This is a genomic window from Serpentinicella alkaliphila, assembly GCF_018141405.1.
Classification (GTDB): Bacteria; Bacillota; Clostridia; order Peptostreptococcales; family Natronincolaceae; genus Serpentinicella; species Serpentinicella alkaliphila.
In genome coordinates this window covers 15,001-72,671 of sequence record NZ_CP058648.1, presented here as the reverse complement: position 1 = coordinate 72,671, position 57,671 = coordinate 15,001, and the positions used below count along the sequence as shown (strand labels likewise).

Here is a 57,671-nt window from a genome sequence, read left to right as displayed (position 1 = left end):
GATGAAATAATTGGTGTAATAGAATTTGTAGACTATTTCTATAAAATATTTGGTTTTAAATACCATATTGAGCTTTCAACTAGGCCAGAAAACTCAATGGGAACTGATGAAGAGTGGAATGTAGCTACAGATGCATTAATCGAAGCCCTAAAAGAGAAAGATTTACAGTATAAATTAAATGAAGGGGACGGAGCTTTCTACGGACCTAAAATTGATTTTCATTTAGAGGATTGTATAGGAAGAACATGGCAATGTGGAACTATACAGCTTGACTTCCAAATGCCACAAAGATTTGATATTAATTATGTGGGTGCAGATGGAGAGAAGCATAAGCCTATTATGATTCATAGGGTTATATTTGGAAGTATAGAACGATTTATAGGAATTTTAATTGAGCATTTTGCTGGTAAATTCCCTACTTGGTTAGCACCAGTTCAAGCAAAGATTTTACCAATAACTGATAGACAGCTTGATTATTCACTACAACTACAAAAACAAATGGCACAAAAAGGTATTAGGGTTGAAGTTGATACAAGAAGTGAGAAGATAGGATATAAAATAAGAGAGGCTCAATTACTGAAAATTCCATATATGCTTGTAGTTGGTGATAAAGAAATGGAAACTGGAACTGTAGCTGTTCGTTCTAGGGATAAAGGGGAATTAGGGGCTATAAGTATAGAGAAGTTTATCGAAGATACATTAGTTGAAATTGATAATAAAGAAATCTAGGTGAAAAGGGTAATAAAAGTGAATTAGTTTTAAGGTAGGATACTTAGTAAAAAGCTATTATCCTGCCTTTTTTATATTTTTTGAAAAAAAGTAATAATTTGTAAGGATTTAAAAAGGAAACTACAAAATAGTATAGAATATCTAATAAGTTAGTTCTTTATTACTATATATTCTCGATATATTTCTATATTTTTTAGAAGATATGAAATGTCTAAATAAATAAGCATTATTTATGTTGCTAGCACTAAGGAGAGATAAAATATATGAAGCAAGAAATTAGGTCTAAAGCTACCATTTATAGCGGTAATATTTACTTGAAGTTTTTCAAAAACATTCTAAAGAATCCTTCTTTTATTGTCTATTTATTAATAATTACTTTAATTATTAGTAATTTGAAGGGCTTCCATATTCAAAGGTTTATAATGCAGCTTATCCCAGTCTCTCCACAATTATTGGATGTAGTTTTAGAAATAGTATTTGGTATTGCATTGCTATCAATCTCCCTATATTTAGCACGTAAATATTTAATAGTACACGAAAAAAAGGTTAAAACCGAAGAGCAATTTGAATCGGTTGTAAAGAGTATTAAGGAAGTAGTTTTTCAAAGGGATATAAATGGACTGTGGACTTTTTTGAATCCTGCCTGGACTGAAGTTACAGGTTTTGATGTTGAGGAGAGTTTAGGAAAAAATTTTATTGAGTTTGTCCATCCAGAGGATAGAGACAGAAACTTAAAACTTTTTAAACAATTGATTGAAAGAAAAAAAGACTATTGCAGACATGAGATTCGTTATATATCCAAAAATAGTGAATATTGTTGGGTTGAGGTTTTTGCTCAGTTAATAGTTAGTGAGGATGGGGATATTAGTGGCACCTCTGGTACTCTTATGGATATTACTCAACGAAAAGAGATGGAGCAGGCAATAAATGATAGAGAAAAAATATTGTTAGGGGTTGCGGATGCCACGGCGATTCTATTAAAAAATGTTGAGATTGATAAAGCACTACACAGTGTACTAGAAGTTTTAGGTAAGGCAACTGAAGCGGAGAGGTCATATATATTTCAAAATCATGTTGATGAACTTACACAAAAGTGTATGGTTAGTCAGAAATATGAGTGGTGTAATATTGGAATAATACCACAGATTAATAATGAAGATTTACAGAGGGTTTCCTATGAAGATATGGGTCTAATGCGATGGTACCATACTCTATCTGCAGGTAGGGAAATAAGCGGACTAGTAAAAAATTTTCCTGATGGAGAAAGAGCTATGCTAGAACCACAGTATATAAAAACCTTAGTTGTTGTGCCAATATTTGTGGATAATTTCTTTTGGGGGTTCATAGGCTTCGATTGCTGTACTAAGGAACGTATTTGGACAAATTCAGAAATAGCATTACTTTTTGCTGCCGCAGCCAGTATCGGGGGTGCTATAAAAAGAATTAGTGATGAACAACAAATTCAGTCTCTTTTAAAGAGTGACTTAAAACAGACTGTCCAAAACTTACAAAATTTAGTATTTAAATGTAAAAAGAATTCCGAAAATAAAATATATTTTACTTTGTTTGAAGGAAAGCTGGCAGAAAAGATTGGACTATCAACAGATATAGTCTATGGAGAGGATATTTGTAATATACTTGAACAAAAAAATCAAAGTGAGGTAATTGATAATTTTTTTAATGCCTTCGAAGGAACTGTTTGCAATTTCGAAATGCAATTAGATGAATGCATATATTATACTTCCTTATCTCCGTTGGTAAATAAAGGTGTGGTTAAGGAAATCGTTGGTTCAACTATAGAAATTACAGAACTAAAAATGGCTCAGGAGCAGATTCATTATATGGCCTATTACGACACCTTAACTGGACTACCAAATAGGGCATTTTTCAAGAAACAATTAGGGTATCTATTATCACAAGCAAATCGTAATAATACAATAATGGCCATAATGTATTTAGATTTAGATAGGTTTAAGTTAGTGAACGATACTTTAGGACATATTGCAGGGGATGAACTGTTAAAGGCCACGGCTATTAGATTAAAGAAAGTAGTCAAAGATAATGATATATTAATTAGAATGGGAGGGGATGAGTTTATCATTGTATTCCCTCAAGTAAGATTAAGAGGAGAAATATCTAAACTTGCTCAAAGTATTATTGATGCATTTAAGAGTCCATTTAATGTAAGTGGACACGAGATATACATATCCACTAGTATAGGCATAAGTTTGTATCCATATGACGGTACAGATATAGATTTACTTATAAAGAATGCAGATACCGCAATGTATCGTTCTAAGGAAAACGGAAGTAATAGTTACCAGTTTTACACTGAAGATATGCACAAAAGGGCCCTTGAAAGATTAGAGATAGAAAATTGCCTTAGAAAAGCACTAGAAAAATGTGAATTATCCATTGTATATCAGCCTAGGTTCAATATTAGAACAGGTTATATTGTTGGTGCAGAAGCTTTAGTTAGATGGAACCATCCTGTACTAGGTTCCATTTCTCCATCCGTATTTATACCTATTGCTGAAGAGACAGGAATAATACATGATATTGGGAAATGGGTTCTATATAATGCTTGTAAGCAAACTTATTATTGGTATAACAATGTGGACACTGATTTCCAAATCTCTGTTAATATATCTGCTATACAATTTCAACGGGATGATTTAGTAGATATAGTAAAAAAAGTTCTTTCTGATACGGGATTGAAGCCAACTATGCTTGAACTTGAAGTTACAGAAAATACTATTATGCAAAAGACCGAAAAGACCCTTAATAACATTAAAGAGTTAAAAGAAATTGGTGTTAAAATATCTATTGATGATTTTGGGACGGGCTTCTCTTCTTTAAGCTATATGAAGGAGTTTCATTTCGATAATTTGAAAATAGATAAGTCTTTTATTCAAGATATTGGGGTCAGTTATAGTAATGAGTCTATTATTAGTGCAATAATTAGTATGGCCCATAGTATGGGAATGACTGTAGTAGCAGAAGGGGTCGAAACAGAATACCAGCTAGATTTCTTAATTACTCGAAACTGTGATGAGGTACAAGGTTATTTATTTAGTACGCCTTTAACAGCAGAGGAGTTTATGTTTAATTATTTATGTAACGATAAAATATATAAAGAGGCTTAGCCTCATGTATTAGGTAGATGGTTAATATTATCTACATTTTTTAATAACTACTTGAAATAGGCGACTTGTCATATTGGGTGTACCCTTAACCTAACGGATAGAGTCATACTTCTTTCAAGTCCCAGGGTATTTACTGGGCAAGATTGTGAAAATTCCATTAATTAGAGATAATATAAATATAAAAAAATTATATTAATATTATCTCTTTAGTATTTAAACTGCTTTTAACTCTTCTGGGTTAGGTGGTTCACCAAGCAGTTCATTTAATTCTTCGCCATTTAATGTTTCTTTTTCTAATAAGGCATCTGATACTTTTTTAAGATCATCTTTATTTGCTTCTAAAAACAAATATGCTTGCTTATAGCAATTGTTTATTATGTTATTTAGTTCCTGAGATATTTGTACCCCTAAGGCTTTTATCATAACATTGTTATTATGCATATATCCTAAATCACTCATGCCATAATCACAAATCATTGACATAACCATGTCAGTTACTTTTTTTAAGTCATCTTTAGCACCTGTAGATGAATGATTAAAAACAAGCTCCTCAGCGGCCTTTCCACCAAGCATAACCATAATCTTATTACATAACTCATCCTTAGTCATAATGTATCTATCATCCTGTGGCATTTGTATTACATAGCCTAGAGCCTGACCACGTGGAATTATGGAAACTTTCTGTACCATATCTGTTCTAAGTAATCGACCAATTAAAGCATGACCAACTTCGTGATAAGCTATTATCTCTTTTTCTTTACTTAAAATACTTGGGTTCTTAACCTGTAATCCAGCTATAACACGTTCGATAGCACAGTCGAAGTGATGGGCAGAAATTTTTTCCTTATTTTCTCTTACTGCGATTATTGCTGCTTCGTTAGCTATACTAGATAGATGAGCACCACTCATACCATGGGTTTTCTTTGCTAAATCTTTAATTACTACATCAGGCTCTAAAGGTTTATTTTGTGTATGGACTTTTAGAATTTCTTCTCTAGCCTTTACATTTGGATTTCCAATAAACATATGTCTATCAAATCTTCCAGGTCGCAAAAGAGCCTCATCTAATAAATCCAATCTGTTGGTGGCACCAATAACTACAACAGATTGATCTGTATTAAAACCGTCTAATTCAACCAAAAGCTGATTCAATGTTTGATCCTTTTCGTTGTTACTATCAATACTTCGCTTAGCTCCAATCGCATCAATCTCATCAATAAATATTACGCTTGGAGACTCCTTTTTAGCTTTTTCAAAAAGTGTTCTTATTCTTTTCGCACCAACACCTACATATTTCTCAACAAATTCTGAACCACTTACAGAGAAAAATGAAGATTTAGTTTCACCTGCAACAGCCGATGCTAACAAGGTTTTTCCAGTACCTGGAGGGCCATGAAATAAAATCCCCTTAGGAATTTTAGCACCCATTTTTTTATATTTTTCCGGTGAGTTAATAAAATCAATTACTTCAATTAATTCTTCTTTAACCTCCCCTAGACCTGCTACGTCTTCAAAGGTAGTTTTAGGTTTAGTGAAAAATTCATTAGGAGATTGGTCTTTTTCTTTTTTGTCAAACTTTACATGTGCATGGGCATATTCAGGTGATTTATTTAACCTGATGTAGTATAATACTAATAGGGTTGAGCCTAAAACAAGAAATACCCTATTGCTTGATGAAAAATATTCAACAAATTCTGTATTGTACCACTTTAAGTAGCTTAAAAGAATTGTTATAAGTAGAGTTGTGCACATTAGTACAAAAACCACTTTCTTTTTCAAAATTGTCACCACCTTATTAGAAGTATAAGATTATCTTTCCCAAAAATCTAATAAACATTATTTTCAAACCAAAATAAAGGGCAAAATATGATTCTATTATTTGGTAGTATAAAAAACAAATTAATTTGTTAATATAAAATGTATTGACAAACTTTAATATTATTGATATTCTATTTTAGTAAAAACAAAGAAGAAGATCCGCTTCTCACCTTACGACAATGTTTAGTAGGGTTAATAGATAGATTTAAGTTAATTATTATGATTAACAATCTTGAAATCAGGCGGATAGTATATTACTATTGGCTTTATTTGTTTTTTCGGGACTTTTACAGAGGACTATATATCCTTTGTACACATATGTTTTTAAGAAAATTAGGAGGTGTTTCATTATTAAAGAAGTTAATGAACAACAAATTAACGAAGAGATTCGTGATAAAGAAGTAAGACTTGTAGACACAGAAGGTGAGCAATTAGGAATTATGTCTGCAAAGGAAGCTCAAAAACTAGCTAATGCAAAGAACTTAGATCTAGTTAAAATAGCTCCAAAGGCAAACCCGCCAGTATGCAAAATCATGGACTATGGAAAGTATAAGTATGAATTGGCAAAGAAGGAAAAAGAGGCAAAGAAAAATCAAAAAGTTACTGTTGTAAAAGAAGTACGCCTTAGTGCCAACATAGAAAAGCATGATTTAGAGGTTAAAGCTAATCAAGCAGTTAAGTTTCTTAAAAATGGAGATAAGGTTAAAGTAACCTTAAGATTCAGAGGTAGAGAACTTAGCAATATAAATTTAAACAAAGCAGTAATCGATGAATTTAAGGAGCTTCTAATTGAGTATTCTACTGTTGAAAAAGAAGCAAAGTTAGAAGGAAAACAAATGATTATGGTACTAGCTCCGAAAAATTCATAATTTGAAGGGAGGAAATAACATGCCAAAAATGAAAAGCCATAGAGGTGCAAGAAAAAGATTCAAAAAAACAGGTACAGGTAAAGTTAAAAGAATGCAAGCTTTTACAAGCCATATTTTAACTAAAAAAACAGCTAAAAGAAAAAGAAATCTTAGAAAAGCTACTCTTGTATTCAAAGGGGAAGCTCAAAAAATTGCACGTTTATTACAATTTTAGGAAGAAGGAGGTAAAGAAACATGGCTAGAGTTAAAAAAGGTGTTACGGCACGTAGAAGACATAAAAAAGTATTAAAGCTTGCAAAAGGATTTAGAGGTGCAAGAAGTAAATTATTTAGACCAGCAAACCAATTTGTTATGAAAGCATTAAGACATGCTTATGCTGGAAGAAAATTAAGAAAAAGAGATTTTAGAAAATTATGGATCACAAGAATCAATGCCGGAGCTAGAATGAGCGGCTTATCATATTCAAGATTTATGAATGGGTTAAAATTAGCTGGAATCCAAATGAACAGAAAAGTTCTTTCAGAGATGGCTATTTATGATAAAGAAGGTTTTGCTCAATTAGTTGAAGTTGCAAAACAAAAATTAAATGCGTAATTAATTTTACTTAATAATTTTAAGAGTCCAAATTGGGCTCTTTTAATTGTTTTAGAGTAAAAAAATTAAAATAGGATATAATTATTTAATGGTAAAATATACATAAATATAAGAAAAAGCCTTTAATCAATATATGTGAAGTGGTATAATGGTTCATAACAAAAAATATAGGCGGTGTAAAAGATGAAAGATAGAATGGACGGGTTTAATTTAGCACCAACCCAAGTGTTAGCAATAGGTTTTGCACTTGTTATACTAGTTGGGTCTATGCTATTAAATCTACCTATAGCATCCCAAGACGGCAGAAGTATCGGCTTTATAAATGCATTATTTACATCTGCTTCAGCAGTATGCGTAACAGGATTAGTAGTAGTTGATACAGGAACCCACTGGACAGTATTTGGTAAAACAGTGATATTAATATTGATTCAAGTTGGTGGACTAGGATTCATGACCTTAGCTACTATGCTTGCAGTTTTACTAGGAAAGAAAATTTCTTTAAAGGAAAGGCTTTTAATTCAGGAGTCTTTAAGTCAATATACATTATCTGGAGTAGTGAGATTTACACAATATATACTGTTAGTGACTCTGTTAATTGAGGGCTTGGGTGCATTACTATTATCATTTACTTTCGTTCCAGAACACGGTTTAGCTAAAGGTATTGCCTATTCCATTTTTCATTCAATCTCAGCATTCTGCAATGCAGGCTTTGATATAATTGGTCATGGAAGAGGATTAACTCCATATGTAAATGACCCAATAGTCAACTTTACAATTTGGAGCTTAGTTATTCTCGGTGGTATTGGTTTTTCAGTTATAGTAGATATTAATAACAAAAGAAGTATTAGGAAATTATCTTTACATACTAAAATAGTTTTAGTGGTAACATTTATATTATTAACAAGTGGATTTCTAGCTTTCCTTTTACTAGAATGGAATAACCCAGAAACCTTAGGAAATCTACCATTAACAGGCAAACTGATGGCAGGCTTCTTTCAGTCAATGACTACAAGAACTGCTGGATTTAATACAATTGCATTAGATCAAATGAATGATGCATCAAAGCTTATAACTATAATACTGATGTTTATAGGTGGTTCTCCTGCATCGACAGCAGGGGGGATTAAAACTGCTACACTAGGGGTTATAATCTTTACTGTCATATCAGTAATCAAAGGTAAAGAAGAAACAGAGCTATTTAAAAAACGTATTCCTAGGGACATCGTTAATCGTGCAATAACTGTAAGTTTTATATCTTTAACATTAGTTATTGTTGTTACAGGAATACTTACAATGACTGAAACAGGGTTTTCGTTTCTAGAAATACTATTTGAGTCAACATCCGCCTTTGGTACGGTTGGCCTTTCCTTAGGAATTACTTCTGAGCTTAGCAGCTTAGGAAGATTAGTAATAACTTTCTTAATGTTTGCAGGTAGGGTGGGACCAATAACTATAGTATTTGCCCTAGCTAGAAGACAAAGAAAGTACAAAGGAATAATAAAATATCCAGAAGGTAAAATACTTGTAGGCTAAGAAGGGGTGTAATAAAGTTGAAACAGTTTATAGTTGTAGGTTGCGGGCGTTTTGGAAGTAGTGTTGCAAGAACTTTATATCAAATGGGACATGATGTACTAGCAATTGATGCTGACGAAGATATTGTACAACATATTTCAGAGCATGTAACACATGCTGTTCAAGCGGATGCAACAGACGAAAATTCATTAAGGGCACTAGGAATTAGAAATTTTGATGTGGCAGTTATAACTATTGGGGCTGATATTCAATCCTCAGTAATGGCTACTCTTATAGTTAAAGAATTAGGTATTAAGTATGTTGTTTCTAAGGCACAAAATGAAATGCACGCCAAAGTGTTATATAAAATTGGGGCAGATAGAGTTGTTTTTCCTGAGAGAGATATGGGAGTAAAAGTTGCTCATAACTTAGTCTCTAGTAACATTCTAGATTTTATAGAATTAGCTCCAGACTTTAGTATTATGGAGATATCTGCTTTAGAAGAATGGTATGGTAAGACTTTACAAGATTTAAATATAAGAGCTAAGTATGGAATAAATGTAATGGCCGTAAAGAAGAAAAATAATGAAATTAATGTATCACCTATAGCTAGGGATGTAATTGATGAAGGTGATATTATGGTAGTAATTGGACATAATAATGATCTAAAGAAACTACAAAGATAGTTAGGAGATATAAATGGAAGCTCAATATATATCAAGTGAAGATAATAAAATAATAAAACAAATCAACTCATTAAAGATGAGAAAGCAACGTAAAAAGCTAGGTAAATTTATTGTTGAAGGATATAGAGTCATTGTAGATTGTTTGTCTAGCAACTCTCAAATAATTGATTTTGTTGTTTTTTCTAGTAGTGCAATAGAAAGCTCTGAAGGAAAAAAATTATTTAAAACATTAATGTTAAACCATAAAGTTTTTGAAGTACCTGATAAATTATTTAAAAAAATTACAGAGACAGAAAATCCCCAAGGGATGTTGGCTGTTGTTAATATGATAGATTTTAAGTTAGATACTCTTTTAAATAAAGAGGATAATTCAATTTTCATTATTCTGGATAGAATTCAAGACCCAGGAAATATGGGGACTATAATTAGGACTGCTGTGGCTATTAATGCTAAAGCCGTTATTTTAACAAAGGGTAGTGTTGACCCATATAATAGTAAAACCGTTAGGTCAACAATGGGTGCAGTTTTTAATATTCCGATTATTGAAATAGAGGATAATTCATGGGTAACTGCCTTGAAGGAAAATAACATTAGATTAATAGGAAGTACACTTGATACTCAAAAAAGCTATTTACAAATAGACTACTCTGGTGGTTTAGGAATTATAATAGGAAACGAGGCTAATGGTATTGACCCTCAATTACTTGAAGAGGTCGATGAAAAGGTTTACATACCAATTATTGGTAATATAGAGTCGTTAAATGCCTCAGTTGCAGCAGGAGTGTTATTATATAAGGCAATTGAGCATGTACATAAATAAACTGATTTTTCAAAAAACTAAAAACCATTTTCTTCAAATTCATTGTTTATGCCCAAAACATATGCTATAATGGGGTTAATACAAAGGCTTGAGGAGGGAGTGGTCAAGTGAAGACCGCAAATACATTTTGGAAAATCTTTGAGATGACAGGTTCCGTAACAGCCTATATTATGTACAAGAAACTATATTAGTTTATATAAAAAATAGCTATGATGGAGAAAAGTATACAAAGAACTGTTTAAAAGAGAATAAGTGCCTAGGCTGAAAGCACTTACTAAGCAAGTATTGTAGAAGTTCACTCCTGAGCTGTAAAGCTGAAACTTAAGTAGGTTTTACCGGGTAAGCTCCGTTAACAGTTTTCGAGTGACATATCTACATATGTTATTAGGGTGGTACCGCGGATTATACCTTCGTCCCTTTTTTAGGACGAAGGTATTTTTATATTCAATTTTAGTTGTAGAGAGGAGAAATAGAAACATGGAAGCCAAGTTAAAGGAATTGCAAGAAAGAGCTATACTTGATATTAATTCAGCTCAGTTCACTGACGATTTGGAAAAGGCAAGAGTTAAATATCTAGGTAAAAAAGGGGAATTAACAGAGGTATTAAGAGGTATGGGTAGCTTATCTGCAGAGGAAAGACCTCTAGTCGGTAAAGTTGCAAATGAGGTAAGAGAAGAGATTGAAGCCCATTTAGAAAAGGCAAAAACTCTAATAAAAGCAAAGGAAATGAATAAGAAGCTTGAAACAGAGTCTATTGATGTAACCATGCCTGGAAAGGATATAGTACTAGGAAAAAGACATCCATTAACTCAAGGTATGGATGAATTAAAGGATATATTTATTAGCATGGGATTTAAAGTAGCAGAGGGTCCAGAGGTAGAAACAGTGTATTATAACTTTGATGCTTTAAATGCAGCTCCAAATCATCCATCAAGAGATATGACGGATACTTTCTATATAAATGATGATGTTATTTTAAGACCACAGACATCTCCAGTACAAGTAAGATATATGGAAAAAACTAAGCCGCCTATAAGAATTATTTCACCAGGAAGGTGCTTTAGAAATGATACTCCAGATGCAACCCATTCCCCAATGTTCCATCAATTAGAGGGATTAGTAGTGGATAAGGGAATTACTTTAGCAGATTTAAAGGGTACCTTAGAAGTATTCGTTAAGAAGTTCTTAGGTGAGCATACACAAATTAAGTTTAGACCACATTTCTTCCCATTTACAGAACCAAGTGCAGAAGTTGATGCAACTTGTTTTAAATGTGGAGGTTCAGGCTGTGGTTTCTGTAAAAAGAGTGGATGGATTGAATTATTAGGCGCGGGTATGGTGCATCCAAATGTACTTAGAAACTGTGGAATAGATCCAGAAGTATATAGTGGCTTTGCATTTGGAATGGGAGTCGACCGCTTAGTTATGTTAAAATACGGTATCGACGATATAAGGCTATTATATGAGAACGATATGAGATTCTTAAATCAATTCTAGATTAGTTAGATAGGAGGAGAATATTAAATGTTAGTACCTGTTAAATGGCTTAAAGACTATATAAATATTAATATAGATGCAAATACCTTAGCTGATAAATTGACTATGTCAGGCTCGAAGGTAGAAGAAGTAAAGAATATTGGTGAAGATATTAAAGGAGTAGTTGTTGGAAGATTAGAATCTATAAAACCTCATCCGGATGCAGATAAACTTGTTATTGTTATTGCTAATGTTGGAACTGAAAAACTTCAAATAGTAACTGGAGCAAAAAACGTCAAAGAAGGAGACTACGTTCCAGTTGCAATCCATGGTGCGGAGCTTGCTGGTGGATTAAAGATAAAAAAAGGTAAGCTCAGGGGAGAGGTTTCTGAAGGTATGCTTTGCTCCCAAGAAGAGGTTGGAATAGCTAAAAGTATGATTCCAGAGGAATTAAAAGATGGTATTTGGATTCTAGATAAGGAATATTCCTTAGGTGCTGATTTAAAAGAAGTTGTACCTTTTACTGATGACGTAATTGAATTTGAAATTACTTCAAATCGTCCTGATTGTTTAAGTATGATTGGTATTGCTAGGGAGACATCTGCAACACTAGGTCTACCTTTTGAGTATCCTACAATAACACTAAATGAGGAAAATGAAAAAAGTGAGGACAATGCAAAAGTAAGCATAGAGGATAAGGAAGGTTGCTCAAGATATATTGGAAGAGTTATTACGGATGTAAAAATAGAAGCATCTCCTTTATGGATGCAACAACGCCTTGTTAAGGCAGGGGTTCGTCCAATTAATAATATAGTTGATATAACAAATTATGTAATGCTTGAATATGGTCAGCCATTACATGCCTTTGACTTAGGTCATATAGAGGATAATACAATCATTGTAAGAAAAGCCTTAGAGAATGAAGAGTTTAAGACTTTAGATGGTGTTCAAAGAACTCTTACTGAAAATATGACAGTAATTGCAGATACTAAAAAAGCCTTAGCCATTGCTGGTGTTATGGGTGGATTAGAATCAGAGGTTACTAAGGAAACAAAAACTATTTTATTAGAGTCGGCTCACTTTAATGCAGATAAAATTAGAGCAACATCTAAGAAACTAGGACTTAGAACAGAGGCATCGGCTAGATTTGAAAAGGGTGTAGATCCTAATATAGCAGATGTTGCAGCGAATAGGGCTTGTCAATTAATAGAAGAGCTTGGGGCAGGAAAAGTTCTAAAAGGATCTGTTGATGTATACCACGATGTAAGAAAGCCGTTAACTAGAACTATAAGAGTAAAAAGAATTAATGATTTATTAGGTACTAACTTGTCTGAGGAAAATATGATTAGTATATTAGAAAGCCTAGAGATAAAAGCTGTAAGTAAGGATGAACTTCTTGAGGTAGTTATTCCTACTTTCCGAATGGATTTAGATCATGAAGCAGATTTTGCAGAGGAAATTGGAAGAATTTTCGGTTATGATAATCTACCGGCAACTATGGCAAAAGGTAATATTGCAGTAGGTGGTAAAACTGATGGACAATTAATTGAAGATCTAGCAAAGAAAACATTAAATTCTATCGGAATGAATGAACTATTAACATATTCCTTTGTTAGCCCACGAAGTGTTAATAGAATTAATATCGCAGAGAATGATAATAAGAGAAATTTCGTAAAATTGTTAAATCCACTAGGGGATGAGACAAGTGCAATGAGAACCACTATACTTACAAACCTTCTTGATGTACTAGAGAGAAACAATAATCGTAAGGTTGAATCAGCTAGAGCCTTCGAACTTGGTAGAATATTTATACCGAAGGCAGATAAATCTGAAAAATTACCAGATGAATTAAAGAGTTTAGTTATAGGGATGTATGGCAATGAAGATTTCTTTACATTAAAGGGTGCTATTAATTCACTATTAGATACATTAGGAATTAAAGATTATGATTACGATGTTGAAAAAAATAATCCTACTTACCATCCAGGAAGATGTGCTAATATTGTGGTGGGAAATAGTATCTTAGGAACTTTAGGAGAATTACATCCAATGGTGTCAGAGGAATACGGCTTTAGTAAAAGATGTTACTGTGCGGAATTAGACTTCGAAATGATAATAGAGTTAACTAAGTTAGATGTTTTATATAAGACACTACCTAAGTATCCTTCAATAATTAGAGATTTCGCTTTTGTTCTTAAGGAAGAAATCTATGTTAAAGAAATAGAGAACATAATTAGAAGACTAGGTGGAGATATTTTAGAAAGCTTTAAACTGTTTGACGTATATAAAGGAGACCAAGTTGAAGCAGGGCATAAAAGTGTTGCCTATACTCTAACATATAGACATAAGGAAAGAACATTAACAGATGATGATGTAAATAAAATAAATGATAAAATACTAAGTGCAATAAAAGAAGAGCTAGGTGGAGTTTTAAGATAAAAAGAAGCGGGAGATAGTTTAAGTCTATCTCCCGATTTTTATATAAGTTGTCAAATATACTGATACAGCTATAACTAAATTGATAAAAAAATTGTAAACACTATTTATTTTTGTAATTCTCTATTAACTGTTTTTCGCCCATTTCAACCAGTCTTCTTACTATATAACCAGTATGATTTGAGGCTAAAGATTGTGGGTTATCCACACCAAATTCATTTGCTATTTCTACCTTAAATTGTTCCAAAGCCTGACGGGCTTCTGGGATGACAAGTTTATTTCGAGCCATATAATCACTCCTTAAATTATTAATAATCCTTGTAGTACTTATGGTGTGCAAAACATAAATAAATATTATGGATAACTATATATTAAAAATATTTATTAATTTGTCAGCCCATGTATATAGTAGAAATAAAGAATAGAATCATTATTTGAATTCAGGAGGTGTAGCCCTATGGAGTGTCCATATTGCCACGAAAATATGTTAAAAGGATATATATCTGCCTTAAGGGATCCTTTAAAATGGATAGAGGAGTCGAGAAATAAAGGAGCATTTATAAGTCAATTTCAAAGAGGAATTAAGTTAACTGCTTGGACTCAAAATCAAATTGAAACCTTCTATTGCGAAAACTGTAAGAAAATGATTTTTGATGCAGTTGATTTATCTTGATTTAATTATAATTTTTGTTATGAAATATAAAAGATTTTATGATTTTACTCTTTACTAAGCAGGAGTTTCTAACTTTATAAAGAAGATATATATATGATAAAGTAGTAAGGAGGTTAGCAAGGATGCAAACGAAGAATAAAGTGTTCGTTAAAATAAATGGTCAAGAATATCCAATCGTTGGCGTTGAGCCGAAGGATTATTTAATAAAAGTTGGTACATTTGTAGATGATACTATGGAGTTTATTGCGAAAACAAATAAACACCTTAGCACTGCTATGATTGCAGTCTTAGCAAGTATTAATATAGCTGATCAGTTTTTAAAAACTACAACTGAGTTAGAGAAATTACAAAAGGAACAAAGTTCACCTAAAGAAGAAGTGGAAGGATGGAAGACCCACTATAAAGATATTGTTAAAGAGTTGGAAGAAAAAAATGAAGTATGTGCTTTGCTTCAAAGACAAGTTGAGGATCTTTTATTATATAAAGAAAAAACAGAGCTCGAAAATGAAGAATTAAAAGAAACTTTAAAGGTAAAGGACGATGAACTAAATAAAGCTGACAATATAATTAATGAGCTTAGAAATAAAGTGTTAGATAATCAGATGAAGCTTGTTGAGGCACAAAATAAGCTAGAAGATCTTATAAACAGAAATGAACAAAAGAATTACTATAATAACAAAAACATTAAAAAATAATTAAAAATAAAGACTTTGGAATTGTTGTCTAAAGTCTTTTTTTTTCGAATTCATGTAAATGTGTTATTAGAAAGGAGAATTTTATTGTCCTATAAAGTAACGGAATATAAACTAAACAAAAAGAAACAAATGATATATTTAATTATAATAATACTTATAATAACACCGCTAGTTATAAATGCAATTGGTGGCATTATAGAAGCTAATAAAATAATAGCTAAATCAAAAAATCTAAATATCCAACTAAGTGATATGAACGCAGAAGAGATGATAAGATATTTTGCACTTTCGGGTGCAAATGAACAAAAGGAAAATAGCATACTTTTACTCGGAATGTCAATGATACCAGTATTAGTAGCACTACACTTACTATTTTTTAAAAATATGGGTATTACTATAGATAATGACGGGATCAGGATTTACTCCATATATCAAAAGGAACCGTCTAGTTTTTATCGATGGGAAAATATTAAATCAATACAAATTGGTTATATTTATGCTGCCAGATTTACACAGTATGGGATTAGAATAAGGTATGTAGAAAGTATAGATTCTTTGGAAAATTTTAGTGAAGCTATAACTATAAAGAAGTTTGAAAATTATGAGGGACTAGTTAGTAAAATAGAGGAAATGGGCCAGCTTAAAAATGTAGAAGTATTTAATATGAATGAAGATTGACATAACATTTAGAGAAGTTAAAAAAGCATTTTAGTATTAAATTTTATAATTTCGGAGGCCTAGATTTTTAATTAGAATCTGGGCTTTTTAAATTTTTATTTAAGAAATTATTTTAAAAAGTTTTCCAAGTGATATAATATTAATGTCAAAAACCAAAGAGAGGTTGTTAAATAATGAAAAGAGAAATAGAATTACTAGCTCCCGCTGGAAGTTATGAAGCATTAGTAGCAGCAGTTCAAAACGGAGCTGATGCCATATATATGGGTGGAACGGAATTTAGTGCTAGAGCTTATGCTTCGAATTTTAGCAGGGAAAGAATAAAAGAGGCAGTTGAGTATGCCCATATACGTGGAGTAAAAATATATTTTGCTGTAAACACCCTAGTAAAGGATAGCGAGATTAACAAACTATTGGAATATATAAATTTTTTATATAATACAGATGTTGATGCAGTGATAGTACAGGATTTAGGGGCACTGAAGTTAATAAAAGAGCTATATCCAGACTTTGAAATACATTGTAGCACTCAGATGACCTTACATAATAGTTACGGTGTAAAGCTCTTAAAAGAACTTGGGGCTAAAAGGGTGGTACTAGCCAGGGAGTTAGGTTTAGAGGAAATAGACGTAATTAAAAGAAATACTGGAGTAGAATTAGAGGTGTTTGTGCACGGGGCCTTATGTGTTAGTTACTCAGGTCAATGTTTAATGAGTAGCTTTATTGGAGGAAGAAGTGGAAACAGAGGTAAGTGTGCCCAACCTTGTAGAAAAAAATATGAATTAATTGATTCAAATAATCAGCATGGAAAAGGTCGTCCATTTTACTATATGAGTATGAGAGATTTAAATACTTTGGAGAATATATCAGCTTTAATTAATAGTGGGGTTACATCTTTTAAAATAGAGGGAAGAATGAAAAAGCCTCAATATGTAGCTGCAATAGTAGGAGCATATAGAAAAGCTATAGATTTATATTTAAGTACAGGAAAAGAATTAAAGGATAAGGAAATTCAGAAAAAGATAGCCCAGGTGTTCAATAGGAAATTTACTAAAGGTTATTTGTTCAGTGAGAGAAATAAACAGGTTATAAATATTGATAAACCAAATAATAGTGGGATTTATCTAGGTAAAGTTTCGGCATTTAACAAAGCTTTGGGGCGATTTACTATATCATTAGAGGATGACATAGTACATGGAGATGGAATTGAGGTTTGGGGTAAATCGGAGACCGGTGGAACCGTTAATAAAATATATAAAAATAATAGGTTAACCCATGAAGCAAAAAAAGGTGAAACTGTGGAAATTGAATTAAAGGATATTATATGTACTGGAGACGAAGTATATAAAACCTTGGACAGTCAATTAATAAAAGAGCTTGAAAAGACCTATGAGAAGGATATTGAAAATAAAAAGAATTCTATAAAGGGTAATATAAAGATAGAGATAGGTAAACCAATTGAGCTTACTTTATATGACGACCTAAAAAACACAGTAAATTTAAAGAGTACATCTACAGTTGAGAAGGCACAAAAAGTAGCTTTAACTGAAGAAAAGCTTTTAACTAATTTAAAAAAGCTTAATAATACCCCTTTTGAGTTAGTATCTATGGATATAGATTTAAAACCTGAATGTGCAGTACCATTATCAGTTATAAATGAGCTTAGGAGAGACGCGGTTAATAGTTTAATTGAACTAAGAAGGAATAGAAATAACAGAAAACAACAAAAACTAAAGGATGTAGATTCAGAACCAATATATAAAAAAATAAATACTAATAAAGAATTTAAGTTATCTGTTAAAGTAGAGGATTTAGATCAACTAAAGGTAGTCCTTCAAAAAAAGGTAGATAGAATATATTTTAGTGACATTGATAATATTTCTAAGGCTCTTGATTTATGTAGAAATAGCAACTGTGAAATCTACTTGAAAACCCCTAATATTATAAAGGATAATGAGTTTAAGTTATATGACTCAGTTATTAAAAATAATCAATTAGATGGAGTTTTAGTTGGTGATTTAGGGATGCTAAAATATCTTAAGGAAAACTATTCAAGCTTAAACATTGTTACTGATATGACCTTAAATATATTCAATAGTTTTACAGTAAAGGAATTTAGTGAGTTAAAGGTTTCAGGAGTTACTTTATCACAGGAACTGGATTTAAAGTCTATTTCTAATTTAAATGTTGATACAGATATTGAAATCGAGTGTATAGTTTATGGAAAGACTTCGGTTATGACGACTGAATACTGCCCCGCTATAAATGAAAATGTATGTGATAAAAAATGTAACAGCTGCAAAGAGCCTAAGCATAAGTTAAATTGGAGTTTAAGAGATGAAAAGGATTATTCTTTCCCAATTTCTAGAGATGCTTTAGGGCGTACTGTTATATATAATAGTCATCCTATTTTTATGGGGGATAAAATAGAAAACTTTTTGAATTCAAAAGTTAATGTGTTAAGGCTTGATATAACTAACGAATCACCGGATTCCATACTAAGTATAATGGAGATATATAATAATAGAAGATATTTTGATGTAGAACAACTTGGCTTTAAATATACTAGAGGTCACTATTTTAAAGATATTGAATAGTTTTTATTTAACACTTGACAATAGTGGTAAAAATATAATAATATACAAGAAACTAAAACAACAAATTTTAAAACTATGAAAGAATAAGTAGCACTTAGGTTATATTTTAGAGAGCAGACTGGTGGGTGAAAAGTTTGTAATGCTTAAGTAGCGAATTACACTCTGGAGTTACAATGGGAAACCATTGCGGCTATTACCCGTTATAGTAATTTTAAGGCAATCTTTTATAGAATGTGAATTAAGGTGGTACCACGAGTCTTCTCGTCCTTATAGGATGGAAAGGCTCTTTTTTGTTTTTGAAAAATAGAGTAGGAGGAATTGTTATGGCAAATATTTTTGATGTTTTATCTGAGCGTGGCTTTGTTGAACAAGCTACACATCCGGAGGAATTAAGAGAGCTTTTAGAAAAAGAAAGTGTATCTTTTTATATAGGTTTTGACGCTACGGCAGATAGCTTACACTTAGGACACTTTCTACAAGTAGTTGCAATGATGCATATGCAAAGGGCAGGCCACAGGCCTATTGCACTTTTAGGTGGTGGAACCACTATGGTAGGTGATCCATCTGGAAAAACAGATATGCGAAAGATGTTAACAATAGAGCAAATTGGCCATAATGCGGAGCGTTTTAAACAACAACTTTCAAGATTTATTAATTTTGACGATGACAAAGCACTTTTGGTTAATAATGCTGACTGGCTACTAAATCTAAACTATATTGATTTTTTAAGAGAAATTGGAAGGTTCTTCTCTATTAATAGAATGTTAGGAGCAGAATGCTATAAATCAAGATTAGATGGGGGCTTAACCTTTTTAGAGTTTAACTATATGATAATGCAATCCTATGATTTCTTAGAATTATTTAGACGTTATAACTGTAAATTGCAGTTAGGTGGTAATGATCAATGGTCAAATATTTTAAGTGGTTATGAATTAATAAGAAAGGTTGAAGGAGAGTCAGTATATGCCCTCACTTTTAAACTTCTTACAACAAGTGAAGGTAAAAAAATGGGCAAAACTGAGTCTGGAACTATTTGGCTTGATGGGGATAAAACATCACCTTATGAGTTCTACCAATATATCCGTAATATAGATGATAGAGATGTTGAGAAGACCTTAGCTTTATTAACATTCTTACCAATGGATGAGGTAAGAAGACTTGGTGCATTAGAAGGCTCAGAAATCAACAAAGCTAAAGAAGTTTTAGCCTTTGAAGTAACTAAATTAGTGCATGGTGAAGAAGAAGCCCAAAAAGCACAAGAAGCCGCTAAGGCACTATTCTCAGGCGGTGCGAATTTAGCTAATATACCATTTACAGAAATGAATACTACGGATTTCGAGGAAGGCAAAGACATTTTAACCTTATTACAAGAATTAGCCTTAATACCTTCAAGAGCTGAAGGCAGACGTTTAATTCAACAGGGTGGATTGACTATTGATGAGGAAAGTATAAGTGATCCAAATCTAGTAATTAATTTGGATAGATTTAAGGATAATAAGCTATTGATTCGTAAAGGTAAAAAGGTATATCATCAAGTTAGACTTGTTTAAATAGATTAGGTAGGCATTGCCTACCTAATTATTTATATATAAAGCTTACATAGACCCTGATCTGACAAAAAGTTTCCATCAGAAATAAGTTTATTATTTTTATTACAAAGATAACTCAAACTAATCTCCTTTGCTAACATGGTGATTTCATTACTATTACTTATTTCCTCCATAGAAAAAAATCTAACATCCGTATTTTCAAAGTTATCTGACTGTGGCGTACCGTCAATATATTTCATTTTGAAAACTATATAGCAATCAATAACATCATTATTTTTAAGGGCACGAATGGCTAAAATGTTTTCGCATTTAGCCTTAACGGTTGTTTCCTCAAATACTTCTCGCTCAATACCATGTTCAAGCATTTCCCCCCTATCTAAATAACCTCCAGGCAAAAACCACATACCTTTTTGTTTACCATAATTTTGTTTGACAAAAAGTATTTTATTATTTTTTTCCACAATTCCACCTACACCAATGAAGTTATTTCTATAAACTAGCCTATTATATGCAAACATATTAAGCATATCAGAGTCCCTTCTGCTACCCTGAATTGTATCAACTTCGGATGTATCAATTTTAATTAAATGTAGGCCTTCTTTATCATCTGCCTCATAAATTACTTCACCTGTAGGTGAAATAACTATAGAATGACCAAAGTATATCTTTCCAACCCGATTAACAGCAACAATATAAACTTGGTTTTCTATTGCTCTTGCCTTTAACAAAGTAATCCATATGTTATATAAAGGATTAGAATATTGGGCTATAACGAAGATTACCTTTGCATTTCGAAGTGCAATACCTCTAAATAATTCAGGAAATCTTATATCATAGCAATTAGCAATACCAAAAGGGATGTTATTTACATGGAATAAAGGAATCCAATTACCAGGTTCGAATACCTCACCTTCTAGATTAGTACCAGAGACTAAATGCATTTTAAAGTACTTATCTTGAATTTTACCCTGTCTATCGTATACAAATGAAGCATTAAATATTTTGTCACCAATTGTTTCAGGAATGCTTCCACCGATTACAACTGATTGAAATTTTTGAGCAATGGCGCTTAAATCCTTTGTAACAATTGAACTTTTCTCTCCATGTTCTTTCATTCTGCGATAATCAAAATCAACTGACCACATTTCAGGTAAGGCTATAACATCAACTTTTTCATTAATTGAATCTAATAAACGGTTTACGGTTTCTAAATTTTTCTCGTAATCCCCCTTTATTATGTTCATTTGAGCCAGTGCAATATTAATAACAGACATATGGGCACCTCATTTCTTCTAGTCTTGTTAAACATATTTTATAGTAGTATGAGGTTTTATACAATATGATGATACATAAGAAACAATATTATGTTAGAATAGCTTATGTGGATAATATATCAGAATATTACTAGATTTTTAAATAAAGCGAGGGGACAACATTATGAATAAGGGATTTAAAAGTGTTCTAGTAGTACTAGGTTATCTAATGATTTATTTCTCAGCTGATTTATTCGTTGGACTATTTTTAGGACTTATTATGATGACTTTATACCCAGTGTACATGTCTGGAGAAATAACCTATGATATAATATTAAAAAATGTTAATGAATTTTTTTATAATAATATAAATATTTTTATAATTTTATCAGCGCTTATGGCCTTACTTATTTACTGGTTAATATTTAAAATCAGAAAGATAAATTTTATAGAGTATATAAATTTTAGCAAATTATCTAGGAAGGATAAAGTAGTTTGTTCTCTGTTAGGAATGGCAATAAGTATTTTTCTAAGTAGTCTGTTAATGATTACATCAATTCATGAGTTTTTTCCGAATCATAGTAAAACAATAGACTCTGTAACGAAACAACAACCCTTTTTACTAATTATTTTTTCTATTGGAATTATAGTTCCAGTTTTTGAGGAGATACTATTTAGAGGTTTGATTTTTAACAATTTGAAACATGATCTAAACATATACTTTGCTATATTCGCCCAAGCACTAATTTTTGGATTCGTCCATGGTAATACACTTCAAATGGTTTATACTTTCTTTGGCGGAATAATTTTAGCCCTGTCTTATATATGGATAAGGTCTATTTGGGCACCTGTTTTAATTCATATATTTTGGAATAGTACTAGTGTTATATTAGGATTTATAAATGTTGGAGGTCAAATTAGTTATATAGTTTTATTTACCATAAGTACACTTACTATTATATTAACGACTAGAAATCTATGGACTAATAGAAAAAAAGGTGAGGAAAATTTTATAGAGTCTGATGTGGAACCCGCATAATTTTTTTTATTTTGGTCTAGGGTCAGGCACGTCTATACATTTTAAAAAATATAATATTATAAGTGTATAGTGGGTGGTGATTATATGACGAAAAATAGGAATTGTAATAGGAACTTACTTTTATTTATAACACTAGGTTTAGCCTTTCTTTTTATCACTGGAATCGAGCAGATTAATCTTACTCCATCCCCAAGAGTACCCATTGTTATACCTGCTAAAGGTATAAAACAATAGAAGGGAGGAGCTTATGTTTCCATCAGATCAACTAGAGGAATTAGTTAATAAGGCGATTGAGCAATTAGGAATTAATGATCAGATTAAAACCTTAGGTAAAGATAGAGAAGAGACCTGTAGAAGGCTGGGTATTAATCCAGATCAGCTATTAGTTATAGCGGGGCTTTTAGGTGATTGTTTAGAAGTTGCATCAGTCGTTATAAGGAGAAATCAGGGTATAGATATTGTTCTTACGGGCTCTTTGAAAAAAACTGAAAAGTCTGAGTTAGAAAAGGCTATGCAACAGGTAGGTAAATTACCTTTTGAAGAGGTATTTAAAGCATTTCTTGGTGGTATAAATAAGTAGTGGGATATAAGAACCTACTGCTTATTTTTATTAATAAATTGATAAAAATTGGTCTTAATGATAACATTAATACGTTGTTATTCAATTAAATTTATTTTGAACGAATGAAAGAAGGTATTTTATGGACGAAAGATCAAAGCAATTATCAGAAGAAAAAGTATGGAAGCTATTATTTAAATACTCACTCCCAGCAACAATAGGGATGATTGTAAATGCATTGTATAACGTGGTTGATAGAATTTTTATAGGTAGAGGTGTAGGTGCAGAGGCATTAGCAGGTATCACCATAGGTTTTCCGATTATGCTAGTTTTAATGGCCTTAGGGATGTTAGTAGGAGTAGGTGGAGCGGCACTAGTATCTATAAAACTTGGTGAGCAAAAAAGAAATGAAGCAGAACTTATTTTAGGTAATTCAGTACTATTATTAATAGGTATAACACTACTAGTTTCTGTTGTAGGATTAGTATTTCTAGATTCTATTTTAATGCTATTTGGTGCAAGTCAAGAAGTATTGCCCTATGCAAGAGAGTATTTGAGAATAATATTAGGTGGAGCAGTATTTCAAGCCATCGGCTTTGGTATGAATAACTTTATAAGGGCTGAAGGGAATCCAAGAATAGCTATGATCACTATGCTTATAGGTGCTATTACTAATATAGTACTAGACCCACTCTTTATTTTTGTCTTTGGGTGGGGAATTCGTGGGGCCGCATACGCAACTATTATAGCCCAAGGGGTATCATCAATTTGGGTTTTAGCCTTTTTCTTTAGGCAAAAAAGCTTATTAAAGATAAGAATTGAAAATATGAAGTTGCACCCAGCAGTTATTAAAAATATTTTGGCTATAGGTTCAGCACCCTGTGCTTTACAATTTGGCTCAAGTGTAGTTATTACAATATTCAATAAGCAGCTTAGTGTTTATGGGGGAGATATTGCTATATCTGCCTTAGGTATAATACATAGTGTTTCGATGTTTATTCTAATGCCAATTATTGGAATTAATCAAGGCTCACAACCAATTATAGGCTATAACTATGGAGCGAAGCGATTTGATAGAGTTAAGGAAACTCTTAAATCAAGTATTACTGCTGCTACAATGATAGTGTCATTAGGCTTTATACTGACTAGGCTATATCCCCATTCTTTAATAAATCTATTCAATAGAGATGACTTAGAATTAGTTAGAATAGGGACCGAGGGTTTGAGAATATTTTTAGTTACTCTTCCTGTTATAGGCTTCCAAATAGTAGGTTCAAACTATTTTATGGCAGTGGGCAAACCTAAAAAGTCGATGTTTTTATCCTTATCACGACAGGTTATAGTATTAATACCGATGCTATTAATATTACCAAATTTTTTAGGTTTATATGGTGTATGGTTAGCGGTGCCAGTATCTGATACTATAGCATCAATATTAACAGGTATCTTTTTATTAAAAGAAGTTAAACAATTAAATACTGATAACGAAATTGAAAACAATCTCCAGGAGTAAGGGATTGTTTTATTTTCTGCTCTTTATAACAAATATTGTAAGGTATATGTAGAATATTCCCCTCTTATTCTATATAATAAATATAGAGGATATTTTATTTATATTGATAAAGTATATGGATAGAGGAGATGTAAAAATGGGAAAAAGGTTGTATTTGTCAAAGAAAGATAAGAAACTTGCAGGAGTATGCGGTGGTATTGCAGAGTATATGGACGTAGATCCTACAATAATAAGACTAGGTTGGGTACTATTTTCTTTAGCAGGTGGAGCAGGGGTTTTAGGTTATATAATTGCTATGCTTATAATACCTCAACAACCTAATTTCCGTTCAAGCAATATAGTTGAAGCTGAAATTATTGAAGATGAAGATAAGTAAATATAAATTAGTAAATATATTTTAATGAGACTAACTATATGAAGTCAAGAAAAATTTCGTATTTAAAGAAGTCATGAAGAAAATAATTTTAAAGACATCTATTACAAAAAAATGCATGACAAACAGAGCAACTCAGTTGCTCTGAAAAAAATAGATTAAATTAGACTTGTGGAACAAATGCAGTATTGTTTTTTAGGAGGTAGTAAATTACCCTAATTAACTTTTTACCGACATGGCATCTGGCAACATTGAAGTGTTTGCCTTCAGAACGCTTTTTGACCATATAATCACTAAAGACTTTATCGCGCATAGCAACAAGTCTAGATGCTTGCATAATAGCCCACCTAAGGTATGTAGAGCCTCTCTTAACCATTGGAGTTTTAGATGCATTGTAAGTCCCAGATTGGTAAGTAGAAGGATCCATACCTGCAAATGCAAGAAGTTTAGGCAAGTTGGAGAAACGATCAATATGACCAATTTCAACTAATATAATGGCACTAGAGTATATCCAATGCCAGGAATAGTAATGAGTGGGGTATTGAGTTCTTGTACGACTAATTTAATTTGATTATCTAATGCATCTATTTCTGTTTGTACAGATTGTATGAGGCGAATAGTTTGTTGTAATTCGAAGGCTGTAGAGCGATTGCTTGACCCAATAGATTTGATAGCAAGCTCTTTTAAAGCAATTGCTTTCTCTTTGCTATATTTACCTTTAGAGGTCGTTCTTATTAGGTTTGTCAACTTTGTCAGATTGCAGTTGTAAATACTATCGGGGTTGGTAATTCAATTAATAATGCATAGCTGGAACTTTGGTGTATAGACCAAAATAAGCTTGGCAATTCAGGAAAAATGATATCTATTAAGCGACTAACTGAAAGTTTAAGTCTAGAACGGTAACTAACCATTCTATGACGGTGTCTTGTTAGTGACTTTAGCTCCTGAATCTGATATGATACTGGTGAATAGGATTTAGATTCATCAGTAAAGAGCATAGTTGCAATGACCTTAGCGTCGGTCTTATCTGTTTTAGTTTTCCTAAGGGTTTGAGCCTTACGGAAAAGATTAGTAGCCAATGGATTTAGGATGGTGACCTGAAAGCCTTTGGAATACAGATAATTTGTGATATTTGTGCTGTAATGACCTGTTGATTCAAGTCCTATTTTTACGTTGTTAATACTCTTGGAGCCAAGAGCAGAAAGGATAGAAGAATATAGGGTATCAAAACCTTCCTTAGAATTAGAAATACGTAAAGAATTAGTATGAATAACACCATCAGAGTCTAAGATACAGCAATCGTGTTTAGCTTTGGCAACATCAATGCCCACAAATAACATAGTAATCAACTCCTTAAATATAGTACGCTATGTTTCCACAAACCCTATGTTAAATGTATCCTTGCTATATATAAAACGTCAAAGCGTTATCTAACTAATTAACAAATGAACATAGAGCTGTGGTTATAGCCTCAAAAGAAACAGTCGGTCAGATAGGGACAAATGCCGTAGGTGAACAAACTAATCCACAGCGCCTATAAAGATTATATAGAAAATAATCTAGAAAGGAAAATGTATAATGACTTCCCCTATGTTTTCATTATACAAGGTGATTAGTATGCAAAAAAAAAGAATATATCTCTCAAAGGAGAATAGTGTAATTTCTGGGGTTTGTGGGGGAATAGGCGAGTATTTTGATATAGATCCTACTGTAGTAAGACTTTTTTGGATTTTATTTTCTATTTTCGGCGGAGCAGGAATTATTGGTTATATAATTGCAATGGTAATTATACCCGAAAACCCTCATAGTACCTGTGAAGAATATGACACAAGTTACAAATCTAATGAGACGTATAAAAACTACTCAAACAAAGGGAATATCATTGTAGGTGGTGCTCTAATAGCTATAGGGTCAGTTTATTTACTTCAAAGAGTTTTCGGTCTTTATTGGTTAAGAATGTCACAACTTTGGCCACTGGTATTAGTATTTTTCGGTTTGTTTATTATATTTAAAGGAAGGGAGTAATATAGTGGATAAGAATAAATGGATGTCAGGCTTGTTTTTAATAACACTAGGTTTAGTATTTCTACTGGCAAACTTAGGAATAATCAGCTGGTCATTTATATTCAACATAGTTACTCTGTGGCCTTTGCTTTTAATCATTGTTGGAATAAATATCATGTTTAAGAAAAACTATGTGATTAGGATTTTTACATGGATTATTTTTATTGCAGCTTTGATAGGATATTCGGTTTTCACTGGGAATTATAAATATATGCATCATTCCTATGATTCTAGTTACACTCAAGGAAATGCCGTTCTTATGGATGAGTCAATTGAATCTGCATATTTAGAATTAAAGCTTGGGGGAACAGATTTAGGGATAGTTGGTGGCACCTCTGAAGCACTTGTAGATATTAAGGCAAATGATACTATATATCATAGTGTAGAAACTAATAATAACAATAGACATGCAAATATAAACATAGAAAATTCATCGGAAGAATTTTTCAATAGAAATAGAATAAATCAAAAAATTAATCTATCTTTAAATACAGAAATACCTTGGAAAATTCATGCTAAAGTAGGTGCAATAGCTGGAAATTTAGATTTTAGAGATATATTGATAGAGGAGTTAAAAATTCAAGTAGGAGCAGGGGATTTAGATATAAGATTTGGAGCATTAGCATCTAATACAACTGCTGAAATCAATGCTGGGGCATCTAATTTAAAGCTATATATACCAAGTAGCACTGGAGTAAAGATTAATTCCACTAGTGTTTTGAGTAGTACTAACTTGAAAGATTTAGGTTGGACTAGATTAGGTAGAGAATATATATCACCAAATTATGAAGAGACAGAAAATAAACTGTATGTTGATTTAAAAATGGGAGTAGGGAATATGAACGTATTCTTTGGAGAGTAATAATAACATAATCAAAGGGAAAGGTAAATACTATGAGTGAAAATAACCAAGTAAAAACTTTAGGTAAACAGAAAAGCATTGCTTTGATTGCCCACGATAATAGAAAAAATGATTTAATTATATGGGCTAAAGATAACCAAGAAAAGTTAAAGAATCATATTCTTTGTGGTACTGGAACTACATCGAAATTAATAAGTGAGGCAACCGGTTTAGAGATAAAAGGGTTTAAAAGCGGGCCATTAGGTGGAGATCAACAAATCGGTGCTAGAATAGCAGAGGGGACAATAAATTTTATGATTTTCTTTTGGGATCCACTTGAATCACAGCCCCACGATCCAGATGTAAAGGCATTACTCAGAATTGCTGCACTTTACAATATCCCAATTGCAAACAATGAATCAACAGCGGATTTTTTATTAGCGTCGCCTTTAATGGAACAGCAATATAATAGAAAAATTATAGATTACTCAGAAAGAATTGCAAAGAAAAAAGATAGACAATATTAAAAATATTGAAAGGAAATTAATTATTTTTTAAAAATAATTAATTTCCTTTATTTTGTATTACTCTATGCCCTTAGATTTTAAGAACTCACCATATTGGCTGTCTGATTTAAGTATGTGATTTTCGATCCAATTTGCTATAAATTGAATTATTTCTAAGGAAATCTTTATTTGATTATCATCAACATCCTTTTTTAAAAGTCCCTGTAAATCCCTAATGAAAGTCTCGTGCTCAATTTTATGTGAAAGAAGTTTTGGATATTTAAATTGTTCCATCAGTTTCTCTTCTGATTGAAAGTGATATATGGTGTACTCCTGTAAATCCTGAAGGGTTTGCATAATCTCATCATAGTTATCATCATTAGATTGATTTCTAACTAGAGAGTATAAATGGTTACCTAAATCAAATAATCGTTTATGCTGATTATCAAATTCATTAATTTTAGAACTAAAACTATCTTTCCACGTGAACATACTAATCCCCCTAATTTAATTAAAATTATATAATCAAATATATACCAAAATCTTACTTATTCAAACATTTTTTCACATATTAAATTAAGTAAGATTAAAATATACTTACATATCTAAGATACATTTACATTGACTTTTAAGTTGTGTATAATATTGGTAGCTTAAAAAATACATATTAAAGATAGTAAAGGGAGGTAGCCATGGAAAGAATAGTGTTTTTAAACGCAACAAAAATTGATTTTGATAGTAATCTTGACTTTTCATCATTGAGAGACCTTGGTATATTAACAAATTATGTTGAAAGTAATGACAAAGAGATATTAGAAAGAGTACAGGATCAAAATATTGTTATTACAAAGGAAATACCTTTAGGAAAGGAACTTATCGAACAATTTCCACCTTCTGTTAAACTTATATGTGAAGCTGGAACAGGTTTTAACAACATTGATTTAGAAGCGGCCGCTAATAAAGGGATTGCTGTGTGTAATGTTCCTGGATATAGTACAGAGGGTGTTGCTCAATTGGCTATTACTTATATACTAAACTTTGCCTCATCAATGATAAAGCAACAAAGGATGATTCAACAGGATAATTATAGTAACTTTACTGAGTATCTTAAAGTTCCACATTTTGAAGTGCAGGAAAAATATCTAGGGATAATCGGAGCTGGAACTATTGGTATGCAAGTAATAAAGACTGCGCGTGCTCTAGGGATGAATGTGCTTACATATGATCCTACCCCAAGACAATTTGAAGACTCAAAAATACAAGCTGTGACTTTAGAGGAATTACTACAAAAAAGTGATTTTATTTCACTTCATTGCCCACTTACAGCAGGTACAAGACATATTATTAATAAAGATACATTAAAATTAATGAAGCCTACAGCATTTATTATTAATACTTCTAGAGGTCCATTGATAAATGAAACAGATTTAATAGAAGCTCTACAAAATGGTGTAATTGCTGGAGCGGGCTTAGATGTTCAGGATCCAGAGCCTCCATCTTTAGACAATCCTTTATTTAAAATGGATAATGCAGTACTTACTCCACATATAGGTTGGAGATGTATAGAATCTAGACAAAGATTAGTTGAGCTTTTATCTAAAAATATTGAAGCCTTTGCAAATGGAAATCCAATAAATATTGTAGGATAAAATTTATAAATTAACGGAGATGCTTATTTCATAACACGACAAAATGAATTTAGCATCTTCTTTTTTAACCTATTTTAATAAAAATCTTCAACAGAAAAAATAACTAAACTATGATACAAACGCATAAAATATATTTAGATCAACAAATCGATAATAGCTAGATAATAACTAATAGGTAATTATGTGATTATTTTTTTGCTTTATGGATAAATATATTAATATGATTAAAGATTCGAGGTGAAAATAGTGAGAAAAATGATTGCCCCAATAATAATTGTTATATTATTGTTATTATACTTGTCCTCTTATCTTTATGGTATAACAAGAGCATTAGATTTTTATCATATGCCGATAATTATAAGACTTGTTGTAGTTGGAGTTATAATAGCTCTAATTGTTTTAGTTATATATATATTAATTCAAAGATTAAAAGAAATTAAGGAGGAAGATGAAGATGATCTTGGTAAATACTGATTTTATAACTGGAAAAGAGCTAGAAACTATAGGCTTAGTTAAAGGATCAACGATTCAAGCAAAGCATATTGGTAAGGATATTGCCAGTGGACTTAAAAATTTAGTTGGTGGAGAGCTTACTTCCTACTCTGAAATGATGAATGAAGCAAGGGCAAAAGCTACTAAGAGAATGGTTCAGGAAGCAGAAGGTTTAAAGGCAGATGCAATTATTAATATTAGATATACATCAAGTGCTGTAATGGCAGGAGCTGCGGAGATACTTGCTTATGGGACTGCTGTTAAATTTAAATAAGTTTTAAATAAAATATAGCTAAACTCAAATTAGTTTGGCTTTATTTTATTTAGAAGAAAGTTTTAGCAAAAAGCAGGGAATTTCTAAAATTTGTCGAAATATTGGAAAACGCTAAATAGTTATTTGTTTTAAAAGAACAAGTGGGAATATTCACTTGTTCTTTCTAGTAAAAGTTCGGTAATAAATTTATCACATTGAATTTATTTGCTATTTTCGGAAAAACTAGTTACAAATTAACTTGATTTATAGAAAGGGGCTAAAAAAATGGTTTTTGAAGTTGGGAGAAGTTATTACAATTTTAAACTTTTAATGGAAAAGGAGATAAAAGAGATTAAGGGTGTATGTAGATTGTTTTCCCATGAAAAAAGTGGTGCAAGACTTATGCATATACAAACGGATGATGATAATAAGGTTTTTTCAATTACATTTAGAACCCCACCTACTGATAGTACAGGGCTACCTCATATCTTAGAGCATTCAGTATTATGTGGTTCAAGAAAATTTCCTTCTAAGGATCCATTTGTTGAATTAGCAAAGGGGTCTCTAAACACTTTTTTAAATGCTATGACCTTTTCGGATAAAACTATGTATCCTATCGCCAGTAGAAATGATAAAGACTTTGTTAATCTTATGGATGTGTATTTAGATGCAGTTTTTTATCCAAATATATATAAAAAGAAAGAAATATTAATGCAAGAAGGTTGGCATTATGAGTTAAATAATAAGGAAGATGAATTAAAATATAAGGGCGTTGTATATAACGAGATGAAAGGTGCCTTTTCATCCCCTGAACAAATTCTATTTAGAAAGATTCAAGAAACTTTATTCCCCAATACTCCGTATAGACATGATTCAGGTGGTGACCCGGAAGTTATACCTGATTTAACATACGATCAATTTAAAGATTATCATAGACAATATTACCATCCTGCGAATAGCTATATACATTTATATGGAGATGGTGATTTATCTGAGCATCTTAAATTTATAGATGAACAATACTTAAGTGCATTTGAAAAGATTGAAGTCAATACACAAATCCCTATTCAAGGGGCTTTTGATGAACAACAGGAGGTAACTGTAGAATATCCAATTTCAACAAATGAAAAGGAAGATGAAAAGGCCTTTTTAAGCTTAAATTTCGCCGTTAGTCAATCTACTAATCCAGAGTTACATCTAGCCTTTGATATTTTAAATAATATATTACTTGGCTCCCCAGCAGCCCCATTGAAAAAAGCTTTATTAGAGGCTGGATTAGGTAAGGATGTTTTTGGTTCTTTCGATTATACAGTTCTTCAACCTGTATTTACAGTAGTATCAAAGAATACAAATGAAAGTGAAAAATCTAGATTCAATGATGTTGTATTTAGTACACTTAAATATCTAGTAAAAAATGGTATAGATAAGAAGCTCATAGAAGCATCTATAAATGCCTATGAATTTAGATTGAGAGAAGCAGATTTTGGTAGATACCCGAAAGGACTAATCTATGCAATGAAGAGTATGGAAAGTTGGTTACATGATGCGGATCCAACAATGCATTTAAGCTATGAGGATAGTCTAGAAACTATTAAAACAGCTTTAACAACCAATTATTTTGAACAACTAATTGATGATTATTTAGTTAATAATTTACATCGTTCTTTACTTATTGTCAAACCGAAAAAAGGATTGGCTAAAGAAATTGAAGACGAAGTATATAATAAGCTTAAGGCATATAAAGATAGCCTATCTGAGGGTCAGTTAGAAGAATTGATCGCACAAACAAAAGAGCTACAAAGATTCCAAGAACAGCCAAATACACAAGAGGAGCTAGAGGCGATACCTTTACTAGCCTTAAATGATATAGACAAAGAGCCAGAAAAACTTCCACTGGTAGAAAAGGAAGAACAAGGAATTAAAATACTGCATAGCCCTATTTTTACAAATGAAATAGTATATATAAATCTATTATTCGATACTAAACATATTTCAAAGGACTTAATTCCATATATGGGTCTGCTTTCATATGTTTTAGGAAAGGTAAGTACTGAAAAGTACAACTATGAACAGCTTTCTAATGAAGTAAATATATATACAGGTGGAATTTATTTTAATACAGAAGCTTACTCACAAATGGATAATGATGAACAATTTTATCCAAAATTTACTTTGAAATCTGCAGCATTAGTTAAACAATTACCTAAGCTTATTGAATTATCTAAAGAGATAATTGAAAATACACTATTTACAGAAGAAAAAAGACTTAAAGAAATTATACAAGAGGCTAAATCTAGACTTGAATCAGTTATATTAAATGAAGGTCATGTTGTAGCCGCAAAAAGGGCAACGTCATATTTTTCACCATTAGGCTATTATCAAGAGCTATCAACAGGAATATCTTTCTATAAGTTTATAGCTGATCTTGAGGATAACTTTAATAGCATGATAGAAGAAATTAAAGGTAATCTAGAGAGGGTAAAAAGCCAAATATTTAATAAAAATAATCTTATAGCTAGTGTAACTGTTGATGAAAAGGATTATAATGCTTTCAAAGATGCTTTTAAATCAATTCTATCAAATTTAAAAGATGGAAATATAGAAAAAGTTAATTTAGGATTTGAACCTACTGCGCTTAATGAGGGATTATTGACCTCTAGTAAAATTCAGTATGTAGCTAAAGCGTATAATTTTAGAAAATTAGGATTTGAATACAAGGGTCAAATGCAGGTTTTAAAAACAATAGTTAGCCTAGACTACCTGTGGAAAAAAGTTAGAGTTTCTGGTGGTGCCTATGGTGCCATGGCTGGATTCTCAAGAAATGGTAATATGTATTTTGCCAGCTATAGGGACCCGAATTTAAAAGAGACCTTAGAGGTTTATGATGAAATGAATAACTATATTAGTCAATTCGAAGCTGACGAAAGAGAGATGACAAAGTATATTATCGGTACAATTAGTAAAATAGATGCACCTTTATCACCATCTGCAAAAGGCGATAGGGCAGCAGCATACTATATTAGTGGATTAACATATGAGGATTTGAAGAATGAAAGGACGGAGATTTTAAGTACAAAAGAAGCCGACATTAAAGCCCTAGCAGAAATAGTAGATAAACTTATGAAAGAGAATAACTATTGTGTTCTAGGTAATGAAAATAAGATTAAACAAAATGAAGAAATATTTAATAACCTAGTGGATATATTCAATTAGTAAATAATAGATACCAATGAAAAGACAGGGGGAATAAAAAATGTTTAAATCAGATATTGAAATAGCACAGGAGGCAAAGTTAAAAGATATTAGAGAAATAGCAAGTAAATTGGAGTTAAATGAAGATGATATAGAATTATATGGGAAGTTTAAAGCAAAGGTAGATAATAATTTGCTAAGGACTAGACCAACTAGCCATAAAGCAAAGCTTATTCTAACTACCGCTATAAATCCAACTCCAGCAGGAGAGGGTAAAACTACAACTACTATAGGAGTATCCGATGCCCTAACGAGATTAGGAAAGAAAACAATAGTGGCATTAAGGGAGCCATCTTTAGGACCTGTATTCGGGGTAAAGGGTGGTGCAACCGGCGGTGGATATGCTCAGGTTGTACCTATGGAGGATATAAATCTACATTTTACCGGAGATTTTCACGCTATAGCAGCAGCAAATAATCTGTTAGCTGCTCTGATAGACAATCATATTCACCAAGGAAATTCTCTAAACATTGATCCCCGTAGAATTACTTGGAAAAGGGCTATGGATATGAATGATAGACAACTTAGAGATATTATTGTTGGCTTAGGAGGAAAAACTAATGGAGTGCCTCGGGAAGATGGATTTGATATCGCAGTAGCCTCTGAGGTAATGGCCATACTTTGTCTGGCTAATGATCTAGTAGATTTAAAAGAAAAGTTAGGTAATATAATAATAGGTTATACCTATGAAGATAAACCTGTTACAGCTAAGGAATTAAGTGCTCACGGTGCTATGGCAGCCCTTCTTAAGGACGGGGTTAAACCTAATTTAGTTCAAACTTTGGAGGGTACACCAGCATTTGTACATGGAGGACCTTTTGCAAATATAGCACATGGATGCAACTCAGTTATAGCTACAAAAATGGCTATGAATTTTGCTGATTATGTAGTTACTGAGGCGGGCTTTGGAGCAGACTTAGGAGCTGAGAAGTTTCTAGATATCAAATGTAGAATGACGGGACTCAAGCCAGATGCAGTTATTATTGTTGCAACAGTTAGAGCATTAAAATATAATGGTGGTGTGAGCAAAGATGAATTAAATAAAGAGAATTTAGAAGCATTAAGAAAGGGATTACCAAATTTACTTAAACATGTAGAAAATATTACTACAGTATTTAAGTTACCAGCCGTAGTAGCCATAAATAAATTCCCGTTAGATACTGAAGCTGAATTACAATTAGTTGAGCAGATGTGTTCAGAGTTAGGAGTAAATGTGGCAATTTCAGAAGTGTGGGAAAAGGGCGGAGCTGGTGGAGAGATCCTAGCAAAAGAAGTTCTTAAGCTTATAGAAGGTAATACTAATGAGTTTGAATATGCCTACGATTTAGGTATGACTATACCTGAAAAAATAAGAGCTATTGCACAAAAAATATATGGAGCAAATGACGTAGCTTTTTCAGCTAGTGCACTAAGCGAAATAAAGAAGCTAAATGAATTAGGTTATAGTGATTTACCTATTTGTATGGCAAAAACCCAATCCTCATTAAGTGATAATCCAGCTCTACTAGGTAGACCAGAAGGGTTTAGTATTAATGTTAGACAAATAAAAGTTTCAGCGGGTGCTGGATTTATAGTTGCAATTACAGGAGATATAATGACTATGCCGGGTTTACCAGCTAAGCCAGCAGCAAATAATATAGATATTAATGAAGATGGGAAAATAACTGGGTTATTTTAGAATTTTTGCTAGAGGAAAGCAAATTTAGTCAATAGGCAATTGAAAATAGCTCCCTTTAGGGGAGTTATTTTTAATTTATATAAAAGAATATATATTATATTAATTATTTAAAGTAGGTTTGATTGCAGTAATAAATTATTTGTGTTAAAATCTCTAGAGTACAAAAAACGAAAATAAAAGAAAAATAGAAAGAAGATGAGAAAAAAGATGATAGAAAGAAAAGACATACGAAACATAGCAATTATTGCCCACGTAGATCATGGAAAAACTACACTTGTAGATCAGTTATTAAGACAGAGCGGAGTATTTAGAGAAAATGAAGTACTGCAAGAGAGAGTAATGGACTCTAATTCCATAGAGAAAGAAAGAGGAATTACAATTCTTGCTAAAAATACATCAATTATGTATAAGGATGCAAAAATTAATATTATCGACACGCCAGGACACGCGGACTTTGGTGGTGAGGTTGAGCGTATTATGAAAATGGTAGACGGAGTACTTCTTTTAGTTGATGCTAAGGAAGGTCCAATGCCACAAACAAGATTCGTTTTAAAGAAAGCCCTTCAACAAGGTTTAAAATCCATTGTAGTTGTAAATAAGATAGATCGTCCAGAGGCAAGTCCACATGAAGTAATAGATCAAGTGCTAGATTTATATATATCTTTAGATGCTTCAGAGGATCAAATGGAATTCCCTATAGTATATGCTTCTGCAAAAAATGGATTCGCTAAATATGAGTTAGATGAAGAAAGTGATAATATGATTCCGTTATTTGAAAGCATAATGGAAAATATTCCATATCCAACTGGGGATGAGGAGGATGGTCTTCAACTTTTAATCTCATCGATAGATTATGACAAATATACTGGAAGAATAGGTATAGGAAGAATTGAAAGAGGAAGTATAACTAAAGGCCAACAAGCAGTTAGAATAGAGAGAGATGGGAAAATCACTCAGGTTAAAGTTGCAAATCTATATACTTTTGACGGATTAAACCGTGTAGAAGGTCAAGATGCAACTGTAGGGGATATTGTTGCAATATCCGGAATTGAAAATTTAAATATTGGAGACACAATATGTTCTGTTGATAAGCCAGAGGCACTTGATTCAATCGAAATTGATGAACCTACTATTTCTATGACCTTTATGGTTAACGATAGTCCATTTGCAGGTAAAGAAGGAAAGTTTGTAACAAGTAGACATTTAAAAGACAGATTAGAAAGAGAGCTACTTTCAAATGTAGCCATGAGATTAGAGGAAATATCTACTGATAGCTTCAGAGTATTAGGTAGAGGAGAACTTCATATTTCTATCCTTATTGAAACTATGAGAAGAGAAGGATATGAGTTTGCAGTTTCTAGACCTGAAGTAATTATGAAAAGAACTGAAGAAGGGCTACTAGAGCCAATTGAAAGACTATATGTTGAGGTTCCTGAAGAAAATGCAAGTACAGTTATAGATAAGATAAGCCAAAGAAAAGGCGAAATGCAGAATATGGAGCCGGTTGGTGACATGATGAAGCTTGAGTTTTTAATTCCAGCCAGGGGGCTTATTGGTTACCGTTCTGAGTTTTTAACAGATACAAAAGGATATGGAGTACTACACCACTTATTTGAAGGTTTCGAAAAGCACAAGGGAGAAATTAAAGCTAGAAATAGAGGATCTCTAGTAGCCCATGAAACTGGCACTGCTGTAGCCTATGGATTATTCAATGCTCAAGAAAGAGGAAGAATATTTATTGGTCCTGGAGTAGAGGTTTATGAGGGTATGGTAGTTGGAGAGAGCTCTAGAGCCGAAGATATAGTAGTAAATGTTTGTAAGAGAAAACAAATGACTAACGTTCGTGCATCTGGTTCTGATGATGCATTGAAGCTAGTTCCACCGGTTAAGCTTTCATTAGAGCAGTCTCTAGAATTTATTGGAGATGATGAACTAGTTGAAGTGACACCTCAAAGTATACGACTTAGAAAGAAAATTTTAGATAAAACTGCGAGGAGTAGAAGCCAAAGAACTAATGTTTAGTCATGATAAATTGCTCGTTAAGAGGTGAGAGTTTTGAATGATAAAAGCTTAAGAGTTTTAGAATATTATAAAATAATAGATAGACTTAGGGAGAAATGCGTATCTCATTTAGGTCAAGGCTTAGTGGATGAACTAAAGCCAGTATTTAATGTAAGTGAAATCAAAAAAATGCAGCAGGAAACCAGTGAGGCTCAGGGTATTTTAATACAGCGCGGAAATGTGCCTCTATCTGGTATTTATGATGTATTACAGCTTGTTAGATTAACTGAGATAGGTTCTTATTTGAACCCGTCTCAGCTACTAACATTAAAGCAAACTTTGGCAGTTGCTAGGAGATTAAAGTCCTTTTTAAAAGAGGGGGAAAATACAAATTTTCCGATCCTTTCAGGCTTAATTTCGAATTTAAATCAGTTTAAAAACATAGAAGATACAATTGAGAGATGTATAATTAGTGAAAGTGAAATTTCAGATAATGCTAGTCCTATACTTAGGGATATTAGAAGAACTATAATAAATAAAAATGATTCTATAAAAGGTAAGCTGAACAGTATAGTTACATCTCCTTCTTATCAAAAATATTTACAAGACACTATAATAACAATTAGGCAGGATAGATATGTAGTGCCAGTAAAACAGGAGTATAGAGCTAATGTTCCTGGTCTTGTACATGACCAATCTTCCAGTGGAGCAACTTTATTTATTGAGCCTATGGCTATAGTGGAACTTAACAATCAATTAAAGGAGCTAAGGCTAAAGGAAAAGGCAGAAATAGAACGTATTCTAATGGAAATTTCCGCTGAAATAGCTCAATACGGTACGGAAATAAAGGCTAATCAAAGTATTTTAAAGGAATTAGATTTTATTATTGCCAAAGGGAAACTAGCCTTAGATATGAAGGGCATAGAACCTGAAATTAATAGAGATAAAAGAATTAGAATAAAAAATGGTCGTCATCCCCTTATTAATTCTAAGGATGTTGTTCCAACAAATATTTGGTTAGGCGAGGATTTTAATATTTTAGTTATTACAGGTCCAAATACTGGGGGTAAGACTGTAACCCTTAAAACTGTAGGGTTACTAACTCTGATGGCCCAAAGTGGTTTGCATGTTCCTGCGGATTATGGAACAAAACTTTCTATTTTTGATGAAGTCTTTGCAGACATTGGAGATGAGCAAAGTATTGAGCAAAGCTTAAGTACCTTTTCGTCCCATATGACTAATATAGTAAATATACTAAGCAACGTAACCAGTAATTCTCTAGTTTTATTCGATGAACTGGGGGCTGGGACTGACCCAACTGAAGGGGCAGCCTTAGCTATGTCTATATTGGACCATTTGAAGAAACTTGGAACTACTGTTATTGGAACAACACATTATAGTGAGTTAAAGCATTATGCTTTAGTTAATGAAAGGGTAGAAAATGCTTCTGTGGAATTCGATGTAGAGACCCTAAGGCCTACATATAGACTTCTAATCGGAGTACCAGGAAAATCTAATGCCTTTGAAATTTCAAGCAAGTTAGGTCTACCTAACTTTATAATAGATAGCGCTAGGCAACTGCTTACTAAGGAAACCGTTGAATTTGAAGAGCTATTGCAGAAAATCGAAAGAAATAAAGTAGAGAGTGAAAAAGAAAAGAGCCAAAGTGAGCGTTTAAGACAAGAGGCTGAAAAACTTTATGATAACTATTTAGATAAGAAGCAAAAGATGGACGAACAGCGAGATAAAATAGTTAGAGAAGCTAGAAGAGAGGCATCTCAAATATTGAAAGAAGCTAAAAAAGAAGCAGAGGAAATAATTACGGAATTAAGACAGCTCAAGCTTGAACAGGAAGAAAAGGAAATTAATAAAAAAATAGAGGCATCTAAGTTAAGATTAAAAGCGAAGGCCGAAAGTTTAGAGGAAATAATAGAAGATAGTCTATTTAGTAAAAAGACTAGTAAACCACCTCAAAATTTAAAAACTGGCGAGGCAGTAAAAGTACTATCCTTAAATCAAATTGGGTATGTGGTTGAACCACCTAATAAGAATAATGAAGTATTAGTTCAAATCGGAATTATGAAGATGAATATACCTCTAGATAATTTACTAAGGGCAGATGAAGAGAAAACTGCACAAAAAACCGGAGTAGGAAGAATTGTTAAAAATAAGGCAGATAAAGTTAAATCAGAAGTAGATGTTAGAGGGAAAAATTTGGAAGAATCTATGCTTGAAATAGATAAATATTTAGATGATGCATACATTGCTGGATTACAGGAAGTAACACTTATACACGGAGTAGGTACAGGTGTATTAAAGGCTGGAATTAAGCAGATGCTAAAAAAACATAAGCACGTAAAGGATTATAGAGAGGGTGCTTATGGTGAGGGTGGACAAGGGGTAACTATTGTACAGCTAAAATAAAGGAGATAATATCATATGGAAATGATATTAGTAAGTGCTTGTTTACTAGGTGTAAACTGTAAGTATGATGGCAAAAATAATTATAATAGAGAACTTGTTGATCTTCTTAATGGAAAGGCCATAGTCCCTGTGTGTCCTGAACAATTAGGTGGATTAACTACCCCTAGAATTGCAGCTGAAATACAAAATGGAGACGGATCAGATGTAGTTGAAAATTCATTTAAGGTTTTAACAAAAGAAGGAGTTGATGTTTCTGAGGCATTTATAAAGGGTGCCAAGGAAACCCTCTACATAGCAATGAGTATGTGTATAACTCAGGCATTTTTAAAGGCTAAAAGCCCTTCCTGTGGCTCTGGCAAAATATATGATGGAACCTTCTCTGGAGTCTTACGCAGTGGAGATGGTGTTACTACATATCTACTGAAAAAAAATGGAATAAAAGTCTTTACTGAAAATGACTTTCTAATAGAATAGACCTATATTGATTGATTTAAAGCATTTCTTATGATATATTATTGGAAATATGAGGTTAGAACGGAGGCAATCTAATGATAGATTTTAAAGAACAGTTAAGTGTACTGCTAAAGGAATATATAGCAGATATGGATAGTAGTGAAATATATTCAATGATTGAAATTCCACCAAATAGTGCTATGGGTGATTTTGCATTTCCTTGCTTTAAACTAGCTAAAACTTTAAGAAAAGCTCCTCAAATGATTGCAACAGAGTTAGTTGAAAGCATTAAACTACCTGAAGGCTTTGAAAACGTAAAAAATGAAGGTGCTTATTTAAATTTCTTTGTTGATAGACAATTTTACATAAACGAGGTTATTAAAGAAGTTATAGAGCTAGGGCCTAAATTTGGTTCTAAGTCTACTGGAAATGGGAAAACAATTTGCATAGATTATTCTGCACCTAATATTGCAAAGCCTTTTCATGTAGGTCATCTAAGATCAACTGTTATAGGTAATGCCCTTTATAGAATAAATGAGTTTTTAGGCTATAAATGTGTAGGTATTAATCACCTAGGTGATTGGGGTACTCAATTTGGTAAAGTTATTGTAGCTTATAAAAATTGGGGAGTTAAGGAAGAGATTGAAAGAGAGCCTATTAGTACATTATTAAACTTATATGTAAAATTCCATGATGAAGCTGAAATCAGACCTGAATTAGAGGATGAAGCTAGAGGTTGGTTTGTAAAAATGGAGCAAGGTGCTGAAGAGGCTCTAGAGTTATGGAGATGGTTTAGCTCTGAGACAATTAAGGAGTTAAAGAAAATATATAGATTATTAGGGGTTACATTCGATTACTATACAGGTGAAAGCTTTTATAATGATAAAATCGAAGGTGTTTTAAGTGAACTAAGAGAAAAAGAGCTGCTAAAAGAAAGTGAAGGAGCAACTATTATTGATTTAGAACAATATAGTATGCCGCCATGTTTAGTACAAAAGAAAGACGGAAGTACCCTGTATGCAACTAGGGATATTGCAGCAGCCCTCTATAGAAAGGCCAACTTTGATTTTGATAAGTGTATTTACGTTACAGATTACTCTCAAAATCTACACTTTTCACAATGGTTCAAGGTTATTGAATTAATGGGACATAGTTGGGCAAAGGATCTTATTCATGTTCCATTCGGTAGAGTAACCCATGAGGGAAGAAGAATTCAAACTAGAAAAGGTACAGTTGTTCTTTTAGAAGAAGTTTTAACTGGAGCGATTGATAGGGTAAGAGAAATAGTTGAAGAGAAAAATCCAAACCTAAATAATAAAGAAGAGATTGCTAAGTCCGTAGGTGTAGGGGCTGTCATATTTAATGACCTGAGTAATAACAGAATTAAAGACATATCTTTCTCTTGGGATACAGCATTTAGCTTTGAGGGTGAAACTGGTCCATATGTACAATATACCCACGCTAGGGCATGTAGTGTATTAAGAAAAGCTAACTTAGAAATTGACATAGATGTTAATATGTCTTTATTGAAAGATGATATTACTTTAGAAGTTATTAAAAACATTCAACAGTTCCCAGAAGTCATTGTAGATGCCCAAAGAAAAAATGAGCCATCTATAATAACAAGACATATAATTGATTTAGCCCAAGCATTCAATAGATTCTATAATGAGCACCAAATTTTAGTAGAGGATCAAGAGTTGAAAAAGGCTAGAGTTCTTGTTGTGGCTACAGCAAGACAAGTAATAGAAATCGGTCTTAATCTTTTAGGAATAGTAGCACCAGAGGAAATGTAGGAATAGAAAAAGGCAAGTCATCAAAGAAAATACTTTGGTGATTTGCCTTAAAATTTATGAATGAAAAAAGCTTTCTATTTTTGTAAGTATGAGATAAATTCTTCCTCAGAAGAGTTACATAGAATACTTAATTGTCTAACTATTGCATCTTTAAGCTCGCCAAAGGAAGAGATATTTGTTTTTTCTCCAGTATATTCAAGTGCTTTAATTATCATAAGCATATCGTGTTTCGAAATTTCTTCTATAGATATTTTTGAGAATTGTTCCATTAAGTATATCTCCTTTCGTTTTATCTACATACTTATTCTACAACAATGCCAAAAAACCTGCATGTTTCTACAAATTTTTTAAAAAATAAAAACACATGGTTCAACATCTAACCATGTGTGTAAAACTAAGCAGCATTTTTTAAGTTTAATTTTGCAATAGCTTGAGTAATTATAAAGAGTGCTACTGATGAAGATGCGAGAACTGAACTCTCTAAGTCATTTTCTAAGCTTTCGCCTCTATTAGTATACTCTAGGTGTAAAGTTTCTAAATAGTCTTTTATAGAGATATTGTTATTTGTATAAAATATATGGGCTGTGTCAGTAAGATCAATTTTTTTGTCGAAGGATTTAAAAAGTTTATGAAGGTTGTTCTCGTATTTCATATGCTGCAAGAAATTATTTTTATAAGTTGCCCTGTCGTTGTGAGGTACACAAAAATAATCAGCTATAAAATGAGTAACAACTCCAATATTTGTTGAAACTAATTTCATAAATTGAACGTTTGGAACAAGACTGAATTTAGATAATTCATTAATTTCATCACAAATATAGTCAAAAGTATTCGGTTTAAAGTGAGCTAGTTTTGCTAAATGAGGAGCAATATCTGGTTTTATACTGCCGTATGTTAAACTGCTTTTGTTAAGATTAACTCCAAGAAGCTCACTTACATGATGATGTACATGTTGTGAAATAATTCTATGGGTTTGTGGAAACATTTAATACCACCTTTCTAAGATTCGAAAAACTATATATAGTATATGCAAATTATATTCTAATAGAGATAACATTACAATACAGTTTACATAAAATTAACCCAAATTACAAGTTTTTAACAATAAAAAACTGTTATTGAAATACACTGACTATTAGTATAACATGAATTATAGCAATATAGAAATGAATATTTTACTATTTTATTCAGAAAGAGGATGAATAATGAATATAATTTTAACTGCAATAAATGCAAAGTATATTCACACAAACATTGCAATTAGGTATCTTAAGGGTATGGTTAAGGATATCGTAAAGGATGTTAAAATAAAAGAATACACTATAAATAATAGTATGCAATATATTTTAAGTGAACTGTATAAAGAAAGGCCCGATGTCCTTTGTTTTTCTTGCTATATATGGAATATAGAGCTTGTTTTAAATTTATGTAAACATATAAAAATGATTTTGCCGGATACCTTAATAATTTTAGGTGGTCCTGAAGTGTCATATGATACAATAGAGCTAATGAATAATAACGATAGTATAGATATTGTTATAGTTGGAGAAGGGGAACAAACCTTTAAACATTTAGTTGAATGTTTAATCAATGATGGGGATTTCACTGAAGTTCCAAACTTGGTGTATAGGGCTAAGGGAGAAGTGTTTTTGACAAGTACTGGTTGTTATGAATTGGATATGGATTTATTACCCTTTCCCTATGAACTTGAAGGATTTAATCCTGACAAAATTGTATATTATGAAAGCTCTAGGGGTTGTCCATTTAACTGTCAGTATTGCCTGTCTTCTTCAACTGAGGGATTAAGGTTTATGAGTATTAATAGGGTGAAGAAGGATTTAAAGCATTTTCTAGACATGAATGTAAAACAAGTTAAGTTTGTTGATAGGACATTTAATGCTAACAAAAAGATTTCGATTGAAATAATTAAGTTTATTTTGGAGCATAACAATAAAAAAACAAATTTTCATTTTGAAATTGCTGCAGATATATTAGATAAAGAAATACTAGACTTAGTAAGAACTTCACCAGTAGGATTGTTTCAATTTGAAATAGGAGTACAATCTACAAATGAAGAAACACTTTCTATTATTCAAAGAAAGATGGATTTTGAGCTAGTAAAGAAAAATGTAAATACAATAAGTAGTTTTAAAAATATTCATCAACATTTAGATTTAATAGTTGGATTACCGAAGGAAGACTATTTTAGCTTTCGAAAGTCATTTGATGATGTATTTTCCCTTAGACCGGATAAACTTCAGTTGGGATTTTTGAAGTTGTTAAAAGGGTCTGGACTTAGAAATAGAGCTCAGGATTTAGGGTACATATATTTAGACTCACCTCCTTATGAAGTACTAGAAACAGAGGTATTATCATATGGGGAGGTTATTAGACTTAAGGGTATTGAGGAAATGGTAGAGACCTACTATAATACTGGAATGTTTAAAAGTACATTAAATTTAATATTAGCAAACTTCTATAAAAGTGCTTTTAAATTTTTTGAAGATTTATATAAGTTTTGGGAAAGAGAAGAGCTGCAGCATGCATTTCATGGGAAGAACCAACTGTATGTTATTCTATATGATTTCTATAATTACATGGGTTTCCATAGGGAAGATTTATTTAAGGAAGTAATGAAATTCGATTATTTAAAAAATAATAAGACTTCCAGTTTGCCTGATATTTTTAACAGAAGCATTGAATTAGATTTTAAAAACAAGTGTCATAAGTTTCTTCAAAGAGAGGAACATATTAAATGTTATTTACCTAATTATATAAATTTACCTGCGAAGCAAATAATCAAAAAGGTGCATTTTGAAATATTTAGCTATGATGTTGGAGAAATTGATAAGGACCCGCAACAACTACATAGTATTAAAGAAAAGGATATCGTAATACTTTTCGACTACGACATGGATAAAATGGCTTTAGACTATTCCAAATGCTATGGAATAGATTATGAAGTCTTTGAAAATGTAGATAATAAAAAGGGGGATTAGTATGGATATTTTAACGGATATTCTTTATACTAACAAAAAAATTATTAAAAATTCTTTTAAAGGGCTTATTGATAACTGGCCGATTATTTTTACTGGTTTGTTTTATTCCTTTGCTACGTTGCTTCTATATATGGTGGCACCTGCATTTGGTATATTAGGAGGTTTACTTTCTGTAATAGTCACAAGTGCATTAATATCAAACTATCTATACTTGCTAAATAGAATAGTTAAAAACAACAGGTTTAGCTTTCATGATTTTAAAGATGGTTTTTCAATATACTTGAGAAAAATTTGGACTATTTTTTTCTTTGGTTATGTAGCTTCCTTAGGTTTAAGATATTTTATTTTACCAATATTACCGATAGGTATATACCCTATAATAAGTCTATTAACTGTAATTGTATTAAATGCCCTACCGGAGTCTATATATCAAAAGTATTATGACCCATGGGAAACTATAACTTACGCAGTTGAATTTATTAAGGAAAATGTAATTGAGTGGGTGGTACCAAATATAATTTTAATAGGTGTTATGTATATAACTACCGGAAACTTATTAACTAACATTTTTAACTACTATATTTCCATATTCACTATATTTACTTCACCGAGTGGAATAGTTTTTTATTTAATTGGTCAGTTATGGTTTTCGTATATGATGATATATAGAGGGTTTTTATTTGAATTATTAAGTACTAGTACTAGAAGAAAAAGATTATTTATGAGAGAGTTTTAAATGTGTAAAGGGTATAGGTATTAATGCTATATCCTTTTTTTTACGGTTGTATCTATTAAGAAGGATATTAAAGTTAATAATAGAATAATATAAAATGGTTGGACAAAAAAGTTTTTACAAGGGGTGTGTATATGATTAGAAAACTTGATGATTTGCTAAAAAAAGCACAGGAGCAAAAAACCATGAGGCTAGCAGTTGCTGCTGCCCACGATGAGGATGTGCTTCAGTCAATTCAGGATGCATTTGATGCAGGAATAGTAGAACCTATTTTAATTGGGGATCTAGAAAAGATGCAATCAATTGCAAAGGAATTGGAAGTCGATTTAACTAAGTTCAAGGTAGTGGATATTGCAGATTTCGAAGCTGCCGCAATAGAGGCTGCTAGATTAGTATCAACTGGGGAAGCGGATTTTTTAATGAAGGGTATACTAGACACTTCCATTTTACTAAAGGCAGTTTTAAAGAAAGATTTTGGTTTAAGGACAGACAACTTAATAAGTCATGTATTAATTTATGAACCACCTACTTATCATAAGCTTCTAACTGTTACTGATGGTGGAATGAATATTACTCCGTCTTTAGATGAAAAAGCGTCGATTTTACAAAATGCAGTTGATTGTTTAAAAGCAATGGGACGTGAAGAAATTAAAGTAGCATGCATTGCTGCAAAAGAAAAAGTAAGTGATAAAATGCAAGCAACCTTAGATGGGGCTGAGCTTAAAAAATATAGTTTAGAAGGCCGTTTTGGTCCAGGAGTAATAGTGGAAGGACCTATTGCCTTTGATTTAGCCGTAAGTACAGAGGCAGCTAAGATCAAAAATTATGAAAGTGATGTATCAGGTGATGCAGATGTACTTTTAGTACCTACTATAGAAGTAGGGAATGGTATAGGAAAGTCCCTAACATATATGGCTAATGCAAAATCTGCGGGTATAATTATGGGAGCTAGGGTTCCTGTAGTATTAGTTTCAAGAGCTGATAGTGCAGAAACTAAGTTGTATTCCATAGCACTAGGAAGTTTGATTTCTGCTAAGGCATAAAAACTAAATATAAACTAGTTGGGGGGAAAATAGATGAAACATTTACTTACAGGAAATGAAGCTATTGCCCGTGGTGCATACGAAGCAGGTGTAACGGTGGCTGCGGCCTATCCAGGAACACCAAGCACTGAAATTTTGGAAAATACAGCTAAGTATAAAGAGATATATAGTGAGTGGTCTCCAAATGAGAAAGTAGCTATGGAAGTTGCAATTGGGGCATCGATTGCAGGAGCTAGATCTATGGCTGCCATGAAACATGTTGGTGTTAACGTTGCTGCTGATCCTTTATTCACCTATGCTTATACAGGAGTCAATGGAGGATTTGTATTTATTTCAGCTGATGATCCTGGTATGCACAGTTCTCAAAACGAACAAGATAATCGTTATTTTGCTAAAATGTCTAAGATCGCTATGCTTGAACCAAGTGATAGTCAAGAAGCTAAGGATTTTATGATTGAAGGCTTTCGCATAAGTGAAGAATTTGATGTAGTAGTAATGTTGAGATTAACAACTAGAATATGTCATAGTAAAACTTTAGTAGAGTTTGGTGAACGTGAAGAATTTAAGATGAAGGAGTATAAGAAGAATATTCCTAAATTTGTTGCTACTCCTGTGAATGCTCGAGGTTTACATGTAAAGCTTGAAGATAAGCTTAAAAAATTAGAGGAGTTTAGCAATAATACTCCACTGAATAAAATTGAGTGGGGCAATAAAAAAATTGGTATTGTAACCTCAGGGGTTTCATACCAATACGCAAAAGAAGTATTTGGTGAAGATGTTTCCTATTTTAAAGTAGGATTTAGTCACCCATTACCTATGAAAAAGATTAAAGAATTTGCTTCGCAAGTTGAAACTCTGTATGTTATAGAAGAGCTGGAACCATATATGGAAGAGCAAATGAAGGCAGCGGGGATTAATTGTATTGGAAAAGAAAAGATTCCTTTAATAGGAGAACTCAATCCAGATATTATCGCCAAAGCCATGAAGGGTGAAGAAAGGGAGCTTTTAGATGTTGATATTTCTTTAGCTGCCCCAAGACCACCTATTATGTGTGCTGGATGCCCTCATAGGGGAATATTCTACGTACTTTCTAGAAAGAAAAATGTTATGGTAAGTGGTGACATTGGATGCTATACATTGGGTTCAGTCGAACCGCTATATGCAATGGATACATGTATATGTATGGGTTCTAGTGTAAGTGCTGGCCATGGAGCTCAGGTTGCATTTGATTTTAATAACATTAAAAAGAAGGTTGTAGGTGTTATTGGAGATTCAACATTCTTTCATTCGGGCATAACTGGGTTGCTTGATATTGTATATAATAGGGGAAATGCCTTGACGATTATACTAGATAACCGAATTACAGGAATGACTGGTCATCAGGAAAATCCAGGATCAGGGTATACTTTAATGGGAGACAAAGCACCAATAATAAATATTCCTAAATTAGTAGAGGCCTGTGGGATAAAAAATATCAAAGTTATTAATCCACTGAATATTAAAGATACAGAAAAAATAGTTGACGAGGCACTAAGTAGTGATGAAGCAAGCGTTATAATTACAAAGTGGCCATGTGTACTTAAGAAATTTACAGAAGAAGACATTGAGGAATTCGGTAATGAGAGAGTGCTCTGTAAAGTAAATGAAGAAACTTGTAAGACTTGTAGAATTTGCGGTAAGGTAGGCTGTCCTGCTATTTCTTTTAATGATAAGGCGTATATAGACGAGAACATGTGTGTTGGATGTCATGTTTGCATGCAAGTATGTCCATTTGAAGCTATAGAAAAGGCAGGTGTTTAAATTATGTTAAGTGTTGACACAAAAAATATACTGTTAGTTGGTGTAGGGGGACAAGGTATTATTTTAGCGAGTAAAATTTTATCCTTAGGTCTAATTTCTGCGGGATATGACACTAAGATGTCAGAAGTTCATGGTATGGCCCAGAGGGGCGGAAGTGTAACGACGCAAGTAAGGTATGGCAATAAAGTTTACTCACCGATAATAGGTAGGGGGCAGGCTGATATTATTGTTGCTTTTGAGAAGATGGAATCTCTACGTTGGTTAGACTATTTAAAACCTACTGGTAAAGTTGTCATAAATGATTTTGTTATACCATCTCTCCCGACTTTAATAGGTAGCGCTACTTATACACAAAACGCTATAGATGTTGTGCAGGATATTGTAAGAGAAAGAACTATTGTTATTAAAGCTGGAGATATTGCTAAAGAGCTCGGGGATATAAAAACTCAAAATATAGTTTTGTTGGGCTCACTAATTAAAGCTGTAGGGTTAGAGCATCTAAATTGGGCAAATACTATAAGAGAGTCTGTAAAAGAAGAATTGGTAGAGCCAAATCTAAAGGCTATCGAAGCGGGTATTAGGGCTGTGAAGTAGAAATGAATTGAAACAAGATGGGCACTTGCTAAAGTAGGTGCTCATTTTATTTCATAAAATATTTGTTGAATATTAATTTTAAAAGTATGAATAAATCTTTGTGCAATTGATTAAACTAGACTTTGTAGCCATAATTAGTAATGAATATATATAAAATATAAAAAAAGGTATTGACCTATATAAACAAAAATGCTAATATTATTTTCCGGCCAAATTAGGCGAGGGGTAAGGCATAAGTTTAAACATAAAGAAATAAAAAGGTATATTGGACCAGTTGACAAAATTAAAAATAAATGTTATGATATACTAGTCGAAAAAACGACATTTAATGACACTAACAGGAAATAATAAGCAGTTGACATAATAGGTTAAAAATGATACATTAGATAAGTCGCCAAAAGCGGCAGATAAAAAAGGTCTTTGAAAACTAAACAGTATAGAAAGCCAGCAAGAAAAAAAGCATCAAAAAGATGCAACCCAGAAATTTTTAATTAAGAGTTTGATCCTGGCTCAGGATGAACGCTGGCGGCGTGCCTAACACATGCAAGTCGAGCGAGGAGGAGGAAGCTTGCTTCCAAATCCTAGCGGCGGACGGGTGAGTAACGCGTGGGCAACCTACCCTATGCAGGGGGATAACATTGGGAAACCAGTGCTAATACCGCATAAAGCCGATTAGGGGCATCCCTAAATGGTCAAAGAACTTCGGCATAGGATGGGCCCGCGTCTGATTAGTTAGTTGGTAAGGTAATGGCTTACCAAGACGATGATCAGTAGCCGACCTGAGAGGGTGACCGGCCACACTGGAACTGAGACACGGTCCAGACTCCTACGGGAGGCAGCAGTGGGGAATATTGCACAATGGGGGAAACCCTGATGCAGCAACGCCGCGTGAGCGAAGAAGGCCTTCGGGTCGTAAAGCTCTGTCCTAAGGGAAGATAATGACGATGCATTAGGAGGAAGCCCCGGCTAACTACGTGCCGCCAGCCGCGGTAATACGTAGGGGGCAAGCGTTATCCGGAATCACTGGGCGTAAAGGGTGCGTAGGCGGCCAAACAAGTCAGGGTGAAAGGCTACGGCTCAACCGTAGTAAGCCTTTGAAACTGTTTGGCTTGAGTGCAGGAGAGGAGAGTGGAATTCCTAGTGTAGCGGTGAAATGCGTAGATATTAGGAGGAACACCAGTGGCGAAGGCGACTCTCTGGACTGTAACTGACGCTGAGGCACGAAAGCGTGGGGAGCAAACAGGATTAGATACCCTGGTAGTCCACGCCGTAAACGATGAGTGCTAGGTGTTGGAGGGAGACCTTCAGTGCCGGAGCTAACGCATTAAGCACTCCGCCTGGGGAGTACGCTCGCAAGAGTGAAACTCAAAGGAATTGACGGGGACCCGCACAAGCGCGGAGCATGTGGTTTAATTCGAAGCAACGCGAAGAACCTTACCTGGACTTGACATCCTTTAGACAGAACCTTAACTGGTTCCTTCTCTTCGGAGACTGAAGTGACAGGTGGTGCATGGTTGTCGTCAGCTCGTGTCGTGAGATGTTGGGTTAAGTCCCGCAACGAGCGCAACCCTTATCTTTAGTTGCCAAGACTTAGGGTGGGCACTCTAGAGAGACTGCCGGGGATAACTCGGAGGAAGGTGGGGATGACGTCAAATCATCATGCCCCTTATGTTCAGGGCTACACACGTGCTACAATGGCCGATACAAAGGGCGGCAAGAGAGTGATCTTAAGCAAATCCCATAAAGTCGGTCCAGTTCGGATTGTGGGTCAAACTCGCCCACATGAAGTCGGAGTTGCTAGTAATCGCGAATCAGAATGTCGCGGTGAATGCGTTCCCGGGTCTTGTACACACCGCCCGTCACACCATGGGAGTCGGAAGCACCCGAAGCCGCTACTTAACCAGAAATGGAGAGAGTCGTCGAAGGTGAAGTCGATGACTGGGGTGAAGTCGTAACAAGGTAGCCGTATCGGAAGGTGCGGTCGATCACCTCCTTTCTAAGGAGAAAAGCTTCTATACTGTTTAGTTTTGAGAGACCTTCGATGAAGGTTTTTTCAAAAAAGAAGTAATTTAATATGAAGCTCAGCTAATGCTGAGTATTACAAACTACACCAAATTAAAATTTGGGAAGTTGTAACATGGGGGCGTAGCTCAGTTGGGAGAGCACCTGCCTTGCAAGCAGGGGGTCAGGAGTTCGACTCTCCTCGTCTCCACCACAAACAAATGCCATCAAGTACCAATTGACATGAAGATAAAAAGATGGTAATATAGTATTCCGGCCAAAAGGCAGGAAGAACAAGTGTTCTTTGAAAACTGCAAAGTGAGAAATAAAGTTAAGTAAAGAAATTTACAAGCATCTTTTAAAGGTCAAGCTAGTAAGGGCAAAGGGAGGATGACTTGGCACCAGGAGCCGAAGAAGGACGTGGTAAGCTGCGAAAAGCTACGGGGAGCCGCAAGCAGGCAAAGATCCGTAGATGTCCGAATGGGGAAACCCACTTGAAGTAATATTCAAGTATCTGCTAGTGAATAAATAGCTAGTAGAGGGGATACCAGGGGAACTGAAACATCTAAGTACCCTGAGGAGTAGAAAGAAAAATCGATTCCCTAAGTAGTGGCGAGCGAAAAGGGATAAGCCCAAACCGAAAGTTTACTTTCGGGGTTGAGGACATAGCAAAAAAGGAGAGGTATCGTAGTAGAAGATGACTGGAAAGTCAGGCCAAAGAGGGTAAAAGCCCCGTATACGAAACGAGAAGACTCTAAGCTATGATCCAGAGTACCACGGGACACGTGAAACCCTGTGGGAAGCAGGGGGGACCACCCCCCAAGGCTAAATACTACCTGGTGACCGATAGCGCATAGTACCGTGAGGGAAAGGTGAAAAGAACCCCGGGAGGGGAGTGAAATAGAACCTGAAACCCTTTGCTTACAAGCTGTGGGAGCACGTTAAAGTGTGACCGCGTACTTTTTGTAGAACGGGCCAACGAGTTATGATATGTAGCAAGGTTAAGGACTAAAGGTCCGGAGCCGAAGCGAAAGCGAGTCTTAATAGGGCGAAAGTTGCATGTCATAGACCCGAAACCGAGCGACCTACCCATGGGCAGGATGAAGCGGAAGTAAAATTTCGTGGAGGTCCGAACCAATTGACGTTGAAAAGTCACTGGATGACCTGTGGGTAGAGGTGAAATTCCAATCGAGCTCGGAGATAGCCGGTTCTCGCCGAAATAGCTTTAGGGCTAGCCTCGATTAAATGAGTTACGGAGGTAGAGCACTGAATGACCTAGGCCTTCACCGGTTACCAAAGTCTATCAAACTCCGAATGCCGTAAACTTAAGATCGGGAGTCAGACTACGAGTGATAAGATCCGTGGTCAAGAGGGAAAGAGCCCAGACCATCGGCTAAGGTCCCAAAGTATACGTTAAGTGGAAAAGGATGTGGGATTGCATAGACAACCAGGATGTTGGCTTAGAAGCGACCATACATTTAAAGAGTGCGTAATAGCTCACTGGTCGAGTGATCCTGCGCCGAAAATGTCCGGGGCTCAAACGTATCACCGAAGCTATGGATGTAGAAATACATGGTAGGCGAGCGTTCTATGTGGGTAGAAGCTATACCGGAAGGAGTAGTGGACTGCATAGAAGTGAGAATGTTGGCATGAGTAGCGAGAGGCAGGTGAGAATCCTGCCCGTCGAAAGCCTAAGGTTTCCTGAGGAAGGTTCGTCCGCTCAGGGTAAGTCGACCTAAGCCGAGGCCAAGTGGCGTAGGTGATGGACAACAGGTTGAAATTCCTGTACCACCAAGAATCGTTTGAGAGAAGGGGGACACAGGAGGATAGGTCAAGCGCACCGTTGGTTGAGTGCGTCTAAGCAGGTAGGGAGAAAAGGCAGGCAAATTCGCTTTTTCATAGATCCCGAGATGTGATGGGGAGCGAAAAATAAGTAGCGAAGTGACTGAATCCAAACTGTCGAGAAAAGCCTCTATCGAGATTTAAGGTGCCCGTACCGCAAACCGACACAGGTAGGCGAGGAGAGAATCCTAAGACGAACGGGAGAAGCATTGTTAAGGAACTCGGCAAAATGACCCCGTAACTTCGGGAGAAGGGGTGGGGATGTGTGAAGGCTTCGCGCCGTAAGCATAACCCGGCCGCAGAGAATAGGTCCAAGCGACTGTTTAGCAAAAACATAGGTCTCTGCTAAGTCGAAAGACGACGTATAGGGGCGACGCCTGCCCGGTCTTTGGAAGGTTAAGGGAAGTGTTAGGGTTAAGCTCGAAGCACAGAACTTAAGCCCCAGTAAACGGCGGCCGTAACTATAACGGTCCTAAGGTAGCGAAATTCCTTGTCGGGTAAGTTCCGACCCGCACGAAAGGCGTAACGATTTGGACGCCGTCTCAACAATGCACCCGGTGAAATTGTAATACCAGTGAAGATGCTTGGTTACCCGCGACAGGACGGAAAGACCCCGTGGAGCTTTACTGCAACTTGACATTGGATTTTGATACTACATGTACAGAATAGGTGGGAGACTAAGATACTAGGACGCCAGTCTTGGAGGAGTCGACGTTGGGATACCACTCTTGTATTATTGAAGTTCTAACCATGAGCCATGATCTGGTTTTGGGACACTGTCAGGTGGGCAGTTTGACTGGGGCGGTCGCCTCCTAAAGAGTAACGGAGGCGCTCAAAGGTTCCTCAAGACGGTCGGAAATCGTGCGAAGAGTGTAAAGGCAGAAGGGAGCTTGATTGCGAGACAAACAGGTCGAGCAAGGACGAAAGTCGGACTTAGTGATCCGGCACCGAGTGGAAGGGCCATCGCTCAACGGATAAAAGCTACCCCGGGGATAACAGGCTTATCTCCCCCAAGAGTCCACATCGACGGGGAGGTTTGGCGACCTCGATGTCGGCTCATCACATCCTGGGGTCAAGTAGGTCCCAAGGGTTGGGCTTCGCCCATTAAAGTGGTACGCGAGCTGGGTTCAGAACGTCGTGAGACAGTTCGGTCCCTATCCGTCGCGGGCGCAGGAAATTTGAGAGGAGCTCCTTAGTACGAGAGGACCGGGATGGACGTACCGGCCGGTGCACCAGTTGTTCCGCCAGGAGCACAGTGGGTAGCTAAGTACGGAAGGGATAAGTCTTTGAAGGCATCTAAGCACGAAGCCCCCTCAAGATAAGATTTCCCACCCGAAAGGGGTAAGACCCCAGAGAGACTATCTGGTAGATAGGTCGGAGGTGTAAGTGCAGTAATGCATTAAGGCGACCGATACTAATAGGTCGAGGGCTTGACCAAAAAGATGAAAGCTTTAAAATCTCACTTGTAGTTTTGAGAGAACACTCTCAATAAATCGTGACAATAGCGAAGGGGTCACACCTGTTCCCATACCGAACACAGAAGTTAAGCCCTTCGGCGCCGATGGTACTTGGCGGGCGGCCGCCTGGGAGAGTAGGTCGTTGCGGTTTAGATGTTCCAAAGTAGCTCAATGGTGGAGCAACCGGTCGTTAACCGGTAGGTTGGAGGTTCGAGCCCTCTCTTTGGAGCCATTTATATGCCGAGGTGGCGGAACTGGCAGACGCACGAGGGAAAGGTGAAAAGAACCCCGGGAGGGGAGTGAAATAGAACCTGAAACCCTTTGCTTACAAGTCGTGGGAGCACGTTAAAGTGTGACCGCGTACTTTTTGTAGAACGGGCCAACGAGTTATGATATGTAGCAAGGTTAAGGACTAAAGGTCCGGAGCCGAAGCGAAAGCGAGTCTTAATAGGGCGAAAGTTGCATGTCATAGACCCGAAACCGAGCGACCTACCCATGGGCAGGATGAAGCGGAAGTAAAATTTCGTGGAGGTCCGAACCAATTGACGTTGAAAAGTCACTGGATGACCTGTGGGTAGAGGTGAAATTCCAATCGAGCTCGGAGATAGCTGGTTCTCGCCGAAATAGCTTTAGGGCTAGCCTCGATTAAATGAGTTACGGAGGTAGAGCACTGAATGACCTAGGGGCCTTCACCGGTTACCAAAGTCTATCAAACTCCGAATGCCGTAAACTTAAGATCGGGAGTCAGACTACGAGTGATAAGATCCGTGGTCAAGAGGGAAAGAGCCCAGACCATCAGCTAAGGTCCCAAAGTATACGTTAAGTGGAAAAGGATGTGGGATTGCATAGACAACCAGGATGTTGGCTTAGAAGCAGCCATACATTTAAAGAGTGCGTAATAGCTCACTGGTCGAGTGATCCTGCGCCGAAAATGTCCGGGGCTCAAACGTATCACCGAAGCTATGGATGTAGAAATACATGGTAGGCGAGCGTTCTATGTGGGTAGAAGCTATACCGGAAGGAGTAGTGGACTGCATAGAAGTGAGAATGTTGGCATGAGTAGCGAGAGGCAGGTGAGAATCCTGCCCGTCGAAAGCCTAAGGTTTCCTGAGGAAGGTTCGTCCGCTCAGGGTAAGTCGGGACCTAAGCCGAGGCCAAGTGGCGTAGGTGATGGACAACAGGTTGAAATTCCTGTACCACCAAGAATCGTTTGAGAGAAGGGGGGACACAGGAGGATAGGTCAAGCGCACCGTTGGTTGAGTGCGTCTAAGCAGGTAGGGAGAAAAGGCAGGCAAATTCGCTTTTTCATAGATCCCGAGATGTGATGGGGAGCGAAAAATAAGTAGCGAAGTGACTGAATCCAAACTGTCGAGAAAAGCCTCTATCGAGATTTAAGGTGCGCCCGTACCGCAAACCGACACAGGTAGGCGAGGAGAGAATCCTAAGACGAACGGGAGAAGCATTGTTAAGGAACTCGGCAAAATGACCCCGTAACTTCGGGAGAAGGTATGGTCGGGATGTGTGAAGGCTTCGCGCCGTAAGCATAACCCGGCCGCAGAGAATAGGTCCAAGCGACTGTTTAGCAAAACATAGGTCTCTGCTAAGTCGAAAGACGACGTATAGGGGCTGACGCCTGCCCGGTGCTGGAAGGTTAAGGGGAAGTGTTAGGGTTAAGCTCGAAGCACAGAACTTAAGCCCCAGTAAACGGCGGCCGTAACTATAACGGTCCTAAGGTAGCGAAATTCCTTGTCGGGTAAGTTCCGACCCGCACGAAAGGCGTAACGATTTGGACGCCGTCTCAACAATGCACCCGGTGAAATTGTAATACCAGTGAAGATGCTTTGGTTACCCGCGACAGGACGGAAAGACCCCGTGGAGCTTTACTGCAACTTGACATTGGATTTTGATACTACATGTACAGAATAGGTGGGAGACTAAGATACTAGGACGCCAGTCTTGGAGGAGTCGACGTTGGGATACCACTCTTGTATTATTGAAGTTCTAACCATGAGCCATGATCTGGTTTTGGGACACTGTCAGGTGGGCAGTTTGACTGGGGCGGTCGCCTCCTAAAGAGTAACGGAGGCGCTCAAGGTCCCTCAAAGACGGTCGGAAATCGTGCGAAGAGTGTAAAGGCAGAAGGGAGCTTGATTGCGAGACAAACAGGTCGAGCAAGGACGAAAGTCGGACTTAGTGATCCGGTGGTGAGTGGAAGGAAGGGCCATCGCTCAACGGATAAAAGCTACCCCGGGGATAACAGGCTTATCTCCCCAAGAGTCCACATCGACGGGGAGGTTTGGCGACCTCGATGTCGGCTCATCACATCCTGGGGTCAAGTAGGTCCCCAAGGGTTGGGCCGTTCGCCCATTAAAGTGGTACGCGAGCTGGGTTCAGAACGTCGTGAGACAGTTCGGTCCCTATCCGTCGCGGGCGCAGGAAATTTGAGAGGAGCTGTCCTTAGTACGAGAGGACCGGGATGGACGTACCGCTGGTGCACCAGTTGTTCCGCCAGGAGCACAGCTGGGTAGCTAAGTACGGAAGGGATAAGTGCTGAAGGCATCTAAGCACGAAGCCCCCCTCAAGATAAGATTTCCCACCCGAAAGGGGTAAGACCCCAGAGAGACTATCTGGTAGATAGGTCGGAGGTGTAAGTGCAGTAATGCATTAAGTAAGCGACCGATACTAATAGGTCGAGGGCTTGACCAAAAAAGATGAAAGCTTTAAAATCTCACTTGTAGTTTTGAGAGAACACTCTCAATAAATCGTGACAATAGCGAAGG

The 57,671-nt window shown here is 34.7% G+C and carries 47 protein-coding genes, 1 tRNA gene, 5 rRNA genes and 2 other annotated features (2 of these 55 only partly in view); of the genes, 44 read left to right on the top strand and 9 right to left on the bottom strand.

What is annotated here, in order from left to right; translation table 11 throughout:
* Together thrS and HZR23_RS00515 are read left to right on the top strand one after the other, a co-directional pair.
* Window positions 1–729, top strand: partial view of a threonine--tRNA ligase gene (gene thrS / locus HZR23_RS00520; protein ID WP_132847875.1) — the 3' end only. The gene continues 1,185 nt to the left of window position 1, outside the view; 729 of the gene's 1,914 nt are visible here — the last part of the coding sequence; the start codon falls outside the window, past its left edge; it ends in the stop codon at window positions 727–729.
* A 263-nt stretch (window positions 730–992) separates the two neighbouring features.
* A complete protein-coding gene (locus HZR23_RS00515) occupies window positions 993–3,875 on the top strand; it encodes a bifunctional diguanylate cyclase/phosphodiesterase (protein ID WP_132847876.1) in 2,883 nt (960 codons plus the stop codon).
* 213 nt (window positions 3,876–4,088) lie between these two features.
* Here the strand turns inward: HZR23_RS00515 and HZR23_RS00510 are convergent, their stop codons facing one another.
* Window positions 4,089–5,657: an ATP-dependent metallopeptidase FtsH/Yme1/Tma family protein gene (locus tag HZR23_RS00510; protein WP_243098180.1), complete on the bottom strand. Its 1,569-nt coding sequence runs from the start codon at window positions 5,655–5,657 to the stop codon at window positions 4,089–4,091.
* Between the two features lie 344 nt (window positions 5,658–6,001).
* Between HZR23_RS00510 and infC the strand changes: the two genes are divergently transcribed.
* From infC to pheT, 9 genes are all read left to right on the top strand, one after another.
* Window positions 6,002–6,562 (top strand): translation initiation factor IF-3, encoded by a 561-nt coding sequence (gene infC / locus HZR23_RS00505; RefSeq protein ID WP_456300196.1) that lies wholly within the window; start codon window positions 6,002–6,004, stop codon window positions 6,560–6,562.
* A 19-nt stretch (window positions 6,563–6,581) separates the two neighbouring features.
* A complete protein-coding gene (rpmI, locus tag HZR23_RS00500) occupies window positions 6,582–6,776 on the top strand; it encodes a 50S ribosomal protein L35 (protein ID WP_132847877.1) in 195 nt (64 codons plus the stop codon).
* Between the two features lie 20 nt (window positions 6,777–6,796).
* Window positions 6,797–7,156 (top strand): 50S ribosomal protein L20, encoded by a 360-nt coding sequence (rplT, locus tag HZR23_RS00495; RefSeq protein ID WP_132847878.1) that lies wholly within the window; start codon window positions 6,797–6,799, stop codon window positions 7,154–7,156.
* A 183-nt stretch (window positions 7,157–7,339) separates the two neighbouring features.
* Window positions 7,340–8,689 (top strand): TrkH family potassium uptake protein, encoded by a 1,350-nt coding sequence (locus HZR23_RS00490; RefSeq protein WP_132847879.1) that lies wholly within the window; start codon window positions 7,340–7,342, stop codon window positions 8,687–8,689.
* A gap of 17 nt (window positions 8,690–8,706) precedes the next feature.
* Window positions 8,707–9,354, top strand: coding sequence for a potassium channel family protein (locus HZR23_RS00485; protein WP_330571389.1), 648 nt, complete (start codon window positions 8,707–8,709; stop codon window positions 9,352–9,354).
* A gap of 13 nt (window positions 9,355–9,367) precedes the next feature.
* Window positions 9,368–10,174, top strand: a complete 807-nt coding sequence (locus HZR23_RS00480) for a TrmH family RNA methyltransferase (protein WP_132847881.1) — start codon at window positions 9,368–9,370, stop codon at window positions 10,172–10,174.
* 107 nt (window positions 10,175–10,281) lie between these two features.
* A complete protein-coding gene (locus HZR23_RS17935) occupies window positions 10,282–10,365 on the top strand; it encodes a YqzL family protein (protein WP_132847899.1) in 84 nt (27 codons plus the stop codon).
* A 9-nt stretch (window positions 10,366–10,374) separates the two neighbouring features.
* Window positions 10,375–10,595 (top strand) — a binding site (T-box leader).
* Between the two features lie 56 nt (window positions 10,596–10,651).
* Window positions 10,652–11,671: a phenylalanine--tRNA ligase subunit alpha gene (gene pheS, locus HZR23_RS00470; protein ID WP_132847882.1), complete on the top strand. Its 1,020-nt coding sequence runs from the start codon at window positions 10,652–10,654 to the stop codon at window positions 11,669–11,671.
* A 27-nt stretch (window positions 11,672–11,698) separates the two neighbouring features.
* A complete protein-coding gene (gene pheT, locus HZR23_RS00465; RefSeq protein ID WP_132847883.1) occupies window positions 11,699–14,089 on the top strand; it encodes a phenylalanine--tRNA ligase subunit beta in 2,391 nt (796 codons plus the stop codon).
* A 100-nt stretch (window positions 14,090–14,189) separates the two neighbouring features.
* On the opposite strand, the gene HZR23_RS00460 is transcribed toward pheT, so the two are convergent.
* The gene (locus HZR23_RS00460) at window positions 14,190–14,375 is read right to left on the bottom strand and encodes an alpha/beta-type small acid-soluble spore protein (protein ID WP_132847884.1); all 186 of its coding nucleotides are present in this window, start codon (window positions 14,373–14,375) and stop codon (window positions 14,190–14,192) included.
* Between the two features lie 168 nt (window positions 14,376–14,543).
* Between HZR23_RS00460 and HZR23_RS00455 the strand changes: the two genes are divergently transcribed.
* The 5 genes from HZR23_RS00455 (at window position 14,544) to tyrS (ending at window position 20,276) form a co-directional block, all read left to right on the top strand.
* Window positions 14,544–14,759 carry a PF20097 family protein gene (locus HZR23_RS00455; RefSeq protein WP_132847885.1) on the top strand — a complete coding sequence of 72 codons (216 nt, stop codon included), beginning with the start codon at window positions 14,544–14,546 and terminating at the stop codon, window positions 14,757–14,759.
* 122 nt (window positions 14,760–14,881) lie between these two features.
* Complete coding sequence (zapA, locus tag HZR23_RS00450) at window positions 14,882–15,454, top strand: cell division protein ZapA (protein WP_132847886.1); 573 nt, start codon at window positions 14,882–14,884, stop codon at window positions 15,452–15,454.
* A gap of 84 nt (window positions 15,455–15,538) precedes the next feature.
* A complete protein-coding gene (locus HZR23_RS00445; RefSeq protein ID WP_132847887.1) occupies window positions 15,539–16,132 on the top strand; it encodes a hypothetical protein in 594 nt (197 codons plus the stop codon).
* Window positions 16,133–16,305: 173 nt separating this feature from the next.
* Window positions 16,306–18,726: a DUF3656 domain-containing U32 family peptidase gene (locus HZR23_RS00440; RefSeq protein WP_132847888.1), complete on the top strand. Its 2,421-nt coding sequence runs from the start codon at window positions 16,306–16,308 to the stop codon at window positions 18,724–18,726.
* A gap of 66 nt (window positions 18,727–18,792) precedes the next feature.
* Window positions 18,793–18,998, top strand: a binding site (T-box leader).
* Window positions 18,999–19,049: 51 nt separating this feature from the next.
* Window positions 19,050–20,276 carry a tyrosine--tRNA ligase gene (gene tyrS, locus HZR23_RS00435; protein WP_132847889.1) on the top strand — a complete coding sequence of 409 codons (1,227 nt, stop codon included), beginning with the start codon at window positions 19,050–19,052 and terminating at the stop codon, window positions 20,274–20,276.
* 32 nt (window positions 20,277–20,308) lie between these two features.
* Here tyrS and HZR23_RS00430 read toward each other — a convergent pair whose 3' ends face one another.
* Complete coding sequence (locus HZR23_RS00430; RefSeq protein ID WP_132847890.1) at window positions 20,309–21,550, bottom strand: nitrilase-related carbon-nitrogen hydrolase; 1,242 nt, start codon at window positions 21,548–21,550, stop codon at window positions 20,309–20,311.
* 163 nt (window positions 21,551–21,713) lie between these two features.
* On the opposite strand from HZR23_RS00430, the gene HZR23_RS00425 reads away from it, so the two are divergent.
* From HZR23_RS00425 to HZR23_RS00405, 5 genes are all read left to right on the top strand, one after another.
* Window positions 21,714–22,568 carry a CPBP family intramembrane glutamic endopeptidase gene (locus HZR23_RS00425; RefSeq protein WP_132847891.1) on the top strand — a complete coding sequence of 285 codons (855 nt, stop codon included), beginning with the start codon at window positions 21,714–21,716 and terminating at the stop codon, window positions 22,566–22,568.
* A gap of 84 nt (window positions 22,569–22,652) precedes the next feature.
* The gene (locus HZR23_RS00420) at window positions 22,653–22,802 is read left to right on the top strand and encodes a hypothetical protein (protein WP_165913633.1); all 150 of its coding nucleotides are present in this window, start codon (window positions 22,653–22,655) and stop codon (window positions 22,800–22,802) included.
* 13 nt (window positions 22,803–22,815) lie between these two features.
* Window positions 22,816–23,148, top strand: coding sequence for a hypothetical protein (locus tag HZR23_RS00415; protein WP_132847892.1), 333 nt, complete (start codon window positions 22,816–22,818; stop codon window positions 23,146–23,148).
* Window positions 23,149–23,269: 121 nt separating this feature from the next.
* Window positions 23,270–24,640: an MATE family efflux transporter gene (locus HZR23_RS00410; protein ID WP_132847893.1), complete on the top strand. Its 1,371-nt coding sequence runs from the start codon at window positions 23,270–23,272 to the stop codon at window positions 24,638–24,640.
* 136 nt (window positions 24,641–24,776) lie between these two features.
* A complete protein-coding gene (locus HZR23_RS00405) occupies window positions 24,777–25,016 on the top strand; it encodes a PspC domain-containing protein (RefSeq protein WP_132847894.1) in 240 nt (79 codons plus the stop codon).
* 160 nt (window positions 25,017–25,176) lie between these two features.
* On the opposite strand, the gene HZR23_RS16720 is transcribed toward HZR23_RS00405, so the two are convergent.
* The 3 genes from HZR23_RS16720 to HZR23_RS16710 are packed head-to-tail and all read right to left on the bottom strand — an operon-like array spanning window position 25,177 to window position 26,353.
* Complete coding sequence (locus HZR23_RS16720) at window positions 25,177–25,467, bottom strand: transposase (RefSeq protein ID WP_249536715.1); 291 nt, start codon at window positions 25,465–25,467, stop codon at window positions 25,177–25,179.
* 32 nt (window positions 25,468–25,499) lie between these two features.
* Window positions 25,500–25,760 (bottom strand): hypothetical protein, encoded by a 261-nt coding sequence (locus HZR23_RS16715; RefSeq protein WP_249536714.1) that lies wholly within the window; start codon window positions 25,758–25,760, stop codon window positions 25,500–25,502.
* A gap of 5 nt (window positions 25,761–25,765) precedes the next feature.
* Entirely contained in the window at window positions 25,766–26,353 is a 588-nt protein-coding gene (locus HZR23_RS16710) for an IS110 family transposase (protein WP_249536713.1), read from the bottom strand.
* Between the two features lie 250 nt (window positions 26,354–26,603).
* Between HZR23_RS16710 and HZR23_RS00395 the strand changes: the two genes are divergently transcribed.
* The 3 genes from HZR23_RS00395 to HZR23_RS00385 are packed head-to-tail and all read left to right on the top strand — an operon-like array spanning window position 26,604 to window position 28,445.
* Window positions 26,604–27,038: a PspC domain-containing protein gene (locus HZR23_RS00395; RefSeq protein WP_249536712.1), complete on the top strand. Its 435-nt coding sequence runs from the start codon at window positions 26,604–26,606 to the stop codon at window positions 27,036–27,038.
* A 4-nt stretch (window positions 27,039–27,042) separates the two neighbouring features.
* Window positions 27,043–27,939 carry a LiaI-LiaF-like domain-containing protein gene (locus HZR23_RS00390; RefSeq protein WP_132849433.1) on the top strand — a complete coding sequence of 299 codons (897 nt, stop codon included), beginning with the start codon at window positions 27,043–27,045 and terminating at the stop codon, window positions 27,937–27,939.
* A gap of 32 nt (window positions 27,940–27,971) precedes the next feature.
* On the top strand, window positions 27,972–28,445 hold the full coding sequence (locus HZR23_RS00385) for a methylglyoxal synthase (RefSeq protein WP_132849432.1): 474 nt from the start codon (window positions 27,972–27,974) through the stop codon (window positions 28,443–28,445).
* Window positions 28,446–28,502: 57 nt separating this feature from the next.
* On the opposite strand, the gene HZR23_RS00380 is transcribed toward HZR23_RS00385, so the two are convergent.
* Complete coding sequence (locus HZR23_RS00380) at window positions 28,503–28,916, bottom strand: bacteriohemerythrin (protein WP_132849431.1); 414 nt, start codon at window positions 28,914–28,916, stop codon at window positions 28,503–28,505.
* A 200-nt stretch (window positions 28,917–29,116) separates the two neighbouring features.
* On the opposite strand from HZR23_RS00380, the gene HZR23_RS00375 reads away from it, so the two are divergent.
* From HZR23_RS00375 to argS, 9 genes are all read left to right on the top strand, one after another.
* Entirely contained in the window at window positions 29,117–30,073 is a 957-nt protein-coding gene (locus HZR23_RS00375) for an NAD(P)-dependent oxidoreductase (protein ID WP_132849430.1), read from the top strand.
* 246 nt (window positions 30,074–30,319) lie between these two features.
* Window positions 30,320–30,547 carry a hypothetical protein gene (locus HZR23_RS00370; protein ID WP_132849429.1) on the top strand — a complete coding sequence of 76 codons (228 nt, stop codon included), beginning with the start codon at window positions 30,320–30,322 and terminating at the stop codon, window positions 30,545–30,547.
* A complete protein-coding gene (locus HZR23_RS00365) occupies window positions 30,528–30,839 on the top strand; it encodes a YbjQ family protein (RefSeq protein WP_132849428.1) in 312 nt (103 codons plus the stop codon). Before HZR23_RS00370 ends, HZR23_RS00365 begins: the two co-directional genes overlap by 20 nt.
* Window positions 30,840–31,103: 264 nt before the next feature.
* Window positions 31,104–34,031 carry an insulinase family protein gene (locus tag HZR23_RS00360; protein WP_132849427.1) on the top strand — a complete coding sequence of 976 codons (2,928 nt, stop codon included), beginning with the start codon at window positions 31,104–31,106 and terminating at the stop codon, window positions 34,029–34,031.
* A gap of 40 nt (window positions 34,032–34,071) precedes the next feature.
* On the top strand, window positions 34,072–35,748 hold the full coding sequence (locus tag HZR23_RS00355) for a formate--tetrahydrofolate ligase (protein WP_132849426.1): 1,677 nt from the start codon (window positions 34,072–34,074) through the stop codon (window positions 35,746–35,748).
* Between the two features lie 207 nt (window positions 35,749–35,955).
* Window positions 35,956–37,770: a translational GTPase TypA gene (typA, locus tag HZR23_RS00350; protein WP_132849425.1), complete on the top strand. Its 1,815-nt coding sequence runs from the start codon at window positions 35,956–35,958 to the stop codon at window positions 37,768–37,770.
* 33 nt (window positions 37,771–37,803) lie between these two features.
* Window positions 37,804–40,173 carry an endonuclease MutS2 gene (locus tag HZR23_RS00345; RefSeq protein ID WP_132849424.1) on the top strand — a complete coding sequence of 790 codons (2,370 nt, stop codon included), beginning with the start codon at window positions 37,804–37,806 and terminating at the stop codon, window positions 40,171–40,173.
* A gap of 15 nt (window positions 40,174–40,188) precedes the next feature.
* Window positions 40,189–40,647, top strand: a complete 459-nt coding sequence (locus HZR23_RS00340; RefSeq protein WP_330571485.1) for a DUF523 domain-containing protein — start codon at window positions 40,189–40,191, stop codon at window positions 40,645–40,647.
* A gap of 74 nt (window positions 40,648–40,721) precedes the next feature.
* On the top strand, window positions 40,722–42,422 hold the full coding sequence (gene argS / locus HZR23_RS00335; RefSeq protein WP_132849423.1) for an arginine--tRNA ligase: 1,701 nt from the start codon (window positions 40,722–40,724) through the stop codon (window positions 42,420–42,422).
* Between the two features lie 74 nt (window positions 42,423–42,496).
* Here argS and HZR23_RS00330 read toward each other — a convergent pair whose 3' ends face one another.
* Window positions 42,497–42,691 (bottom strand): hypothetical protein, encoded by a 195-nt coding sequence (locus tag HZR23_RS00330; protein ID WP_132849422.1) that lies wholly within the window; start codon window positions 42,689–42,691, stop codon window positions 42,497–42,499.
* 125 nt (window positions 42,692–42,816) lie between these two features.
* Window positions 42,817–43,407 (bottom strand): zinc dependent phospholipase C family protein, encoded by a 591-nt coding sequence (locus tag HZR23_RS00325; protein ID WP_132849421.1) that lies wholly within the window; start codon window positions 43,405–43,407, stop codon window positions 42,817–42,819.
* A 220-nt stretch (window positions 43,408–43,627) separates the two neighbouring features.
* On the opposite strand from HZR23_RS00325, the gene HZR23_RS00320 reads away from it, so the two are divergent.
* The 11 genes from HZR23_RS00320 to rrf (HZR23_RS00270) all read left to right on the top strand — a co-directional run.
* Window positions 43,628–45,421, top strand: coding sequence for a B12-binding domain-containing radical SAM protein (locus HZR23_RS00320; protein WP_132849420.1), 1,794 nt, complete (start codon window positions 43,628–43,630; stop codon window positions 45,419–45,421).
* 1 nt (window position 45,422) lies between these two features.
* Window positions 45,423–46,157 carry a hypothetical protein gene (locus HZR23_RS00315; RefSeq protein ID WP_132849419.1) on the top strand — a complete coding sequence of 245 codons (735 nt, stop codon included), beginning with the start codon at window positions 45,423–45,425 and terminating at the stop codon, window positions 46,155–46,157.
* A 131-nt stretch (window positions 46,158–46,288) separates the two neighbouring features.
* Window positions 46,289–47,197, top strand: a complete 909-nt coding sequence (locus HZR23_RS00310; RefSeq protein ID WP_132849418.1) for a bifunctional enoyl-CoA hydratase/phosphate acetyltransferase — start codon at window positions 46,289–46,291, stop codon at window positions 47,195–47,197.
* A gap of 33 nt (window positions 47,198–47,230) precedes the next feature.
* Window positions 47,231–48,997: an indolepyruvate ferredoxin oxidoreductase subunit alpha gene (gene iorA / locus HZR23_RS00305; RefSeq protein WP_132849417.1), complete on the top strand. Its 1,767-nt coding sequence runs from the start codon at window positions 47,231–47,233 to the stop codon at window positions 48,995–48,997.
* Window positions 48,998–49,000: 3 nt separating this feature from the next.
* Window positions 49,001–49,591 carry an indolepyruvate oxidoreductase subunit beta gene (locus HZR23_RS00300; protein WP_132849416.1) on the top strand — a complete coding sequence of 197 codons (591 nt, stop codon included), beginning with the start codon at window positions 49,001–49,003 and terminating at the stop codon, window positions 49,589–49,591.
* A 487-nt stretch (window positions 49,592–50,078) separates the two neighbouring features.
* Window positions 50,079–51,587: ribosomal RNA gene (locus HZR23_RS00295) — 16S ribosomal RNA — on the top strand.
* Window positions 51,588–51,730: 143 nt separating this feature from the next.
* Window positions 51,731–51,806: transfer RNA gene (locus HZR23_RS00290), tRNA-Ala, on the top strand.
* 149 nt (window positions 51,807–51,955) lie between these two features.
* Window positions 51,956–54,872, top strand: a 23S ribosomal RNA gene (locus HZR23_RS00285).
* A gap of 53 nt (window positions 54,873–54,925) precedes the next feature.
* Window positions 54,926–55,042 (top strand): 5S ribosomal RNA (gene rrf / locus HZR23_RS00280).
* 34 nt (window positions 55,043–55,076) lie between these two features.
* Window positions 55,077–57,597, top strand: a 23S ribosomal RNA gene (locus HZR23_RS00275).
* A 54-nt stretch (window positions 57,598–57,651) separates the two neighbouring features.
* Window positions 57,652–57,671, top strand: a 5S ribosomal RNA gene (rrf, locus tag HZR23_RS00270); it runs 97 nt beyond the window's last position.
* The 16S, 23S and 5S rRNA genes sit together here with 1 tRNA gene alongside, the layout of an rRNA operon.

Excerpts from the sequence above, each read along its gene's own strand:
- HZR23_RS00515 (WP_132847876.1), top strand. The coding sequence starts at position 993 with ATGAAGCAAGAAATTAGGTCTAAAGCTACCATTTATAGCGGTAATATT.
- rpmI (WP_132847877.1), top strand. The coding sequence starts at position 6,582 with ATGCCAAAAATGAAAAGCCATAGAGGTGCAAGAAAAAGATTCAAAAAA.
- rplT (WP_132847878.1), top strand. The coding sequence starts at position 6,797 with ATGGCTAGAGTTAAAAAAGGTGTTACGGCACGTAGAAGACATAAAAAA.
- HZR23_RS00490 (WP_132847879.1), top strand. The coding sequence starts at position 7,340 with ATGAAAGATAGAATGGACGGGTTTAATTTAGCACCAACCCAAGTGTTA.
- HZR23_RS00480 (WP_132847881.1), top strand. The coding sequence starts at position 9,368 with ATGGAAGCTCAATATATATCAAGTGAAGATAATAAAATAATAAAACAA.
- pheS (WP_132847882.1), top strand. The coding sequence starts at position 10,652 with ATGGAAGCCAAGTTAAAGGAATTGCAAGAAAGAGCTATACTTGATATT.
- pheT (WP_132847883.1), top strand. The coding sequence starts at position 11,699 with ATGTTAGTACCTGTTAAATGGCTTAAAGACTATATAAATATTAATATA.
- HZR23_RS00460 (WP_132847884.1), bottom strand. The coding sequence starts at position 14,375 with ATGGCTCGAAATAAACTTGTCATCCCAGAAGCCCGTCAGGCTTTGGAA.
- HZR23_RS00455 (WP_132847885.1), top strand. The coding sequence starts at position 14,544 with ATGGAGTGTCCATATTGCCACGAAAATATGTTAAAAGGATATATATCT.
- zapA (WP_132847886.1), top strand. The coding sequence starts at position 14,882 with ATGCAAACGAAGAATAAAGTGTTCGTTAAAATAAATGGTCAAGAATAT.
- HZR23_RS00440 (WP_132847888.1), top strand. The coding sequence starts at position 16,306 with ATGAAAAGAGAAATAGAATTACTAGCTCCCGCTGGAAGTTATGAAGCA.
- tyrS (WP_132847889.1), top strand. The coding sequence starts at position 19,050 with ATGGCAAATATTTTTGATGTTTTATCTGAGCGTGGCTTTGTTGAACAA.
- HZR23_RS00430 (WP_132847890.1), bottom strand. The coding sequence starts at position 21,550 with ATGTCTGTTATTAATATTGCACTGGCTCAAATGAACATAATAAAGGGG.
- HZR23_RS00425 (WP_132847891.1), top strand. The coding sequence starts at position 21,714 with ATGAATAAGGGATTTAAAAGTGTTCTAGTAGTACTAGGTTATCTAATG.
- HZR23_RS00420 (WP_165913633.1), top strand. The coding sequence starts at position 22,653 with ATGACGAAAAATAGGAATTGTAATAGGAACTTACTTTTATTTATAACA.
- HZR23_RS00415 (WP_132847892.1), top strand. The coding sequence starts at position 22,816 with ATGTTTCCATCAGATCAACTAGAGGAATTAGTTAATAAGGCGATTGAG.
- HZR23_RS00410 (WP_132847893.1), top strand. The coding sequence starts at position 23,270 with ATGGACGAAAGATCAAAGCAATTATCAGAAGAAAAAGTATGGAAGCTA.
- HZR23_RS00405 (WP_132847894.1), top strand. The coding sequence starts at position 24,777 with ATGGGAAAAAGGTTGTATTTGTCAAAGAAAGATAAGAAACTTGCAGGA.
- HZR23_RS16710 (WP_249536713.1), bottom strand. The coding sequence starts at position 26,353 with ATGTTATTTGTGGGCATTGATGTTGCCAAAGCTAAACACGATTGCTGT.
- HZR23_RS00395 (WP_249536712.1), top strand. The coding sequence starts at position 26,604 with ATGTTTTCATTATACAAGGTGATTAGTATGCAAAAAAAAAGAATATAT.
- HZR23_RS00385 (WP_132849432.1), top strand. The coding sequence starts at position 27,972 with ATGAGTGAAAATAACCAAGTAAAAACTTTAGGTAAACAGAAAAGCATT.
- HZR23_RS00380 (WP_132849431.1), bottom strand. The coding sequence starts at position 28,916 with ATGTTCACGTGGAAAGATAGTTTTAGTTCTAAAATTAATGAATTTGAT.
- HZR23_RS00375 (WP_132849430.1), top strand. The coding sequence starts at position 29,117 with ATGGAAAGAATAGTGTTTTTAAACGCAACAAAAATTGATTTTGATAGT.
- HZR23_RS00365 (WP_132849428.1), top strand. The coding sequence starts at position 30,528 with ATGATCTTGGTAAATACTGATTTTATAACTGGAAAAGAGCTAGAAACT.
- HZR23_RS00360 (WP_132849427.1), top strand. The coding sequence starts at position 31,104 with ATGGTTTTTGAAGTTGGGAGAAGTTATTACAATTTTAAACTTTTAATG.
- HZR23_RS00355 (WP_132849426.1), top strand. The coding sequence starts at position 34,072 with ATGTTTAAATCAGATATTGAAATAGCACAGGAGGCAAAGTTAAAAGAT.
- typA (WP_132849425.1), top strand. The coding sequence starts at position 35,956 with ATGATAGAAAGAAAAGACATACGAAACATAGCAATTATTGCCCACGTA.
- HZR23_RS00340 (WP_330571485.1), top strand. The coding sequence starts at position 40,189 with ATGGAAATGATATTAGTAAGTGCTTGTTTACTAGGTGTAAACTGTAAG.
- argS (WP_132849423.1), top strand. The coding sequence starts at position 40,722 with ATGATAGATTTTAAAGAACAGTTAAGTGTACTGCTAAAGGAATATATA.
- HZR23_RS00330 (WP_132849422.1), bottom strand. The coding sequence starts at position 42,691 with ATGGAACAATTCTCAAAAATATCTATAGAAGAAATTTCGAAACACGAT.
- HZR23_RS00325 (WP_132849421.1), bottom strand. The coding sequence starts at position 43,407 with ATGTTTCCACAAACCCATAGAATTATTTCACAACATGTACATCATCAT.
- HZR23_RS00320 (WP_132849420.1), top strand. The coding sequence starts at position 43,628 with ATGAATATAATTTTAACTGCAATAAATGCAAAGTATATTCACACAAAC.
- HZR23_RS00315 (WP_132849419.1), top strand. The coding sequence starts at position 45,423 with ATGGATATTTTAACGGATATTCTTTATACTAACAAAAAAATTATTAAA.
- HZR23_RS00310 (WP_132849418.1), top strand. The coding sequence starts at position 46,289 with ATGATTAGAAAACTTGATGATTTGCTAAAAAAAGCACAGGAGCAAAAA.
- iorA (WP_132849417.1), top strand. The coding sequence starts at position 47,231 with ATGAAACATTTACTTACAGGAAATGAAGCTATTGCCCGTGGTGCATAC.
- HZR23_RS00300 (WP_132849416.1), top strand. The coding sequence starts at position 49,001 with ATGTTAAGTGTTGACACAAAAAATATACTGTTAGTTGGTGTAGGGGGA.